The organism is Brevundimonas sp. Root1423 (assembly GCF_001426805.1).
In genome coordinates this window covers 55,194-109,710 of the sequence record NZ_LMFL01000078.1, presented here as the reverse complement: position 1 = coordinate 109,710, position 54,517 = coordinate 55,194, and the positions used below count along the sequence as shown (strand labels likewise).

59 protein-coding genes and 8 pseudogenes (2 of these 67 only partly in view) are annotated in these 54,517 nt (G+C 68.7%); 26 read left to right on the top strand and 41 right to left on the bottom strand.

All coding sequences use genetic code 11. From position 1 onward, the window contains the following. Nucleotides 1-306 carry the beginning of an SPOR domain-containing protein gene (locus tag ASD25_RS28195; RefSeq protein WP_235561748.1) on the bottom strand. It extends 339 nt beyond the left edge of the window, so only the first 306 of its 645 coding nucleotides appear in the window; the start codon lies at nt 304-306; the stop codon falls past the left edge of the window. 102 nt (nt 307-408) lie between these two features. Between ASD25_RS28195 and panC the strand changes: the two genes are divergently transcribed. After that, nucleotides 409-1,281 (top strand): pantoate--beta-alanine ligase, encoded by an 873-nt coding sequence (gene panC, locus ASD25_RS28190; protein ID WP_055830273.1) that lies wholly within the window; start codon nt 409-411, stop codon nt 1,279-1,281. 17 nt (nt 1,282-1,298) lie between these two features. Here the strand turns inward: panC and ASD25_RS28185 are convergent, their stop codons facing one another. The 5 genes from ASD25_RS28185 to ASD25_RS28165 form a co-directional block, all read right to left on the bottom strand. Beyond that, a complete protein-coding gene (locus ASD25_RS28185) occupies nt 1,299-1,568 on the bottom strand; it encodes a hypothetical protein (RefSeq protein WP_156376963.1) in 270 nt (89 codons plus the stop codon). After that, nucleotides 1,565-1,852, bottom strand: coding sequence for an I78 family peptidase inhibitor (locus tag ASD25_RS28180; protein ID WP_055830269.1), 288 nt, complete (start codon nt 1,850-1,852; stop codon nt 1,565-1,567). The genes ASD25_RS28185 and ASD25_RS28180 overlap by 4 nt, the downstream gene beginning before the upstream one ends. A gap of 23 nt (nt 1,853-1,875) precedes the next feature. Further along, entirely contained in the window at nt 1,876-2,064 is a 189-nt protein-coding gene (locus ASD25_RS33480; protein ID WP_055830267.1) for an I78 family peptidase inhibitor, read from the bottom strand. 122 nt (nt 2,065-2,186) lie between these two features. Continuing rightward, a complete protein-coding gene (locus tag ASD25_RS28170) occupies nt 2,187-2,648 on the bottom strand; it encodes a DNA polymerase III subunit chi (protein ID WP_055830265.1) in 462 nt (153 codons plus the stop codon). A gap of 23 nt (nt 2,649-2,671) precedes the next feature. Then, entirely contained in the window at nt 2,672-4,147 is a 1,476-nt protein-coding gene (locus ASD25_RS28165) for a leucyl aminopeptidase (RefSeq protein WP_055830262.1), read from the bottom strand. Nucleotides 4,148-4,281: 134 nt separating this feature from the next. Here ASD25_RS28165 and ASD25_RS28160 point away from each other — a divergent pair, with 134 nt between their 5' ends. The 10 genes from ASD25_RS28160 to ASD25_RS28115 all read left to right on the top strand — a co-directional run bounded on the left by ASD25_RS28160 (nt 4,282) and on the right by ASD25_RS28115 (nt 17,215). Next, entirely contained in the window at nt 4,282-5,415 is a 1,134-nt protein-coding gene (locus ASD25_RS28160; protein WP_055830260.1) for an LptF/LptG family permease, read from the top strand. Beyond that, the gene (gene lptG / locus ASD25_RS28155) at nt 5,412-6,539 is read left to right on the top strand and encodes an LPS export ABC transporter permease LptG (RefSeq protein WP_055830258.1); all 1,128 of its coding nucleotides are present in this window, start codon (nt 5,412-5,414) and stop codon (nt 6,537-6,539) included. Before ASD25_RS28160 ends, lptG begins: the two co-directional genes overlap by 4 nt. A gap of 39 nt (nt 6,540-6,578) precedes the next feature. Then, nucleotides 6,579-9,017, top strand: coding sequence for an LPS-assembly protein LptD (locus ASD25_RS28150; protein ID WP_055830256.1), 2,439 nt, complete (start codon nt 6,579-6,581; stop codon nt 9,015-9,017). 97 nt (nt 9,018-9,114) lie between these two features. Next, nucleotides 9,115-10,452, top strand: coding sequence for a peptidylprolyl isomerase (locus tag ASD25_RS28145; RefSeq protein ID WP_200943749.1), 1,338 nt, complete (start codon nt 9,115-9,117; stop codon nt 10,450-10,452). Continuing rightward, entirely contained in the window at nt 10,452-11,462 is a 1,011-nt protein-coding gene (gene pdxA, locus ASD25_RS28140) for a 4-hydroxythreonine-4-phosphate dehydrogenase PdxA (protein ID WP_055830254.1), read from the top strand. The genes ASD25_RS28145 and pdxA overlap by 1 nt, the downstream gene beginning before the upstream one ends. Before the next feature lie 232 nt (nt 11,463-11,694). After that, nucleotides 11,695-12,048: an endonuclease domain-containing protein gene (locus tag ASD25_RS28135; RefSeq protein ID WP_055830252.1), complete on the top strand. Its 354-nt coding sequence runs from the start codon at nt 11,695-11,697 to the stop codon at nt 12,046-12,048. Nucleotides 12,049-12,171: 123 nt separating this feature from the next. Next, nucleotides 12,172-12,981: a 16S rRNA (adenine(1518)-N(6)/adenine(1519)-N(6))-dimethyltransferase RsmA gene (gene rsmA, locus ASD25_RS28130; protein WP_055830250.1), complete on the top strand. Its 810-nt coding sequence runs from the start codon at nt 12,172-12,174 to the stop codon at nt 12,979-12,981. 142 nt (nt 12,982-13,123) lie between these two features. Next, a complete protein-coding gene (locus tag ASD25_RS28125; protein ID WP_156389498.1) occupies nt 13,124-14,860 on the top strand; it encodes a hypothetical protein in 1,737 nt (578 codons plus the stop codon). Nucleotides 14,861-15,299: 439 nt separating this feature from the next. After that, nucleotides 15,300-15,833: a hypothetical protein gene (locus ASD25_RS28120; protein WP_055830246.1), complete on the top strand. Its 534-nt coding sequence runs from the start codon at nt 15,300-15,302 to the stop codon at nt 15,831-15,833. Between the two features lie 14 nt (nt 15,834-15,847). Continuing rightward, entirely contained in the window at nt 15,848-17,215 is a 1,368-nt protein-coding gene (locus tag ASD25_RS28115) for a DNA-packaging protein (protein WP_156376961.1), read from the top strand. On the opposite strand, the pseudogene gmk reads toward ASD25_RS28115, so the two are convergent. The 8 genes and pseudogenes from gmk to ASD25_RS28075 all read right to left on the bottom strand — a co-directional run. After that, nucleotides 17,212-17,796 (bottom strand): annotated as a pseudogene (gmk, locus tag ASD25_RS28110) (guanylate kinase); the annotation flags it as partial. The gene ASD25_RS28115 and the pseudogene gmk sit on opposite strands and share 4 nt — an antisense overlap. Nucleotide 17,797: 1 nt before the next feature. Beyond that, a partial coding sequence (locus tag ASD25_RS28105; protein ID WP_156389503.1) for a YicC family protein occupies nt 17,798-18,638 on the bottom strand: 841 nt, incomplete at its 3' end. Continuing rightward, nucleotides 18,635-19,804: an endolytic transglycosylase MltG gene (mltG, locus tag ASD25_RS28100; protein ID WP_055830238.1), complete on the bottom strand. Its 1,170-nt coding sequence runs from the start codon at nt 19,802-19,804 to the stop codon at nt 18,635-18,637. The genes ASD25_RS28105 and mltG, both read right to left, overlap by 4 nt. Next, on the bottom strand, nt 19,805-21,085 hold the full coding sequence (gene fabF, locus ASD25_RS28095; protein ID WP_055830236.1) for a beta-ketoacyl-ACP synthase II: 1,281 nt from the start codon (nt 21,083-21,085) through the stop codon (nt 19,805-19,807). Between the two features lie 107 nt (nt 21,086-21,192). After that, nucleotides 21,193-21,432: an acyl carrier protein gene (locus tag ASD25_RS28090; protein WP_055830235.1), complete on the bottom strand. Its 240-nt coding sequence runs from the start codon at nt 21,430-21,432 to the stop codon at nt 21,193-21,195. Nucleotides 21,433-21,771: 339 nt separating this feature from the next. Beyond that, nucleotides 21,772-22,512, bottom strand: coding sequence for a 3-oxoacyl-[acyl-carrier-protein] reductase (gene fabG, locus ASD25_RS28085; RefSeq protein ID WP_055830231.1), 741 nt, complete (start codon nt 22,510-22,512; stop codon nt 21,772-21,774). 164 nt (nt 22,513-22,676) lie between these two features. Next, nucleotides 22,677-23,624, bottom strand: coding sequence for an ACP S-malonyltransferase (fabD, locus tag ASD25_RS28080; protein WP_055830230.1), 948 nt, complete (start codon nt 23,622-23,624; stop codon nt 22,677-22,679). Between the two features lie 321 nt (nt 23,625-23,945). Then, on the bottom strand, nt 23,946-25,352 hold the full coding sequence (locus tag ASD25_RS28075; RefSeq protein ID WP_055830229.1) for an FAD-binding oxidoreductase: 1,407 nt from the start codon (nt 25,350-25,352) through the stop codon (nt 23,946-23,948). 200 nt (nt 25,353-25,552) lie between these two features. Between ASD25_RS28075 and ASD25_RS28070 the strand changes: the two genes are divergently transcribed. The 4 genes from ASD25_RS28070 to ASD25_RS28055 all read left to right on the top strand — a co-directional run bounded on the left by ASD25_RS28070 (nt 25,553) and on the right by ASD25_RS28055 (nt 27,992). Continuing rightward, nucleotides 25,553-25,993: an NUDIX hydrolase gene (locus ASD25_RS28070; RefSeq protein ID WP_055830226.1), complete on the top strand. Its 441-nt coding sequence runs from the start codon at nt 25,553-25,555 to the stop codon at nt 25,991-25,993. Nucleotides 25,994-26,037: 44 nt separating this feature from the next. Next, nucleotides 26,038-26,382: a hypothetical protein gene (locus tag ASD25_RS28065; RefSeq protein WP_156376960.1), complete on the top strand. Its 345-nt coding sequence runs from the start codon at nt 26,038-26,040 to the stop codon at nt 26,380-26,382. A 140-nt stretch (nt 26,383-26,522) separates the two neighbouring features. Then, complete coding sequence (locus ASD25_RS28060; RefSeq protein ID WP_055830224.1) at nt 26,523-27,530, top strand: SPFH domain-containing protein; 1,008 nt, start codon at nt 26,523-26,525, stop codon at nt 27,528-27,530. 3 nt (nt 27,531-27,533) lie between these two features. Next, a complete protein-coding gene (locus ASD25_RS28055) occupies nt 27,534-27,992 on the top strand; it encodes an NfeD family protein (protein ID WP_055830223.1) in 459 nt (152 codons plus the stop codon). Here ASD25_RS28055 and rnhA read toward each other — a convergent pair. Beyond that, entirely contained in the window at nt 27,989-28,429 is a 441-nt protein-coding gene (gene rnhA / locus ASD25_RS28050) for a ribonuclease HI (protein WP_055830222.1), read from the bottom strand. The two genes, ASD25_RS28055 and rnhA, sit on opposite strands and share 4 nt — an antisense overlap. Nucleotides 28,430-28,532: 103 nt before the next feature. Between rnhA and ASD25_RS28045 the strand changes: the two genes are divergently transcribed. The 5 genes from ASD25_RS28045 to ASD25_RS28025 all read left to right on the top strand — a co-directional run bounded on the left by ASD25_RS28045 (nt 28,533) and on the right by ASD25_RS28025 (nt 31,600). Beyond that, on the top strand, nt 28,533-28,751 hold the full coding sequence (locus ASD25_RS28045; protein ID WP_055830221.1) for a twin-arginine translocase TatA/TatE family subunit: 219 nt from the start codon (nt 28,533-28,535) through the stop codon (nt 28,749-28,751). A gap of 38 nt (nt 28,752-28,789) precedes the next feature. Further along, nucleotides 28,790-29,332, top strand: a complete 543-nt coding sequence (gene tatB / locus ASD25_RS28040) for a Sec-independent protein translocase protein TatB (protein ID WP_082560120.1) — start codon at nt 28,790-28,792, stop codon at nt 29,330-29,332. Continuing rightward, a complete protein-coding gene (gene tatC, locus ASD25_RS28035) occupies nt 29,329-30,198 on the top strand; it encodes a twin-arginine translocase subunit TatC (protein WP_055830220.1) in 870 nt (289 codons plus the stop codon). Before tatB ends, tatC begins: the two co-directional genes overlap by 4 nt. A 22-nt stretch (nt 30,199-30,220) precedes the next feature. Further along, on the top strand, nt 30,221-31,252 hold the full coding sequence (locus ASD25_RS28030; RefSeq protein WP_055830219.1) for a DUF4118 domain-containing protein: 1,032 nt from the start codon (nt 30,221-30,223) through the stop codon (nt 31,250-31,252). Nucleotides 31,253-31,321: 69 nt separating this feature from the next. Beyond that, nucleotides 31,322-31,600 carry a hypothetical protein gene (locus ASD25_RS28025; RefSeq protein ID WP_055830217.1) on the top strand — a complete coding sequence of 93 codons (279 nt, stop codon included), beginning with the start codon at nt 31,322-31,324 and terminating at the stop codon, nt 31,598-31,600. Nucleotides 31,601-31,676: 76 nt separating this feature from the next. On the opposite strand, the pseudogene glnA reads toward ASD25_RS28025, so the two are convergent. From glnA to ASD25_RS28015, 3 genes and pseudogenes are all read right to left on the bottom strand, one after another. After that, nucleotides 31,677-32,318: pseudogene (gene glnA, locus ASD25_RS32685) on the bottom strand (glutamine synthetase); the annotation flags it as partial. A gap of 1 nt (nt 32,319) precedes the next feature. Next, nucleotides 32,320-33,184, bottom strand: an 865-nt coding sequence (locus ASD25_RS32680; RefSeq protein ID WP_235562911.1) for a glutamine synthetase beta-grasp domain-containing protein, incomplete at its 3' end; no start/stop codon positions are given. 68 nt (nt 33,185-33,252) lie between these two features. Then, entirely contained in the window at nt 33,253-33,591 is a 339-nt protein-coding gene (locus ASD25_RS28015; protein WP_055830213.1) for a P-II family nitrogen regulator, read from the bottom strand. Between the two features lie 111 nt (nt 33,592-33,702). On the opposite strand from ASD25_RS28015, the gene ASD25_RS28010 reads away from it, so the two are divergent. The 4 genes from ASD25_RS28010 (at nt 33,703) to ASD25_RS27995 (ending at nt 37,354) form a co-directional block, all read left to right on the top strand. Beyond that, nucleotides 33,703-34,530, top strand: a complete 828-nt coding sequence (locus ASD25_RS28010; protein ID WP_055830211.1) for an NAD(P)H-hydrate dehydratase — start codon at nt 33,703-33,705, stop codon at nt 34,528-34,530. Between the two features lie 74 nt (nt 34,531-34,604). Beyond that, the gene (yaaA, locus tag ASD25_RS28005) at nt 34,605-35,372 is read left to right on the top strand and encodes a peroxide stress protein YaaA (protein ID WP_055830209.1); all 768 of its coding nucleotides are present in this window, start codon (nt 34,605-34,607) and stop codon (nt 35,370-35,372) included. A gap of 67 nt (nt 35,373-35,439) precedes the next feature. Further along, the gene (locus ASD25_RS28000) at nt 35,440-36,288 is read left to right on the top strand and encodes a 3-hydroxybutyrate dehydrogenase (RefSeq protein ID WP_055830207.1); all 849 of its coding nucleotides are present in this window, start codon (nt 35,440-35,442) and stop codon (nt 36,286-36,288) included. Between the two features lie 16 nt (nt 36,289-36,304). Continuing rightward, complete coding sequence (locus ASD25_RS27995) at nt 36,305-37,354, top strand: patatin-like phospholipase family protein (RefSeq protein WP_055830205.1); 1,050 nt, start codon at nt 36,305-36,307, stop codon at nt 37,352-37,354. Here ASD25_RS27995 and ASD25_RS32675 read toward each other — a convergent pair. The 4 genes and pseudogenes from ASD25_RS32675 to ASD25_RS27980 form a co-directional block, all read right to left on the bottom strand. Then, nucleotides 37,351-37,951 (bottom strand): annotated as a pseudogene (locus ASD25_RS32675) (L-threonylcarbamoyladenylate synthase); the annotation flags it as partial. The gene ASD25_RS27995 and the pseudogene ASD25_RS32675 sit on opposite strands and share 4 nt — an antisense overlap. A 1-nt stretch (nt 37,952) precedes the next feature. Further along, nucleotides 37,953-38,271, bottom strand: a 319-nt coding sequence (locus tag ASD25_RS32670) for an L-threonylcarbamoyladenylate synthase (RefSeq protein WP_235562913.1), incomplete at its 3' end; no start/stop codon positions are given. After that, complete coding sequence (locus ASD25_RS27985) at nt 38,268-38,822, bottom strand: YceI family protein (protein WP_055830203.1); 555 nt, start codon at nt 38,820-38,822, stop codon at nt 38,268-38,270. The genes ASD25_RS27985 and ASD25_RS32670, both read right to left, overlap by 4 nt. Then, on the bottom strand, nt 38,819-39,370 hold the full coding sequence (locus ASD25_RS27980) for a cytochrome b (RefSeq protein ID WP_055830201.1): 552 nt from the start codon (nt 39,368-39,370) through the stop codon (nt 38,819-38,821). Before ASD25_RS27980 ends, ASD25_RS27985 begins: the two co-directional genes overlap by 4 nt. 117 nt (nt 39,371-39,487) lie before the next feature. Between ASD25_RS27980 and ASD25_RS27975 the strand changes: the two genes are divergently transcribed. Continuing rightward, entirely contained in the window at nt 39,488-41,272 is a 1,785-nt protein-coding gene (locus tag ASD25_RS27975) for an acyl-CoA dehydrogenase (protein WP_055830199.1), read from the top strand. Nucleotides 41,273-41,318: 46 nt separating this feature from the next. Here ASD25_RS27975 and ASD25_RS32665 read toward each other — a convergent pair. The 19 genes and pseudogenes from ASD25_RS32665 to ASD25_RS32630 all read right to left on the bottom strand — a co-directional run. After that, nucleotides 41,319-41,789 (bottom strand): annotated as a pseudogene (locus ASD25_RS32665) (dihydrolipoyl dehydrogenase); the annotation flags it as partial. A gap of 1 nt (nt 41,790) precedes the next feature. Next, a pseudogene (locus ASD25_RS32660) lies at nt 41,791-42,648 on the bottom strand (FAD-dependent oxidoreductase); the annotation flags it as partial. Between the two features lies 1 nt (nt 42,649). Then, on the bottom strand, nt 42,650-42,822 hold a 173-nt coding region (locus tag ASD25_RS32655), incomplete at its 3' end, for an FAD-dependent oxidoreductase (protein WP_156389502.1). Nucleotide 42,823: 1 nt separating this feature from the next. Next, nucleotides 42,824-43,303 carry a glutathione peroxidase gene (locus ASD25_RS27965; RefSeq protein WP_055830195.1) on the bottom strand — a complete coding sequence of 160 codons (480 nt, stop codon included), beginning with the start codon at nt 43,301-43,303 and terminating at the stop codon, nt 42,824-42,826. A 13-nt stretch (nt 43,304-43,316) separates the two neighbouring features. Further along, nucleotides 43,317-43,874 (bottom strand): annotated as a pseudogene (locus ASD25_RS32650) (dihydrolipoamide acetyltransferase family protein); the annotation flags it as partial. Between the two features lies 1 nt (nt 43,875). Beyond that, a partial coding sequence (locus ASD25_RS32645) for a biotin/lipoyl-containing protein (RefSeq protein WP_235562910.1) occupies nt 43,876-44,663 on the bottom strand: 788 nt, incomplete at its 3' end. After that, on the bottom strand, nt 44,660-44,977 hold the full coding sequence (locus ASD25_RS27955) for a DUF5076 domain-containing protein (protein ID WP_055830191.1): 318 nt from the start codon (nt 44,975-44,977) through the stop codon (nt 44,660-44,662). The genes ASD25_RS32645 and ASD25_RS27955, both read right to left, overlap by 4 nt. Beyond that, entirely contained in the window at nt 44,974-46,359 is a 1,386-nt protein-coding gene (locus tag ASD25_RS27950) for a pyruvate dehydrogenase complex E1 component subunit beta (RefSeq protein WP_055830189.1), read from the bottom strand. Before ASD25_RS27950 ends, ASD25_RS27955 begins: the two co-directional genes overlap by 4 nt. Further along, nucleotides 46,356-47,390, bottom strand: a complete 1,035-nt coding sequence (gene pdhA, locus ASD25_RS27945; RefSeq protein WP_055830186.1) for a pyruvate dehydrogenase (acetyl-transferring) E1 component subunit alpha — start codon at nt 47,388-47,390, stop codon at nt 46,356-46,358. The genes ASD25_RS27950 and pdhA overlap by 4 nt, the downstream gene beginning before the upstream one ends. A gap of 125 nt (nt 47,391-47,515) precedes the next feature. Then, the gene (locus ASD25_RS27940) at nt 47,516-47,833 is read right to left on the bottom strand and encodes a septum formation initiator family protein (protein WP_055830184.1); all 318 of its coding nucleotides are present in this window, start codon (nt 47,831-47,833) and stop codon (nt 47,516-47,518) included. 111 nt (nt 47,834-47,944) lie between these two features. Continuing rightward, nucleotides 47,945-49,225: a phosphopyruvate hydratase gene (gene eno / locus ASD25_RS27935; protein ID WP_055830182.1), complete on the bottom strand. Its 1,281-nt coding sequence runs from the start codon at nt 49,223-49,225 to the stop codon at nt 47,945-47,947. 78 nt (nt 49,226-49,303) lie between these two features. Beyond that, complete coding sequence (locus ASD25_RS27930) at nt 49,304-49,912, bottom strand: hypothetical protein (protein WP_055830181.1); 609 nt, start codon at nt 49,910-49,912, stop codon at nt 49,304-49,306. 142 nt (nt 49,913-50,054) lie between these two features. Beyond that, complete coding sequence (gene rpmF / locus ASD25_RS32640; protein ID WP_082572644.1) at nt 50,055-50,132, bottom strand: 50S ribosomal protein L32; 78 nt, start codon at nt 50,130-50,132, stop codon at nt 50,055-50,057. A 29-nt stretch (nt 50,133-50,161) separates the two neighbouring features. Next, the coding region (gene rpmF, locus ASD25_RS32635; RefSeq protein WP_255356208.1) for a 50S ribosomal protein L32 at nt 50,162-50,335 on the bottom strand (174 nt) is incomplete at its 3' end. A 130-nt stretch (nt 50,336-50,465) separates the two neighbouring features. Beyond that, entirely contained in the window at nt 50,466-50,996 is a 531-nt protein-coding gene (locus tag ASD25_RS27920) for a GNAT family N-acetyltransferase (RefSeq protein ID WP_055830176.1), read from the bottom strand. Then, complete coding sequence (locus ASD25_RS27915; RefSeq protein ID WP_055830174.1) at nt 50,989-52,101, bottom strand: NAD(P)/FAD-dependent oxidoreductase; 1,113 nt, start codon at nt 52,099-52,101, stop codon at nt 50,989-50,991. The genes ASD25_RS27920 and ASD25_RS27915 overlap by 8 nt, the downstream gene beginning before the upstream one ends. Beyond that, entirely contained in the window at nt 52,098-52,553 is a 456-nt protein-coding gene (locus ASD25_RS27910) for a type II toxin-antitoxin system RatA family toxin (protein WP_055830172.1), read from the bottom strand. Before ASD25_RS27910 ends, ASD25_RS27915 begins: the two co-directional genes overlap by 4 nt. A 7-nt stretch (nt 52,554-52,560) precedes the next feature. Next, nucleotides 52,561-53,310: pseudogene (lipA, locus tag ASD25_RS27905) on the bottom strand (lipoyl synthase); the annotation flags it as partial. Between the two features lies 1 nt (nt 53,311). Next, nucleotides 53,312-53,632: pseudogene (locus tag ASD25_RS32630) on the bottom strand (lipoyl synthase); the annotation flags it as partial. 168 nt (nt 53,633-53,800) lie between these two features. Between ASD25_RS32630 and ASD25_RS27895 the strand changes: the two are divergent. Next, nucleotides 53,801-54,517, top strand: the 5' portion of a protein-coding gene (locus ASD25_RS27895; protein WP_082560101.1) for an AMP-binding protein. 843 nt of this gene lie beyond the right edge of the window; only the first 717 of its 1,560 coding nucleotides appear in the window; it begins with the start codon at nt 53,801-53,803; the stop codon falls past the right edge of the window.

The window sequence follows — 54,517 nt, the reverse complement described above, 5'->3', positions numbered from 1 at the left end:
CGCCACGGCGTCGGCCATCGCCGGCGCGGCGGCCGCCACAAGGCGCGGGGCGGCGCGTTCGACCATGCCGTTCATGTCGGCGTCGCGAGCGTCCCAGAGGGCATGGGGATCCAGCACCTCGACCCGGATCGCGGGACGCAGGGCGGGTTCGGCGGAGGCGCGGTGAATTGCGGGCGCGGGCCCAGGCTGGCGCTGACCATCCAGCGGGATCGCCGCCACGGATTCCGCAAGGGTCTCGAAACGATTCGGATCACTCTCGACCATGCCGCAGGCGCTCAGGCCCATGGTGGCGAGAAGGACAAGCACTGGACGGATCAGGAGGCTCGGCGTCATAAGCCAACCCTCGCACGGCGGCCTTTGCCGCACGGTTCACAAGCACGCTTAAGGCGAAGGGTTAATCCGTTCATCATGACCGAGCCCGATTCCCTTCCCGTCGTCCGCACGGTCGCCGCGCTGCGTGAACAGGTCAGCGCGTGGAAACGCCATGGGTTCACCGTCGGCTTCGTTCCGACCATGGGCGCGTTGCACGAAGGTCACTTGACCCTGGTCCGAGAGGCCGGCCGTCGGACGGACCGCGTGGTCGCCAGCGTCTTCGTCAATCCCACCCAGTTCGCCGCGCACGAGGACCTGGGGTCATACCCCCGGCGGGAGGCGCAGGATGCGGAGATGCTGGCCGGCGCGGGTTGTCATCTGTTGTTCGCGCCCACGGTCGAGGAAATGTACCCCGAGGGGTTCGTCACCGCCGTCAGCGTCGGCGGGCCGTCGGCGGGGCTTGAGACCGACTTCCGTCCGCACTTCTTCGGCGGCGTGGCCGTGGTGGTGGCCAAGCTTCTGAACCAGGTCCAGGCGAACGTCGCCGTGTTCGGCGAGAAGGACTATCAACAGTTGATGGTGGTTCGCCGGATGGCCCGCGACCTCGACATCCCGACCGAGATCGTCGGTTCTCCCACCGAGCGCGACGGCTACGGCCTGGCCCTGTCGTCGCGCAACGCCTACCTCGGCGAAGCCGAACTGGAGACCGCGCGGCGGCTGAACGGCGTGCTGGCCGAGGCCGGGGCGCAGGCGACGGCGCGACGTCCGCTGGCGGCGATCGAACGCGACGCCCACGCGGCCCTGCTGAAGGCGGGGTTCGAGCGGATCGACTACGTCGCCGTCCGGCGCGCCGACGATCTGGCGCCCTTCCGCGACGGCGTGGTGGATGCGCCGGCCCGCATTCTGGCGGCCGCCTGGCTGGGCCGGACGCGGCTGATCGACAACATGGCGGTTTCGCCGCCGACCTGACGCCCGGTCGGGCCGGATCAGCCGCAGTCGACGCGTTCGATGATCCCCGTCGCCTGATTGAAGCGGATATTGAGCCGATCGGGACGCAGGTCCTTCGTCGTCGGGCAGGTCGTGCAGACGATGCGGACGTTGGCCCCGGCCGGGAAATCCACCGCTCCGACATGGGAGCCAACCAGCGACCGCGACGCCACGGCGTCGCATCGTTCAGGACCAGGCGTCGCGCCCGGCGTTTCGACCGGGGCGCATGAGGCCAGCGTCATGGCGGCGGCGACAATCGCGCCCCTCATCCGCATTTGACCTCGCGGATGATCCCGGTCCGCTCTTCATAGAGGATGTTCAGTCGGCCCGGGTTGTAGTCCATCGTCACCGGACAGGTGGTGCAGGTGACGCGCCAGGTCTCGTTGGCCGGTCTGGGCGGCAGTTCGGTGCGGCTGCGGCCGAGGTAGCGCTGGTACTGGTCGGCCCGGCACGTGCTCGGGCCGTCGGAGGGCGCGGTCGCGCCGCCCTCTTCCATCGGCGCACAGGCGGCGGCCAGCAGGCCGGCGGCGAGGCTGATAAACAGGGTCTTCATCGGCGTCGTCTCCCTTGATGGCCTCAGCCGCAACGAACCTGTTCGACGATCTGCGTCTGCTCGTTGAAGAAGATGTTCAGGCGTTGAGGCGAATAGTCCTCGGTCACCGGGCAGGTCGTGCAGGCGACCCGGCGGTTCACGACGTCGACGGGAACGGGGATTTCGGTCTTCCGTTTCCCGACCAGCCATTGCAGCTCGCCGGCGCGGCACATGTCGACGGTCGGATAGGTGGGCCGGGAACCGACAGGCTGGCTCAGCTGCGCCTCTTCGACGGTGCGCGGCGCCGCGGCGTCAGAGGCGGGCGTCGAACAGGCGGCCAGGGCCGCGAGGGCGATCAGGCCGCCTTTTCCCAGCGGCCTTCGGGCGACTGTTTCCAGTAGGCCAGGTTGCCCCCCTGATCCTTCAGCGCCTTCCAGCGGACCCGTGCGCCGGTCAGCGCCGCCTCGTCCCGTCCGTCGAAGATGATGAAGCATCGGTCGAAGCCTTTCGTGTCGCCCAATTCAGAGCCGTCCACAATGAACAGCGCCTGAGCGGCGTTCGGGTTCTCGGTCGTTTCGGTCAGCAGGATGGGCTGGCGCGGCGCCTCCGCCTCCGTGGCCCGGCCGTGGGCCAGGAAGCTCTCGTCGCGATACGTCCACAGCCGCTCGTCGATATCGTCGAGCAGGCGCGGGTCAGACGCGCGGACCAGAGCCTTCCAGCCCCGTTCGCGCGTCTTCTCCAGCAGGCCGGGCAGGACCTGGTCCAGCGTCGAGCGCTCGAGATGGTAGAACCAGATTTCCGGTGCTGCCTCAGACATCCGGCTCTACCTCCCGCCCCCGCTCAGGACTCGTAGGCGTCGGCCACCATGCGGTCGAGCGTGCGGACGCCCCAGCCGACGGCGCCGTCGGGCACGGTCGGGTTCTTCGAGTCCTTGATCCAGGCGGTCGGGGCGATGTCGATATGCGCCCAGGGCGTGCCGTTGGTGAAGCGCTGCAGGAACAGGGCGGCGGTGATCGAACCGCCCGCGCGGCCGTTTCCGGTGTTCTTCACATCGGCGATCGGGGTGTCGATGTGGCGCTCGTAGGCGGCCGGGATCGGCATCCGCCAGGCGTTCTCGCCGACCTTGGGACCGGCGGCGAGGAAGTTGTTCGCCAGTTCGTCCGAGTTGGAGAAGACGCCGGCGTATTCCAGCCCCAGGGCCACGATCATGGCGCCCGTGAGGGTGGCCAGGTCGAGCATGAATTTCGGCTTGAAACGTTCCTGGGTGTACCAGAGGCAGTCGGCCAGGACGAGGCGGCCCTCGGCGTCGGTGTTCAGGACCTCGACCGACTGGCCCGACAGCGACATGACCACGTCGCCCGGCCGCTGCGCCGCGCCGTCGGGCATGTTTTCGACCAGCCCGAGAACGCCGACGACGTTGACCTTCGCCTTGCGGCCGGCCAGCGCGTGCATCAGGCCGGCCACCGCGGCCGCGCCGCCCATGTCCCACTTCATCTCTTCCATGCCGTCGGCCGGCTTGATCGAAATGCCGCCGGTGTCGAAGCAGACGCCCTTGCCGACGAAGGCGATGGGCTGGTCGCCCTTCGCGCCGCCGTTCCATTTCATGATGGCGACCTTGCTTTCGCGCACGCTGCCCTGGCCGACGGCCAGCAGGGTGCGGAAGCCGAGCTTCTCAAGCTCCTTCTCGCCCAGGATCTCGACTTCGAGGCCCAGTTTTTCGAGGCCCTTCACCCGCTTGGCGAACTCTTCCGGGTACAGGACATTGGCCGGCTCGCTGACCAGGTCGCGCGAGAATTCCACGGCCTCGGCCACGGCGGCGAAATCCGCCCAGGCGGCCTGGGCGGCCTTGGGGTCGGCGGCCACGATGCGGATGGTCTCGATCGACGGCGTCTTTTCGGGCTTCAGCGTCGTGCGGTATTTGAGGAAGCGATAGGCGGCCAGACGGGCTGCGAAGGCGGCGCGCGCGGCCTGGGCCGCCGACAGGTGTGACACATCGATGGTCAGCGCCGTCGCGCCCGACAGCTTGACCGCGTGATAGGCGGCGCCGGCGGCGGCCTCCAGGGCGAGGTCGTCGAATTTGGTCGGATCGCCCGCCCCCGTCAGGACGATGGCGCCCGCATCCACGCCCGCGGGAGCGGCCACGATCAGGGTGCTGTTGGACCCGCCGGTGAAGCGGCTGGCGGTCATGGCGCGGTTCAGGGCGCCCGATGTCGCGACGTCGAGGCGGCTGCCCGTCCCGACAAAGGTGCGTCCTTCATTGACGAGGACGGCGAGAACCTCGGGGGCGCTCGCGGACGCGACGAATTCGATCTTCATTTACTACTCCCGCCGGGCGGTACGCCCCGGTCTGGTGTCGATTGGGATGAGCGCGCGCGGTTTCACGGGCGCGGTCGGGTGTGTATTAGATGCTCTCCCTCGCCGCCGCCTGCAACGGGCGATTTCTCCTGAACATGACCCTGATCCAAGGCTATCTTTTCCGGCAGATCGCCCGTCCCGTCGTCGGCGCGTGCGCCGCCCTGACCGGAATCGGCATTCTCAGCCAAAGCCTGGATCAGCTCGAGGTCATCGTCGAACGGGGCCAGAGCGTCTGGGTCATGATGAAGCTGACCCTGCTGGCCGTGCCGCAGTTGCTCGCGGTGATCGTGCCCATCGGCCTGTTCGTCGGCGCCTTGATCGCCCTGACCCGGCTGCAGCGCGAGCAGGAGCTGACGGCCGTCTTCGCCTCGGGCGTGACCCGCTGGCAAGCGATCCGGCCGGCGATCCGGCTGGCGACCATCGCGGCCTTGGCGACCCTGCTGATCACCACGGTCCTCATGCCCTGGGGCCAGCGTCAGGCCCGCGCCGAGGCCTTCGCCATCCGCACCGACCTGGCCGCCGTGCTGATCGAGGAGGGGCGCTTCGTCCAAGGGCCCAACGGCCTGACCGTGTATGTCCAGCAGATCGAGCAGAACGGCCTGCTCAAGAACCTGTTCGTCTATGTCGACGAAGGCGACAAGGTCACCACCTGGGATGCGGCCGAGGCGCGGTTCGGCCGGATCGACGGAACCCCTTTCCTGACCCTGGTGAACGGATCGCGCCAGAGTTATTCGTCCCGCGGAGTCCTTGAATACATCTCGTTCGGCCGCACCGTGGTGGACCTTTCACCCTATGCCGACGTCACGGACCGAATTCGCTACAAGCCGTCGGACCTGTACCTGCCGCAGCTGTTCAACCCGTCGCCGCAGGACCTCGAGAGCGTGGGGTCGGCCGGCGAACTGAACGCGGAGGGCCATTCGCGGCTTTCGGCCCCGCTCTACGCACTCATGGCCATGGCGATGGCCCTGACCGCGATCATGGGCGGCCAGTTCAGCCGGACCGGCTACAGCCTGAGAATCGCCAAGGCCGCCGCGGCGTTCCTGATCGTCCGCGTCGCCGGCTACGGCATCGTTTCGGCCAGCGCCTGGAACGGCTGGCTGAACGTGTTCCAGTATGTGCTGCCGATCGTGGCCACGGCCATCTCGCTGAGACTTCTGTTCCGGGCGCTGAAGCCGCGACGCAGCCGGGCCTGGCCCGCCCTGGACCGGCTGAAGGCGAGGTTCGCATGAGCCGGATCGCCCTGCCCGTCCCGCGGCTGCGTCTGGGCCGCATTGAACGCTACGTCCTGGTCCAGCAGGCGCGATCGCTGGCCATCGCGCTGGGCGTGATCGGCGCCCTGATCATGCTGATCGATTTCGTGGAGATTTCCCGCGGCGTGGGATCCGACGTCGATCTGTCGGGCGTCCGCATTCTCGGGCTGATGCTGCTGAAGTCCCCGCAGGTGATCCTGCAGTTGCTGCCCTTCGTCTTCCTGTTCGGGACGCTGGCGGCCTTCGTCGGCCTGAACCGGCGCAGCGAACTGATCGCGATGCGGGCGGCCGGCGTGTCCGCCTGGCGATTCGTGCTGCCGGCGGCGGGCGCGGCCTTCATGTTCGGCGTGGCAACCGTCGCCGCCCTGGGACCGCTGGCGGCGTCCGCCGACGGCCTGTTCCAGCGCGAGCGGTCCCGGCTGTCGGGTTCGGCGGCGGCGGGCGCGACCGAACAGGCCGTGTGGATTCGCGAGGGGGACGATACGCGGCAGATGGTCATCCGCGCGGCCCGGCAGGATCGCGCCAACGCCCGCCTGCTTGGCGTCAGCTTCTTCATCTACACCAACGACGGCGCGGGCATGCGCACCTTCTCGGAACGGATCGACGCCGCCTCGGCGACGTTGGCGGCCGGACGGTGGCGCCTGGTCGACGCGGTCGGGGCCCAGATCGGCCAGCGGGCGGTGCAGTACGCCACCCTGGACCTGCCTTCCAGCCTCGCGGACGACGAGGCGTTCGAGCGATTCGCCCGACCCCAGTCCACCTCCTTCTGGTCCCTGCCGGCCCAGATCGCGCGCGTCGAGGACGCGGGCTTCTCGTCCACCGCCTACCGGCTGCGCCTGCAGCAACTGCTGGCCACGCCCCTGATGTTCGCCGCCATGTCGATCCTCGCCGCGGCGTTCTCGCTGAGGCTGATGCGGCTGGGCGATCTGGCGAAGATGAGCGTCGCCGCCGTGGTGCTGGGGTTCGGCTTCTTCTTCGTCAACCAGGCCGCGTCGGCCTTCGGCTCGGCCGAGGTCATCCCGCCGTGGCTGGCGGCCTGGCTGCCGCCGTTGCTGACGGCGCTCGCCGCCTTCACCTTGCTGTTCTATACCGAAGACGGCTAAGCGAACCCCCGCCCCGTCCGCCATCCAGAGTGAATTTGCATGCAGCGTGACCGCCGCGCGCCCGACACGGCAGCCCTGCGCCGCCGGCTCCTGGCCGGGGCGGCCGCCGTCGCCCTCGCCGCGTCAGGCTCTGCCGCCTTCGCGCAGACAACGGCCGCCCCCGCCCCGCCCCCCTCGCCCGTTCCGGCGCCGACGGGCCCGGACGGGCTGACGCCCGACGCCGTCTACATCGAGGCCGACGTCGCGGCCCGGGCCGGCGACGTGATCTCCGCCAGCGGCGCGGGCGAAAGCCGGGTGCTGGCGCGCTTCCGGGGCGCGACCCTGAGGGCCGGCGACGTCAGCTATGATCTCTCGTCCGGCGTCGCGACGGCCAATCGGCGGGTGGAGTTCACCGATCCGGGCGGGACGGTGATCTTCGCCAGCCGCCTCGAGCTCGATTCAGACCTCAAGGCCGGGGTCGCCGTCGATTTCGCCACCCGCTTCACCAACGGCGCCAGCCTGATGGCGGCCACGGCCGTGCGCCGCAGCGAGAACGTCAACGAGCTGAACTACGCCATCTTCACGCCGTGCCCGATCTGCGACGCCGAAGGCAATCCGAAGGAACCCAGCATCTCCATCCAGGCGGAGAAGGTGGTTCAGAACGAGGACCTGCGAGCGATCCTGTACCGCAACGCCCTGTTCCGCGTCGGCGGCGTGCCGGTCTTCTACCTGCCGTTCTTCGCCCATCCGGATCCGACGGTTGAGCGCGCGTCGGGCTTCCTGGTCCCGATACCCAGCTACGACGAGGGCCGGGGTCTTAGCCTGGAGGTTCCCTACCTGCACGTCGTCTCGCCTTCGGAAGACTGGCTGATCAGTCCCCAGTTCAACACCGATGTGGCTCCCCTGCTGAACCTGCAGTGGCGGCGCCGGTTCGCGAACGGGACGGTCGTGGCCCGCGCCGGCTATACCTATGAGGAGAATTTCGGGGATTTCGACGGTCCCGACCCGGACAACCTGCCCGACATTCCCATCGCAGCCGAGCACCGCAGCTATCTGCTGGCTCACGGCCGGTTCGACCCGGACGGCCCCTGGCGCGGCGGGTTCACCGCTGAACGCACCTCGGACAAGACCCTGTTCGACCGGTACGACATCCGCGATCCCTATCAGGACAACGGCCTCTACTATGGCGATCGCCGCCGTCTGATCAGCCAGGTCTACCTCGAGCGCCAGACCCTCCGGTCCTACCTTTCCATCGCCGCCTTCGACATGCAGAGCCTTCGCGTCGCGGTCCCGAACGTCGACGCGCCGGGCCTGAACATATTCGAGAGCGACGACAGCCTGCCGTTCGTCGCCCCGTTGATCGAGGCCCGGTGGGAACCCGACGGGCCGGTGCTGGGCGGGCGCCTGAGGCTGCGCGGCGCCGCCGTTTCGCTGTACCGCGACGCCTATGTCGGCAGTCCGGTTCTCCGGCCCGAGATCGTCCCGACCGGCTCAATCGTGGGCCTGCCGGGTGTGGACAGCCGCCGCGTCTCCGGCCAGGCCGAATGGCGTCGGGCCCTCACTTCGCGGGCGGGCGTGCGGTGGGAGCCGTTCGTCGACGTGCGCGCCGACGCCTATTCCGTCGGCGACCTGCCGCCGATCCTGGGCCTTGACGACGAAACCATCACCCGCACCCGCGCCACCGCCGGCCTGGACGTCAGCTATCCCCTGATCCGGCGCATGGGCGACAGCGCCGACCTGATCCTCGAGCCGATGGCGCAGATATCCGTATCGACCGATCCGGACCTCGACGCGCGAATTCCCAATGAGGACAGCCAGACGCTGGAACTGGACGAGAGCTCGCTGTTCCGGATCGACCGTTTCCCCGGCTACGATCTGCTGGAGGGCGGACTGCGCTTCACGGCGGGTATGCGCGCCACGCTGCGCTGGGACCAGGGCCGGCAGGCGAGCCTGTTCATCGGCCGCAGCCTGCGAGACGCTGAACAGCCGGCCTTCCGGGTTCCCGTTCCGGATGCGCCGACGCAGGTCTACGACCCCTCCGGACTGGCGTCGGACACCTCGGACTGGGTCGTCCAGGGCAGTTTCTCCCCCTCCGACCGGATTCGCGGCTGGGGCCACGCGACGATCGATTCCTCGGGCGAGATCCGCCGGGCCGAGACGGCCGTGGACGGCCGCTGGGGCCGCCGTAACCTGGCCACGGTCAGCTACATCATCGACCGGTCCAACCCGGTCGCCGGACCGCTGAATCGCAACTATGAATTCGTCCAGCTTTCGGGCCAGCAATTCCTCTACGGCAACTGGGGCGTGGCCGCCGCCGGCATCGCCGACCTCGAGCGCGACGTGATAACCCGCTCGGAAATCGGACTGCTGTTCGACGACGATTGTTTCCGGTTCGAGCTGGGTTGGCGGCGCGACAATACCCGCGTCCGCCCGACGGGGCCTTCGGAGGGCGTCTATGTGCGCCTAAACCTCGCCACTTTCGGCGGTACAGGGTATTGACGCAGCGACAGGCGCTGGACGCCGCGCGGCCCGGGGGCGCGCGGGAAGATTATCCGGATCAAATCCGGCCAACGCCGCTTGAGGAATACGGACTGACATGGGTTTGACGCGTTACATGACGGGCGTGGCGATGGCCGCCCTCCTGGCCGGTACGGCCGTGGCCCAAACCGCCCCCGTGCAGGCTCCGGCCGCGGCGGGATCGCTGAATCCGGCCGCCGAGGCGGCTCCGGCGCCGGCTCCGGTCGCGCCCGCGTTCCAGATGTCCGACGGCATCCTGGCCACGGTCAACGACAGCGTCATCACCGGGTTCGACCTGCGCCAGCGCATGCTGCTGTTGATTGCCATGACCCAGGTCCAGCCGACGGCCGAGAATATCCCCGCCATCCAGCAGCAGGCGCTGAACCTGCTGATCGACGAGCGACTGCAGGCCCAGGAGCTGACCAAATACGAAGACCTGGTGGTCAGCGACGAAGACGTCGACCGGGAGCTGGCCGCCATGGCCCAGGAAGTGGGCGCCGCGCCCGCGACCTATCTCGACTTCCTCGCCCAGGGCGGGATTCGCCCCTCGACCCTGCGCGAACAGCTCCGGACCCAGATCGGCTGGTCCCAACTGGTCGGCGGCCGCTTCCAGAGCCGTGCCCGGGTCAGCAGGTCGGCGGTGGACGCAGCCCTCCGCCAGGCCGGCGAGGCGGCGTCGAAGAAGCAGTATCTGATCGGCGAAATCTATATCGAGGCCAGCCGCGTCGGCGGCCAGCAGGCCGCGTTGAACGGCGCCACGCAGCTGGTGCAGCAGATGGTTCAGGGCGCGCCCTTCCAAGCCGTCGCCCAGCAGTTCTCGGCCGCCCCCTCGGCCACCCGCGGCGGCGACGCCGGTTGGGTCGTGGAAGGCACCGTCCAGCCCGCCCTGCAGCAGGCCCTCGATCAGCTCGACGTCGGCCAGCTGTCGCGCCCCATTCCGGTCGATGGCGGCGTCTATATTGTCTATATGCGCGACAAGCGGGACGGGGCGTCGGCGAGTCTGGTGCAGATCAAGCAGGTGATGATCGAGCTGCCGGAAACCGCGACCGAGGCGGATGTGGCCGCCGCCACGGCGCGGCTCGAGGCCCTGCGGCCCCAGCTGACCTGCGATACGATGCTGCAGCGCGCCACCTCCGAACAGGGTCTGCTGGGCTCGGACCTCGGCGAGGCCGATGTCCAGAACCTCGCGCCGCAGTTCCAGCAGGTCGCCCGCTCGGCCGAGGTCGGCTCGATCAGCACCCCGGTCCGCACCCCGCTGGGCGTCCATCTGCTGGCCGTCTGCGGACGCCGGGCCGGCGGCATCGAGGCGCCCGACGCGCGCGCCGTCGAGAACCAGCTGTTCCGTCAGAACCTCGCCACCCTGGCCCGGCGCTACATGCGCGACCTGCGTGAGGACGCCCTCATCGAGATGAAGTGATGACCGGCCCCGCGCCGCTGGCCCTGTCGATGGGCGAACCGGCGGGCGTGGGACCCGAGATCATCGCCGCGGCCTGGACGGCGCTGAAGACCAGCGGCCCCGTCTTCGCCGTCGTCGGCGACGCCGCCCTGCTGCGCGCCCAGGGCCAGCCGGTCCAGACCGTGCTGTCGCTCGCGGACGCCCCGGCCGTGTTCGGCCGCGCCATCCCGGTGCTGGACATTCCCCTGCCCGCCGCCGTCGCGCCCGGACGGCCCGAGGCCGCCAACGCCGGCGCCGTGGCCGACTGGATCGAGCAGGCGGTCAACCTGGCCCTGTCGGGCGAGGCCTCGGGCGTGGTCACGGCCCCGATCGCCAAGGCCCCGCTCTACGCCGCCGGCTTCCGCTTTCCGGGCCACACGGAGTTCATCGCCGAACTGACGGCCGACATCCCCTTCGCCGGCACGCGCGGGCCCGTCATGATGCTGACGGCGAAGGACCTGCGCGCCTGCCTGGTCACAATTCATTCGCCGCTGGCCGAGGTCCCCGCGCTGATCACCGTCGAGCGGGTGTGCCGCACGGCGCGGGTGGTCCACGAGGCGATGAAGCGCGACTTCGGGATCGCGGCCCCCCGGCTGGCGCTGGCGGCGCTGAATCCGCACGCGGGCGAAGGCGGCGCGATCGGTCTGGAGGAGATCGAGGTGCTGGGCCCGGCGGCGCGGGCCCTGCGCGCCGAGGGGATCGCCATCACCGACCCCCGGCCCGCCGACACCCTGTTCCACGACGACGCCCGCGCGACCTATGACGCCGTCCTGTGCCTGTATCACGACCAGGCCCTGATCCCGGTCAAGACGCTGGACTTCTGGGGCGGGGTCAACACCACCCTGGGCCTGCCCGTGATCCGCACCTCGCCGGACCACGGCACCGGTTTCGACATCGCCGGCGAGGGCCTGGCCCGGGCCGACAGCCTGATCGCGGCGGTGCGGCTGGCGGGGGAGATGGCGGCGGCGCGGGCCGGGGTGGTCAGTGGTTAGTGGCTGACGCCCCCACGTCCCTTCTCCCCTTGGGGGAGAAGGTGGCCCGGAGGGCCGGATGAGGGGAAGGCCCGACCCGGACCGGCTGCGGCGCCCGAGCTTGCGAGCCCCTGCAGGGCCCGGTTTCCTTCCCGGAGGAAAAGGGGAGGAACGACAATCTCAGGTTTGTAAGGGGTAGCCATCGCCACGCCCGCTCGCCATCATCCGGCGATCCGAGAATGGAGCGAAGGCGATGTTCCAGACCCAGCCGCGGACGCGTCAGGCGAGGCGTATGCGCGCGGACCTCACCGGCGCGGAGGCGAGGTTGTGGGCCATGTTGCGAGGACGGCGCTTCGAAGGTCTGAAGTTCCGGAGACAAACTCCGGTGGCGGGCGCGATTCCTGACTTCGTGTGTCCGGAGATCAGACTTGTGATTGAGCTGGACGGCGGAATTCACGACCTGAAGGCCGCTGAAGACGCCGCCCGCGACCTTCGCCTCGCTGAGGCGGGTTTCACGGTGCTGCGGTTCAGGAACGAGGCGTTCCTGCGCAATCCCGGGATCATTCTGGCCGCAATCCGCGAGCATGCCGTCGTGTGGAAGGTTTGATCCGTTTTCCGCAGGCCGGCGGGAAAAGGGTTGGCGCCGAGCCTGCGGCGGGCTTACCCCTCATCCGGCCCTTCGGGCCACCTTCTCCCCCAGGGGGAGAAGGATTGTTGATGCGGACCTGATGTGACCGACCTCCCCACGCTCCGCGAATCCCTCGACGCCCACGGGCTGTCGGCGAAGAAGAGCTTCGGCCAGCATTTCCTGCTGGACCTGAATGTGACGCGCAAGATCGTGCGTCTGGCCGGCCCGTTCGAGGGCCGCGCGGTGATCGAGATCGGCCCCGGCCCCGGCGGCCTGACCCGGGCCCTGCTGGAAGGCGACGCCGGCAAGGTGGTTCTGGTCGAGAAGGATCCGCGCTTCCTGCCCCTGCTGGCCGAGCTGGACGATGGTTCGGGGCGTCTGGTCGTGGTCGAGGCCGACGCCCTGAAGGTGCGCGAGGCCGATCTGGTCGAGGGGCCGGCGCATGTGGTGTCGAACCTGCCCTACAACGTCGGCACGCCGCTGCTGATCAAATGGCTGACGGGGCCGTGGCTGCCGCACGCCCTGACCCTGATGTTCCAGAAGGAGGTGGCCGAGCGCATCGTGGCCGCGCCCGGAGACGACGCCTACGGCCGTCTGGCGGTGATCAGCCAGGCGGTGTGCGAGGCCCGTCTGGTCATGCACCTGCCCGCCGCCGCCTTCACGCCGCCGCCGAAGGTGGCCAGCGCGGTGGTGCATCTGGTTCCGCGCGTGGACCGGCCGGACGCGGAGACGCTGAAGCGGCTGGAACGGGTGACGGCGGCGGCGTTCGGGCAACGGCGCAAGATGCTGCGGTCCAGTCTGAAGACCCTGGGCGGGGCGGCGTTGTGCGAGGCGGCGGGGATCGAGCCGGATGCGCGGGCGGAAGTGGTGGACGGACCCGGCTTCCTCAGGCTGGCGAACGCGCTGGCCTGAAAAGGCCCGCAAGTCTCGTATCACCGATACGTGGATTGTGCTCAACCACAGCGCGTGCTCATATTCTTCAGGGAGCGCCGGTTTGACGCCGGCAGAGGGACAGGAGCGCGTCTTGCACAAATCCGTTTGCTGCGTTCCGGCCATGCTGGCCGGCTTGGCAATGGCCGGGTCAGCCGCGGCGCAATCGCCGGCCCCGTTCAGCGCGCGGCTGAACAGCGCCAGCCAGCCGCTACTGAGTTATCCGATCGAGCAAAGCTTCACTGAGTATGTGCGCGATTGCAGCGGTCAGATCCCGCTGACCATACGCAGACCCGGCCTATTAGGCTCGACACGGCAGGTGTCGGCGATCGACCCGCGTATCATCGGGCGGCTGAACCTGACGGCGAATCCGACGATCCTGAAGGATCTCGAAATGAGCCTCGGCCGGGTGTTCGGCCATGTTTACAGCTCACGGGATGTGAGCGCCGCCACCTTCGAGAACAAGAACTTCCTTCGGCTGACCTATGAGGACAGGGACAAGATTCTCCAACCCGGCTTCCCCTCGACCCGGCTGGAAGCCAGCTGCATCAGCATCCTGGCCGGAGCCTTGAGCGCCAACGCCGACTTCGCCTTCCCGACGGCCACCCTGCAAGCGGCGCTGGAGGCGGAGTCCAGGAGCGACAGCCGATCAACGATGGAGGTCGTCCGCGGCCGCTTCAACTCGCCCGTCTGGGAAATGTGGGACGGATCGACGATCGAAAACATCGATCGCGCGCGGCACAAATTCTACGCGGGCATCCTGTTCTGGGACTGGTACATCCCGGGGCCCGGCAACCGGTCTCTGCTGGAGTATTTCGATGGAACCGTCATCTACCGGCAGACACGGACCGAGACTGACCAGCAGACCGATGCGGAAGCCTCTGGCCGCCTCAACATCCCCATGTTCACCGCGGCGGCCTCAGTCGACGGCGAGTTACGGCAACAGTCATCCTATGCGCTCGAGGATTTCCATGTCCTGATCGACACGCCACGCACCGGAGCGCCGGCCACCACGGGTTGGCGAGCCTTCCCGGACCTCGCAGCGATCGTAGCCGCCGTCGAGAACGCTTCGCCTGCAGAGCTTTCAGCTCCCGACGGCCCGATGATCGACCCGACGCAGCCCAAGATGTTGCATGCCGACATCCAGTCCCTGCCCGCCGCCTATTGCAACCGTTCATCCTGGCAAGTGCGCGATAGCCGATCCGCGACCGGGCCCAGCTCGCAGCTGGCCTTCGCGAGCGATCCCCTGCAGGTGCGCAAGGACAACCTGACCGTTTGCCGGTTCCAGATCAGCTATACGCCGACGGCCTCCACGACCACGGGCGATGTGGCCTTGACCCCCTTCCTGGCAAGCGCGAACGAAAAGAGCCAGCAGCGCCTCTGGCTCAAGCTCGGAGACGTCACGCTGACGCGAAATGCGGGGCCCGAGCTTCACCGTCTCAGCCAGCAGGGACCATCCGTCTATCCGGTGAACGGCTCCATTCCGGAAGCGTCGGATATCCAATGGAGCATCCGGTTCCAGCTGCGAAACATCGGGTCCTACAACGACACCGACCGGATCATTCTGGATAATCTGCGGCTGGATTGCGCGGACGTGATGACCAACGGCGCCGAGTTCGCAGCCACGTTCGACGGCCCCCTCACAGGGTCGTCGAGAACGCTGGTCCTGACGATCCGCAACCGGTTCCAGGGAGCGTTAGCCACGCCGTTCGACACGGTCCAATGCCCGGTGACGGGCGAGGTTGGCTACAGGTCGCCCTCGGGAGCGATGCTCTGGCGGCGGGTCGAAAACCTTACGGTGAACTTCCCGCAGCCCCGCCCCCAGCAGCCCATGGCCGCCCCAGCAGCGAACCGACCCTGAGAGCCGCCAGCAAAAAAGGGCCGCCCCCTCGCGGGAGCGGCCCTTCCATTGTCAGCCGGCGAACGGCTTCGTCAGGCGACAGACCCCGCCAGAGGGGAGGCCGGGCTCATCCGACGGGCCGCGCGCGGCGTGAGACAATGAGACATTCGACCACCTCCTTTCGTTGTTGAAACAGTGCGTTGGAGATAGGCGCCGTCCGGTCGCGGTCAAGAGGCGGCGCCGCGCGCACCTTGCGGTCGCCGACCCGGGACAATCGCGGCTCGATATCCGCGACATCCGGCCCGTGACAGGGGCGACATCAGCCATATCCGCGACAATTGCCGGCAATCCGCCGCCAGCCAGACAATTCTCTCAGATCACGCCTTTGATCCGAAGGGGTTTTCCCGCCGAAACAGCGTCATGAACCCGCCGCAGGAAGCGGCGGCCCGATAATGGCGGGATGGAAGAGACAGGCAGGAAACGCCGCCGAAATCCCTACCGCATCCGCCGCGAGGAGGTCTGGACGCTGGTCCGGGCGCGGTATCTGGCGGGCGAGAGCGCGCCGCGGCTGGCCGAGGTGTTCGACGTGACCGAATACGCGATCCGGCGGCGGATCACGCGCGAGGGATGGAGCAAACGGTCGCTGGCCGAGGCGACGCCGGTCTGTCCCGCCGACGCGGGTCTGGCGGAGGCAGTCGTCGGGCAGATCGACGGGGATCTGACCCCGCGCGAGGCGGCGCGGCTGGCGCTGGGCGAGGCGGTGAAGCTGTTGCGCGAGGGGCGGATGACGCTGGCCGGCGAGGCTGCGCGGGTGGCCGACGTGCTGGGACGGGCGGCGGCGCGGCTGGACGGGACGGCCCCGGAGGATCCCGGCGAGCCTGACGAGGCGGCGTTCGAGGCGGTGCGGCGGAAGCTGCTGGGCGAGGATTGGGGCGGTGGCCCCTCCACCGCTTCGCGGTCCCCCTCCCCGCACAGCGTGGAGGAGACGGTTTGAACCTGGAGGTGCGATTGGCCGCCCTGTCGCCGGCGGAGCGGCAGATACTCGGCGCCGACTGGACGAAGGCGGCGCATCAAGGCCAGAAGCCGCCGGAGAGCGACTGGCGCACCTGGCTGGTGCTGGGCGGGCGCGGCGGGGGCAAGACGCGGGCGGGCGCGGAATGGGTGGCGAACCGGGCGCGCGACGGCTCGCCGGGCGGCGGGCGGATCGCCCTGGTCGGACAGAGCCTGCATGACGTGCGCGAGGTGATGATCGAGGGGCCGTCGGGCCTGTGCGCCCTGCCCCGCTACGCCATCGGCGGACGGCCGCAATGGGAGGCGAGCCGGCGGCGGCTGGTGTGGCCGAACGGGGCGGTGGCGATGGTGTTCTCGGCCGAGGATCCGGAGTCGCTGCGCGGGCCGCAGTTCGGGGCGGCGTGGGCGGACGAATGGTGCGCCTGGCGCAAGCCCGAGGCGACGCTGGCCCTGCTGCGGATGGGATTGCGGCTGGGGCGGCGGCCGCAGCTGGTGGTGACCACGACGCCGAAACCGATGGCGGCGCTGAGACGGTTGCTTAAGGAGGCGGGGCTGGAGCGGACGGACCTGCCGACGCGCGTCAATGCGGGCAACCTCGCCCCCGCGTTTCTGGACGGACTGGAAGGTCTGTACGGCGGCACCCGGCTGGCGGCGCAGGAGCTGGACGGACGGGTGGTCGAGGGCGACGGGGCGCTATTCACGCTGGAGATGATGCAGGCGGCGCGATTTCCCTCCCCTTCATGGGGAGGGACGGCGAGGCCGCAGGCTGAGCCCGGGTGGGGTCAGAAAGGGCCTGGGTGCGGACATGCGGGCCCCACCCTGTCGTCGCTGCGCGCCGACATCCCTCCCCACAAGGGGGAGGGAGAAGGCGCGTTCGAGCGCGTCGTGGTGGCCGTCGATCCGCCGTGCTCGACCGGGGGCGACGCGTGCGGGATCATCGTCGCGGGCCGGAAGGGCGGCATGGCCTGGGTGCTGGCCGATCGGACGGTGCGCGGGCGGTCGCCGCAGGGCTGGGCCCGGGTCGTGGCGCGGGCGGTCGAGGCGTTCGGGGCCGTTCGCGTCGTGGCCGAGACCAACCAGGGCGGGGAGATGGTCGAGGCCGTGCTGAAGACGGCGGGCGTCGGCTGCCCGGTGAAGCGGGTGCATGCGCGCTTCGGCAAGCGGGCCCGGGCCGAACCGGTGGCGGCCCTCTACGAACAGGGGCGGGTGCGGCACTGCGCCGACCTGGCCGAACTGGAGGAGGAGCTGATGGGGCTGGGCGACGCCGGCGGCGGCAGTCCCGACCGGGCTGATGCGCTGGTCTGGGCGGTGACGGACCTGCTGATCGACGGAGCGGGCGCCGGGCCCTCGGTCCGCGTGCTCTAGACCGCCTCGTTCAGCAGGGCGTCACGCCAGGCGTCGACCCAGACGTTGCGGAACCGCCGCGAGCGTTCGGCGTGGTAGATGTGGGCCAGTTCGGCGTAGCTGCGGTCGAAGTCGTCGTTGACGAAGATATAGTCGAAGTCGCCGCAGTGCTCGATCTCGCCCTTGGCGTTGGCGATGCGGCGCTCGATGACCTCGTCGGCGTCCTGGGAGCGGGTGACGAGGCGGCGACGGAGCTCCTCGAGGCTGGGCGGCAGGATGAAGACGCGGACGGCGTCCTCGGGGCATTTGCGGGCGATGTCGCGGGCGCCCTGCCAGTCGATGTCGAACAGGACGTCGCGCCCTTCGGCCAGGGCGCGGTCGATGGGGGCGCGCGGGCTGCCGTAGCGGCTGCCGTGGACGTCGGCCCATTCGAGGAAGGCGTCGGCGTCGATCATGCGCTGGAATTCGGCGTCGTCGACGAAGTGATAGTCGCGGTCCGCCACCTCGCCCGGCCGGATGCCGCGCGTGGTCATGGAGACGGACAGCTCCAGCCCGCCGTGGTCGGCCATCAGGCGGCGGCACAGGCTGGTCTTGCCGGCGCCNCGGCCTTCAGCTCGAGGCCGATTCCGGTGAGCGCGGTCGTAGCCGATTTCGAGCAGAGGGTGTTCGCCTCTCTCATGAATTCCTGCATCAGGAAGTCGAGTTTTCGCCCGGCGGGGGGTTGCTGCAACAGGGTCCGGGCCGAGGCGACGTGGGCCGTCAGCCGGTCCAGCTCCTCGCGCACGTCGGCCCGGGTCGCGAGGGCCGCCGCCTCGAGGAAGATCCGGTCCTCAAGGCCGGGGGCGTCGGGAGCCAGTTCGGTCATGCGGCGGCTGAAACGCTCGCGGATGGCGTCGGTCTGGGCCGAGGCCCCGGTTTCGGCCTGGGCCACCAGTTGCTCGATCCGGTCGATGAAGTCCGTGATCACGGGCAGAAGCTGGCCGCCCTCGCGGTCGCGCGACAGCTTGAGGGCGTCGAGGGCCTGGTCGATGGTGACGGCCATGGCGGCCTCGACGGCGGCGCGGGCCCCGGCGTCGTCGGCCTCCTCGGGCGCCTCCAGCACGCCGCGCAGCGACAGCAGGCCGTCGGCCGAGGGCGGGGTCGCCCCCTCCTCCGCCAGTTGATTGGCGAGGGACAGGTAGCGGGCGAGGATGTCCTGGTTGACCTTGAGCGAGGCGGCGCCGAGCTCGCGCCGGGTCTGGATTCCGACGGTGACCTGACCTCGGCTCAGCCGGGCCTGGGCGGAGGTCCTGGCATGACGCTCGAGGGTGTCGAAGCCGGGCGGCCCCCGGAACCGGACCTCCAGATTGCGGCCGTTGACCGAGCGGGCCTCGACCGACCAGGTCCAGTCGCCGTCGGACCCGTCGGCGCGGCCGAAGCCGGTCATGCCCGAGATCCGGCTCATCGCGCCGGCGCCGGCGCGGCCGGCGGTATGCTGATGACCCGCGCGCCCGGCGGCACCGTCACGCCCGGAGGGACGGCGGCGCCGGAGGCGGCGTCCGGCGGCGCGTTGGGGACGCCGGGAACCGTGCCGGGCACGGCGGGCGGGGCCGCCTCGGGCGGCAGGCCGGCCTTGCGGCGCTCGATCTCGCGCCAGCGGGCGACATTGGCGAGATGCTCGTCGAAGGTGCGGGCGAAGACGTGGCCGCCGGTGCCGTCGGCGACGAAGAACAGCTCGTCGCTGCGGGGCGGATTGAGGACGGCGGCGACCGCGTCGCGGCCCGGATTGGCGATGGGCGTCGGGGGCAGGCCGTCGATCTGATAGGTGTTCCAGGCGGTGGCCCGGTCCAGTTCGGAGCGGCGGATGCCCCGGCCCAGCGGGCGGCCGCGGGTGATGCCGTAGACGATGGTCGGATCGCTCTCCAGCCGCATGCCCGCGCGCAGGCGGTTGGTGAAGACGGCGGCGACGCGCGGGCGCTCCGCCGCGAGGCCCGTCTCCTTCTCGACGATCGAGGCGAGGATCATGGCCTCCTCGGGCGTGCGGACGACCGTGGTGGGGCTGCGGGCGGCCCACAGCCGGGCCAGGTTCTCGTCGCGGGCGCGGCGCATGCGGGCGATCACCGAGTCGCGGGTCTCGCCGCGGCTGACCTCATAGGTGTCGGGCCAGAGCGAACCCTCGTCCGGCGTGCCGTCGACCGTGCCGATGAGGATCGGCTGGTTGTTGAGGATGTCGACGGCCTGGGCGGAGGACCAGCCCTCGGGCAGGGTGACGTAGTGGCGGACCACCCGGCCCTCGACCAGGAGGACGATGACCGAGCGCAGGGAGGCCTTGCTCGGCACCTCATATTCGCCGGCCCGCAGCTTGCGGTCCGCGCCGGTCAGGGTGGCGGCCGCCTTGAACATGTCGGTCGAGCGGATCACCCCGGCGGATTTCAGGGTCGCGGCGATGGCCGAGACGCCCGCGCCGCTGGGGAGGGTGACGATGGTCGCCGGCTGACCGCCGCGCGCCGACGGGCCGGGCGCGTAGAAGACGCTCCAGGCCGCGACCAGGGCGGCGATGATGAACAGGCTGACGGTTCCCGTCGCCGCCACGACGGCCGTCTTGCGGCCTGAACCCCGTTCGATCCCCACCTAGCCCACCTTCCGGAAGATGACGGTGGCGTTGGTCCCGCCGAAGCCGAAGCTGTTCGACATGGCGACGTCGATCTCCATCGGCTGGCCCCTGTCCCGCACCATGTTCATCGGGGTCTCGCGCTCGGGATTGTCCAGATTGATGGTCGGCGGCGCGATCTGGTCGCGGATGGCCAGGATGCAGAAGATGGCCTCGATGGCGCCCGCCGCTCCCAGCAGGTGGCCGGTCATGGACTTGGTCGAGGACAGGGCCACGTTGGGGGCGTGGTCCCCCATCAGCTTCTCGATCGCGCCGGCCTCGATCCAGTCGGCCATGGTCGACGTGCCGTGGGCGTTGACGTAGTCGATGTCGGAGACGTCGATCCCGGCCCGTTTCACCGCCATCTGCATGGCGCGATAGCCGCCCTCGCCGTCCTCGGCCGGGGCGGTGATGTGGTAGGCGTCGCCGCTCATGCCGTAGCCGATGACCTCGGCGTAGATGGTCGCGCCGCGCGCCTTCGCGTGTTCGTATTCCTCCAGCACCACGATGCCCGCGCCCTCGCCCATGACGAAGCCGGAGTGGTCCCTGTCCCACGGCCGCGAGGCCTTTTCGGGCGTGTCATTGTACGCCGTGCACAGAGCCTTGCAGGCGAGGAAGCCGGCGATGCCGATGGGGACGATGGAGCTTTCCGCCCCGCCCGCCACCATGACGTCGGCGTCGTCCATCATGATCATCCGGGCCGCGTCGCCGATGGCGTGGGCGCCGGTGGCGCAGGCCGTCACCACCGAGTGATTCGGGCCCTTGAGGCCGTGCCGGATCGAGATCTGGCCCGAGGTCAGGTTGATCAGGGCGGACGGGATGAAGAAGGGGCTGACCCGGCGCGGGCCCTGTTCCTTGAGGATGATGGCGGTGTCGGCGATGGGGCCGAGGCCGCCGATGCCGGAGCCGACCATGACGCCGGTGCGTTCGCGCTGTTCCTCGGTCTCGGGCTTCCAGCCGGCGTCGGCCAGGGCCTCGTCGGCGGCGGCGATGGCGTAGACGATGAAGTCGTCGACCCGCTTGCGGTCCTTGGGCGACATGACCTTTTCATGGTCGAACACGCCGGGCTGGCCGGGCGCGCCGCCGCCGCGGCCGTCCACGGACGGGATTTCCCCGGCGATGGTGCAGCCGTAGCCCTCGGTGTCGAAGCTGGTGATCGGACCGATGCCCGACCGCCCCTCGAGGATGCCCTTCCAGTTATGGTCAACGCCCCAGCCGAGGGGGGTGAGAAGACCGAGGCCGGTGACGACGACACGGCGCATGAGCGCTCCTCGCTACAGAATCCTGACCGCAAACAGTAATGGCCGCCGGGCGACCCCGCTAGGGGCGCGCCACGGCGGCCATCAAAGCCGTTCTGAAGTGGAGGCGATCAGCCCGCCAGCTTCTCGTCGATGAACTTCACGGCGTCGCCGACCGTCTGGATATGCTCGGCGGCGTCGTCGGGGATTTCGATGTCGAATTCTTCCTCGAAGGCCATGACCAGCTCGACGTTGTCGAGCGAGTCGGCGCCCAGATCGTCGATGAAGCTGGCCTTTTCAACGACCTTTTCCGGATCGGCGTCCAGGTGGTCGATGACGATCTTGCGGACGCGTTCCAGGGTGTCGGACATGGGTGTCTCTGCTTTCAGGGCCGCCACGGCGGCTGTTGTCTCAGTCACTGCCGTATGACGGCAGCGGCGACGGTGCAAGCCTTCAACGAAGACTCAGACCCGTCGGTTGCTTGGCCTTTAGCACAGCCGCGAGGGCTAGAAATAGCCCTGTGACGCCTTGTCGGAGGCGCCGTCCCAAACTTCCTTCTCTGCTCCGGGGGAGAAGGTGGGCGGCGAAGTCGCTCGGATGAGGGGGATGTCCGAGACAAGCCGGCTGCCGGACAGTCGGGCGCGGACTTACCCCTCATCCGCCCCTCCGGGGCGCCTTCTCCCCCAGGGGGAGAAGGAATTCACTGCGTCCTAGATCATCGCCATCCCGCCGTTCACGTGCAGGGTCTGGCCCGTGACGTAGGCGGCTTCGTCGGACGACAGATAGACGGCGGCGGCGGCGATCTCGTCGCCCGTGCCGAGGCGGCCGGCCGGGATGTTCTTCAGGATCGTCTCGCGCTGGGCATCGTTCAGCACATCCGTCATTGGCGAGGCGATGAAGCCGGGGGCGATGCAGTTCACCGTGATCCCGCGCGAACCCACTTCCTGGGCCAGCGACTTGGAAAATCCGATCATGCCGGCCTTGGAGGCCGCATAGTTGGTCTGGCCCGGGTTGCCGGTGACGCCGACCACCGAGGTCACGCCGATAATCCGGCCCGAACGGCGCTTCATCATCCCCTTCATCGCGGCGCGCGACAGGCGGAAATAGCTCTCCAGGTTGATCCGGATGACGTCCTGGAAGTCCTCATCCTTCATCCGCATCAGCAGGCCGTCTTTGGTGATGCCGGCGTTGGCGATCAGGATGTCCAGCGGCGCGCCGGCGACGTCCTCGGCGCGGGCGATCAGCCCGTCGACCGATTCAGGGTCCGACAGGTTGGCGGCGGCGGCGAAGGCGCGCTCGCCCAGTTCTTTCGCCAGATCCTGCAGCACCGCCTCGCGGGTGCCGGAGAGGACGACGGTCGCGCCCTGGGCGTGCAGGGCGCGGGCGATGGCCCCGCCGATGCCGCCGGTGGCGCCGGTGACGAGGGCGGTCTTGCCGGTGAGATTGAACATGGGTGCCTCTTCTTCTTCTTCCGTCATCCTCGGGCTTGACCCGAGGATCGGACTGTCAGGGTGCTCCCAGCCAGGCGGCTGGAGCGAGTTTTCAGGGCCATCCGAGGCGCCGAGCTTGCTCAGACCTCTGATCCTCGGGTCAAGCCCGAGGATGACGGCGGAGACTATCCAAACGACGAGGCGAACGCTTCCAGCTCTTCCGGGGTGTTCAGCGACACGCTCTCCGCGTCGGGCGCGATGCGTTTGGCCATGCCGGTCAGGACCTTGCCCGAGCCGATCTCGGCGAAACGGGTGACGCCGCCCTCCCCGGCCATCCATTCCATGCTCTCGCGCCAGCGCACGCGGCCGGTGACCTGTTCGACCAGCAGGCGGCGGATGACCTCGGGATCGGTTTCCGGCCGGGCGGTGACATTGGCGACGACGGCGACCGAGGGGGCGACGAGGGTCGCCGTGGCGAGGGCCGCGGCCATCTCGTCGGCGGCGGGCTGCATCAGCGGGCAGTGGAACGGCGCCGAGACGTTCAGGAGAATGGCGCGGGCGCCGAGTTCCTTGGCCTTCTCGATGGCGCGGTCGACGGCGGCCTTGTCGCCCGAGATGACGATGTTGCCGGCGTTGTTGTCATTGGCGACCACGCAGACGCCGACCTCTGACCCGGCCTTCGCCGCCTCTTCCGCCAGCGCCAGATCGGTCTTCGGGCCGATCAGGGACGCCATGGCGCCCCGGCCCACCGGCACGGCGCGCTGCATGGCCTGACCGCGCAGCTTCAGCAGCCGCGCCGTGTCTGCGAGGGAGATCGCGTCCACGGCGCACAGGGTCGAATATTCGCCCAGCGAATGGCCGGCGGCCCAGGTCGCCCTGGCCAGATCGAAACCGAACTCGGTCTTCAGCACGCGCATCGCCGCGACGGACACGGCCATCAGGGCGGGCTGGGCGTTTTCGGTCAGGGTCAGCTGGTCTTCGGGCCCCTCGCGCATCAGCTGGCTGAGGTTCTGGCCCAGAGCCTCGTCGACCTCGGCGAAGACGGCGCGGGCCGAGGCGAACGCGTCGGCCAGGGCGGCGCCCATGCCGACCGACTGGCTGCCTTGTCCCGGAAACAGCAGGGCGAGGGTCATGAGGGGCTCCGGCGGTGTTGAATCGAGGCGGAGGGGTAGGACGATCAGGCGGGCGGGGCAAGCGGGGCCTGCCGGAGCCCTCCCCGACCCGCGAAGGTTCATCACAAGGGACACGAAGGATTCACAAAGGACACGACGGGGCCGGCGGACCCGCATCTCCCGTCAGGGAGACGCAAAAGAGTCCGATGGCGGGCAAGCGCCCGCGGAAGGCGGAGAGGGGCTCGCTCTCGTCGTGTCCTTCGTGTCTCTTCTTCGTGTTCGTTGTGATGAACCAGCCCCGTCGGCCGAAAGCGCAGACCGCGGAGCCCGGCCCTCCGGACCCTAGAACAGCACCGCCGGGTTCATGATCCGGTGCGGGTCGATCGCGGCGCGGACGGCCTGCATGGTCTGGATTTCCAGCGGCGACTTGTAGCGGCGCGCCTCGTCCGTCTTGAGCCGCCCGAGGCCGTGCTCGGCCGAGATGGAGCCGTCGTAGCGGGCGACGATGTCGTGGACCACCTCGGAGCCCTCGGCCCAGCGGGCGAGGAAGGCGGGATGGTCGCCGCCGGGCGGGCACAGGACGTCGTAGTGGATATTGCCGTCGCCGACGTGGCCGAAGGCGCTGACCCGCGCTCCGGGGTGGAAGCGTTCGACGGCGGCCGTGGCTTCCTCGAGGAAGTCGGCGATACGGGACACGGGCACCGAGACGTCGTGCTTCCAGCCGCCGCCCTCGGGCTTCTGGGCGGCCGACTGTTCCTCGCGCACCTTCCAGAAGGCGGCGCGCTGGGCGTCGTTCTGGGCGATGGCCGCATCGGTGACCAGGCCGGTCTCGAAGGCGTGGGTCAGCAGCCGCTCCATGGCGGACTCCGCCCCGCCCGGTTCGCCGGAGACCAGTTCGATCAGGACGTACCAGGGCGGCGTGGTGTCCAGCGGCTCGCGCGTGTCGGGGATGTTGGCGAGCACGAAGCCCATGCCGATCCGCTTCATCAGCTCGAACGCCTCGACGCCGCCTCCGGTCTCTGACTTGGCGCGGGCCAGCAGGTCGATGGCGGCGACGGGCGTGTCCAGCCCGACCATGGCCGTCGCCCGGCTGCGCATGACCGGGAACAGCTTCAGGGTCGCGGCGGTGACGACGCCGAGAGTGCCCTCGGCGCCGATGAGCAGCTGTTTGAGGTCATAGCCGGTGTTGTCCTTCCGCAGCCGCTTCAGGCCGTGGAAGATCCGGCCGTCGGGCAGGACGGCTTCAAGACCCAGCACCAGGTCGCGCATCACGCCGTAGCGGATGACAGCCGTGCCGCCGGCGTTGGTCGAGACCACCCCGCCGATGGTCGCCGTGCCCTCGGCCGCGAGGCTGAGCGGGAACAGCCGGTCCGCCGCGGCGGCGGCCTGCTGGGCTTCGAGCAGGGTGACGCCGGCCTCGACCGTCATGGCGTCGTCCAGCGGGGTGACGTCGCGGACCGCCCGCAGCTTGCGGGTCGACAGCAGCACCTCGCCGTACGGAATCTGGCCGCCGACCAGGCCGGTGTCGCCGCCCTGGGGGGTGATGGCGACGCGGTGTTCGGCGCAGACGGCGACCAGCCGGGCCGTCTCCTCGGTCGAACGGGGCGTCAGCATCAGCGGCGTATGCCCCTGCCAACGGTTGCGCCATTCGGTCAGCCACGGCGCGATTTCGTCGGGATCGTCGGTCCAGCCGCCGGGGCCGGCGGCGGATTTCAGGGCTTCGAGCGCGGCGGCGGAGGGCGGGATCATGCGCCCCTTGTCTCAAAGCAACGGGTCTCGCGCCACCCCCAACACCGCCATCCCCGGGCTTGTCCCGAGGACCAATTCGCCGTCGCGCGGGCAAGTCAGAGACCCGCAGGACGTCCAGGGCGCCCCTTGGCCGAAGGTCCGAGGCCGCGGAACCACGGGGCCCCGGGACAAGCCCGGGGATGACGGGATAAGGAGGATCGATGACGACCGCCCTTCCCTCGCCCGTTCCCGCCGTCGGCGTCGTCTGCCTGCGCGGCGACGCGGTGCTGCTCATCCGGCGCGGGACGCCGCCGCGGCAAGGGGAATGGAGTCTGCCGGGCGGGCGGATCGAACCCGGCGAGCGGGCCATGGACGCTGCGTTGCGCGAACTGCGCGAGGAAACCGGAATCGAGGCCGAGATCACCGGCCTGATCGACGTGGTCGACGGCGTCTTTCCCGAGGCCGGACGGCATTATGTCCTGATCGACTACGCCGCGCGCTGGATATCGGGCGAACCGGTCGCCGGCGACGACGCGATCGCGGCGCGGTTCGTGGCGCTGGACGAGATGAAGGCGCTGGTGGCCTGGCCCGAGACGCACCGGATTATCGCGCTCGCCGTGGCGTCCCGCGATTTGGGACGCGACCCGCGTTCTGCGACGTGACAAGGTCAAGCTTTCCGGCGATGGGCCGGATGGGGAACATCATCATGCATATCCGTAGTCTGGTGGCGGCGCTCGCCGCCTCGGCCGCCCTGCTTGCGCCCGCCGCCTCGGCCCAGACCGAGTCCATCGACTTCACCCTGACCAACAACACGGAACACGTGCTGACGGCCCTGTTCATCTCCCTGCCTTCGACCAACGAGTGGGAAGAGGACATCTTCGGCGCCGACGTGCTGGGATCGGGCGACAGCATCGACATCTCGATCGACGATGGCCTGCCCGAATGCGTCTACGACATCCGCGCCGACTTCTCGGACGGCGATTCCGTGCAGGTCGCGGAAGTCAATTTCTGCGAGCTGGACGGCGAGGAACTGGTCATCAACGAGGAGTAGTCCGGCGCCCAGGCGCAGGCTGGAGGGGCGGTTCCTGCGGGAGCCGCCCTTTTTCATTACGCGGATGTCATGTTCGCCGTGTCCGGTTTCTGTGACGCAGCGGGCACGGGCTGCTAACCTGAGCGGGATTGGGAGGCCCTATGGACACGTCCGTTCTCTTCACCGCTGCCCTGGTCGCGCTGGCCTTCGTGCTGCTGTTCAGCGTGGTCAAGATCGTCCCGCAGGGGCGCGAGTTCACCGTCGAACGGTTCGGCAAATACACCCGCACCCTCGCGCCAGGCATCAGCATCCTGACGCCCTTCGTCGAGCGGGTCGGACGGCGCATGAACATGATGGAGCAGGTCCTCGACGTGCCCCAGCAGGAGGTCATCACCAAGGACAACGCCATGGTGAAGGTCGACGCCATCGTCTTCATCCAGGTGATGGAGGCCTCGGCCGCCGCCTACCGGATCGAGAACCTGCCCTATGCCATCACCCAGCTGTGCTCGACCAACCTGCGCACCGTGGTCGGTTCGATGGAGCTGGACGAGGTGCTGTTCCAGCGGGACAGCATCAACTCGCGCCTGCTGACCGTGATCGACGCCGCGACCGAGCCCTGGGGCGTCAAGGTCAACCGGATCGAGATCAAGGACCTGACCCCGCCGGCCGACATCACCAACGCCATGGCCCGCCAGATGAAGGCCGAGCGCGAGCGCCGCGCCGTCATCACCGAGGCCGACGGCGAGAAACAGGCCGCCATCGCCCGCGCCGAGGGGGCCAAACAGGCCGCCATCCTCGAGGCCGAGGGTCGCCGCGAAGCCGCCTTCCGCGACGCCGAGGCCCGCGAGCGCGAGGCCGAGGCCGAGGCCAAGGCCACCGCCATGGTGTCCGAGGCCATCGCCCGCGGCGACGTCAACGCCATCAACTATTTCGTGGCCCAGAAATACGTCGAGGCCTTCGCCGAACTGGCCCGCAACCCGACGGCCAAGACCGTCATCGTCCCCGCCGAGATGTCCGGCCTGGTCGGCACCATCGCCGGCCTCGGCGAACTGGTCGGCCTGGCCCGGGAACAGCAGCAGGGCCGCAGCGACGTCCGCCGCGACGCCCCGCCCCCCTCGCCCCCCCGCCCGCCGCGGCCCCCGCGCGGATCGGTTCCCGGAACGGAGTAGGCCATGGACGCCCTGATCGATCTCCACGCCGCCCAGCCCTTCTGGATCTGGCTGGCCCTGGGCGTGATCCTGCTGGCGGTCGAGGCCGCCTTCTCGACCGAATGGCTGCTGTGGCCGGCGGTGTCGGCGGGCATGGTGGCCGTGGTCACCGCGCTGGGCCTGCCCTTGAGCTTTGTCGGCGAGGTCGCCCTGTTCGCGGTCCTGACCGTGGCCATGACCCTGCTGTCGCGGCGGCTGATCCAGAGGGTCAATCCGTCAGACGCCCCGGACATCAACGCCCGCGACAACCGGCTTGTTGGCCAGCGGGCCCAGGTGGTTCAGCCGTTTGTCGACGGACGCGGCCGTGTGTTCGTCTCGGGCGCCGAATGGGTCGCCGAAATCGACGGCGCCGGCCCGCTGATCGGCGAAAGCGTGATCGTGGACCGCGTCGACGGGTCGAAACTGAAGGTGCGTACGGCCTAACGCGGCAGATCCGCGATCCCCCGATTCGCCAGGCCGTCGGCGCGTTCGTTGAGTTCGTGGCCGGCGTGGCCCTTGACCCAGTGCCATTTGACCTCGTGCCGGGCGCGGGCCTCATCGAGGCGGCGCCACAGGTCCTCGTTCTTGACCGGCTTCCTGTCCGCCGTCTTCCAGCCGCGCGCCTTCCAGCCCCGGATCCATTCGGTGATGCCGGTCATGACGTATTTGCTGTCGGTGTGCAGGTCGACGCGGCAGGGCCGGGACAGAGCCTCGAGGGCGCGAATCGCCGCCATCAGCTCCATGCGATTGTTGGTGGTCAGCGGCTCGCCGCCCCACAACTCCTTCTCATGGCCGCCGCCGGTCTGAAGCACGGCGCCCCAGCCGCCGGGGCCCGGGTTGCCCTTGCAGGCGCCGTCGGTGTGGATGATGACGTGACTCATGGGCGCGTCCTAACAGGTTCACTTGGCGTCGCGCCACTGAACGGCCTATATGCGTGAAGACATTTCGACCGGGCCGGCCCGGCCTGACTGAGGAGAGTATTCCGTGGGTTCATTCAGCATCTGGCACTGGGCCATCGTCGCCATCATCGTGCTTCTGCTGTTCGGCGGCCGCGGCAAGCTTTCGGCCATGATGGGCGACGCCGCCAAGGGTGTGAAAGCCTTCAAGGACGGCCTCAAGGACACCGACGAGGACAAGCCGCGCGACGAACGCGCGGGCGCCCTGCCCCGGACCGACGCCGAAAAAGAAGACCTGAAGTCCTAGGGCCGCTGTAGACGGCGGAGACCTGACGCATGGGTGGCCTGGGTCCCGGAATCGGGGGCGGCGAATATCTGGTTATCGCGGTCGTGGCCCTGCTGGTCGTGGGGCCCGAGCGCCTGCCGCTGCTCCTGCGCAAGCTGGGCAAGATCGTCGCCCGGGCGCGCGGCATGGCCAATGAGTTCCGCTCCAGCTTCGACGAGATGGCGCGCCAGTCCGAACTGGACGAGTTGCGCAAGGAGGTCGAGGCGTTGCGCACCGGTCAGGGCATGCACGCCCTCGGCGCCGACGCCGATTCGGCGTTCCGCGAAATCCGCGACGACCTGAACAAGCCGCTGTACCAGCCCATGCTGTCCGCCCCTGACGAATGGCCCGACAGCCCGCCGGTCATGGCGCCGCTGGAGACGCCGGCCCCGGCCGCCAAGCCCGCGAGCAAGCCGGCCAAGACCCGCGGCGTGAAGGCGAAGGCGTCCAAACCCGGCACGGGCCGAACGACCGCCAAGCCCGCCCCGGCGAAGGCCGGAGCGTCCACCGGCGCCAAGCCTGCGAAACCCCGGGCCGCCCGCAAGACGGCGCCCGCGTCATGAGCGCCGTCGATCGCGACGAGGACGAGATCGAGGCGTCGCGCGCTCCGCTGATGGATCATCTGATCGAGCTGCGCGGCCGGCTGCTGATCTGCGTCGTCGCCTTCGTGATCGCCTTCCTCGTCTGCTTCTATTTCGCCAGCCCGCTCTACGTCTTCCTGGTCAAACCCTATGTGGTGGCCAGCGCCTTGCAGGCCGCCGACGGCCACAATGTTTCCATGCTGGACCTGATCTCGACCATGGTCGGGCTCAAGCCGCTGGCCGACGGCCAGCATCAGGCCGCGCAGCTGATCTATACGGCGCCGCTGGAAATCCTGTTCGTGAAGATGAAACTGGCCGGGCTGGGCGCTGTCGTCGCCTCCTTCCCCATACTGGCCTTTCAGCTGTACCGGTTCGTGGCTCCGGGCCTGTATCGCAATGAGCGAGGCGCCTTCCTGCCGTTCCTGGTCGCGGCCCCGGTGCTGTTCATCGTCGGCGCGGCGCTGGTCTATTACGTCATGCTGCCGATCGTGATGCTGTTCTCGCTCAATCAGGGCATCGTGGCCGAGGGCGTGACCGCCGCCCTGCTGCCCAAGGTGTCCGAATACATGAGCCTGGCCACGGCCCTGATCCTGGCCTTCGGCCTGTGCTTCCAGCTGCCCGTGATCATGACGCTTCTGGGACTGGCGGGCATCGTCAGTTCGAAACTCATGGCCGAAGGGCGCCGTTACGCCATCGTGGCCGTCGTCGTGGTCGCCGCCATCGTGACGCCGCCCGACCCGATCAGCCAGCTGATGCTCGCCGTGCCGCTGGTGCTGTTGTACGAGATTTCCATCTGGTGCGTGCGTCTGATCGAGATGCGCCGCAAGACCGCGGACGCCGCGGCCTGACCGCCGACGCGGGAATGTAGTCATGGATTCACCGACCTTCTCGCTGGCGCCCCGTCCCGCCGCCGTACTGGCGCGGCTGCAGAACGTTCCCGGCGCCCGCTACGGGGCCGCCGCCGTGCTGGTGATGCTGGCTCTCGGCGTCCGGCTTATGCTCTCGTCGGCCATGGGCAATGGCTACGGCTACACCTGCTTCTATCCCGCGGTCATCCTGGCGGCCTACTGGCTGGGAGCCCGGCCCGCCCTGATGGCCGCCGGCCTGTCGACGGCGATCGTCTACGCCTTCCTGGGTCCCGTGCCGCTGCACTGGAACATGGACGGTCGCGGTCTGGTGGCGCTGAGCTTCTTCCTGCTGTCGTCGGCGCTGCTGATCCACATCCTGAGCACGATCCGGGCCCGGTTCAACCTGCTGGCCGCGAACCACGCGCGGGTAGAGGCCCTGGCGACCGGCCAGGCCGAACTGTTTCACGAGCACGCCCAACGGACGACCGATCACCTGCAGCTGATCTCGGCCATCCTGCAGCTTCGCGCGCGTGAGGAGGCCGATCCGATGGTCTCGCGCGTGCTGACCAACGCCGCCTCGCGCACCCTGCTGATCTCCCGCGCCCACCGCGAGTTCACCGGCAATCCGGACAGCCGCATCCCGTTCGACGCCTTCGCCCGAAAACTGGTCGAGGCCTCGGCTTCGCGTGGCGGAATGGAGGCCGACAAGGTGCGCATCGCCAGCGGCGATCTGGATGTGCCGCTTGAGCATGCGACGGCCCTGGGGCTGGTGCTGCTGGAATATCTGACCACGCTCAAATCCTGCCCCTCGGCGACCAACCTCGCCGTCATCCTCGCCGACGACGGCGACCGGCGAACGCTGGACCTGGTGGCCGCGGGCGACAGCAACGTCACCCCGCCGCGGGACATCCCCCTGTTCGAAGCGGTCTCGGAACAGCTGGGCGGCGAGCTGGTGATCACGCGCGGCTCCACGGGATGCGGGGTCCGCATCAGCTTCCCCGCCACGATCCAGCCCGCCCAGGCCTGGGCGCCCGTGGCGGTCAGCCTGCACTGACGGCCCCCGCGGTCGGAACCTTGGCTTTGCGCCGGGGTTTGGACGGGATCACCTGTTGGGAGACCCGCCATGATCGCCATCCATCGTTTCGCCGCCCTCGCCGCCCTCGCCCTGACGGCCGCGGCTTGCACCCAACAGGAGGCGGCTCCCGCGGCCGAGCAGGCCGCCGCGCCCGCGGCGGCTCCCGAGACCCGCACGGTCGTGGAAACGCGCGAAGTCGCCGTTCCCGTGCCCGTGCCCGCCAGCCCGCCGACCGTGGTCATCGAGCGTCCCGAAGCGCGCGTGGGCGACAGCACGACCGTGCGCGCAGGTCGTGACGGCATCGAGGTCGAGACGACCAACCGCTAGATCGCGAATCCCGAATGAAGAACGGCGCCGGAGGGCTTCCCCTCCGGCGCCGCTTTCGTTTCGCCTCAGCCGTGGATCAGCAGCTGTAGTACATGTCGAATTCGACGGGGTGCGGGTGCAGTTGCAGGCGCATCACCTCCTCCATCTTCAGCTCGATGTAGCTGTCGATGAAGTCGTCATCCATGACGCCGCCCTTCTTGAGGAAGGCGCGGTCCTTGTCGAGGTTGTCGAGGGCTTCCTTGAGGCTGCCGCAGACCTCGGGGATGTTGCCCCGCTCTTCCGGCGGCAGATCGTACAGGTTCTTGTCGGCCGGAGCGCCCGGATCGATCCGGTTCTCGATCCCGTCCAGGCCGGCCATCAGCAGGGCCACGAAGGTCAGATAGGGATTGCCCATCGGGTCCGGGAAGCGGGCCTCGATACGCTTGGCCTTGGGCGAATTGACGAACGGGATGCGGATCGAGGCCGAACGGTTGCGCGACGAATAGGCCAGCTTCACCGGGGCTTCGTAGCCGGGGACCAGGCGCTTGTAGGAGTTGGTCGTCGAGTTGGCGAAGGCGTTGATGGCCTTGGCGTGCTTGATGATGCCGCCGATGTACCACAGGCACATGTCCGACAGGCCGGCGTATTTGTCACCCGCGAACAGCGGCTTGCCGTCGCGCCAGATCGACTGGTGCACGTGCATGCCCGAGCCGTTGTCGCCGAAGGTCGGCTTGGCCATNCGGCGTATTTGTCACCCGCGAACAGCGGCTTGCCGTCGCGCCAGATCGACTGGTGCACGTGCATGCCCGAGCCGTTGTCGCCGAAGGTCGGCTTGGCCATGAAGGTCGCCGACTTGCCGTAGGCGGCGGCGACGTTGTGGATGACGTATTTGTAGAGCTGCAGCCGGTCGGCCATGGTCAGCAGGTCGCTGAACTTCAGACCGAGCTCGTGCTGGGCCGGGGCGACTTCGTGGTGGTGCTTCTCGGGCTGCATGCCCAGGTCGCGCATGACGCCCAGCATTTCGCCGCGCAGGTCCTGGGCGCTGTCGGTCGGATTGACCGGGAAGTAGCCGCCCTTGTGCGTCGGCCGGTGGCCCATGTTGCCTTCGGAATATTCCGCGCCCGTATTGGCCGGCAGCTCGATCGAATCGTAGGTGTAGCCCGTGTCGTGCGGCGCCGTGCTCCAGCGCACGTCGTCGAAGATGAAGAACTCGGCCTCGGGGCCGAAGAAGACGGTGTCGCCGACGCCCGAGGACTGGACATAGGCCAGGGCCTTCTTGGCCATCGAGCGGCTGTCGCGATTGTAGGGTTCGCCCGTGTCAGGGTTCAGCACGTCGCAGAACAGGAACAGGGTGGTCTGCTGATAGAACGGATCGATCCAGAAATTGGTCAGGTCCGGCTTCAGCAGCATGTCGCTTTCATTGATCGCCTTCCAGCCGGCGATCGAGGAGCCGTCGAACATCGTCCCCTCTTCCAGGAACTCATCGTCCACCAGGTCGATGTCGAAGGTGACGTGCTGCATCCGCCCCTTGGTGTCGGTGAACCGGAGGTCGACGTATTTTACGTCCTTCTCCTTGATCTCCTTGAGGATCTTGCTGGCGCTCATGGTGTTCGACGTCCTGTGGCTCGGGGAGGTGAAGAAACGGCCGCCCCGGAAGGACGGCCGACGGAAATTCAGACGGCCTGGGCGCCCGTCTCGCCGGTGCGGATGCGGATGACGTCAAGGACGTCGGACACGAAGATCTTGCCGTCGCCGATCTTGCCGGTGCGCGCCGCGGCCTGGATGGCGTCCACGACCGAGTTGACCATGTCGTCGGACACCACCACCTCGATCTTGATCTTGGGCAGGAAGTCGATGACGTACTCGGCGCCGCGGTAAAGCTCGGAATGGCCCTTCTGGCGGCCATATCCCTTGGCCTCCAGCACGGTCATGCCTTGCACGCCCGCGTCCTGCAGCGCTTCCTTCACTTCATCCAGCTTGAAGGGCTTGATGACGGCTTCGATCTTTTTCATTGGCGGTCCCAGGCGGCAAAGGACTCCATGCCNGTAAAGGGACATTGCATTGCACAATAAGGCAAGCGTTTTTCGCCCCCTGTCGCCATCCGTGAACGGAGGACACGTCCGATGACCCAGGCCCCCGACCCGGACTGGCGCCCCTCCGTGCCCTGGCCCGGCGCGGACGCCCACAAACATGCGCGCGGGCGGCTGGGCGTCGTCTCGGGCAAGGCCACGCAGACCGGCGCGGCGCGGCTGGCGGCGCGGGCCGGGCTGCGCATCGGCGCGGGGGTGGTGCGCATCCTGTGCCCCCCTGACGCGGCGGCCGTCATAGCCCCGGCCATCGAGGCCGTCATGCTGGCCCCCTTCGGCTCGGCCGAGGCGCTGGTGGCGGCCGTCGAGGGCATGGACGCCGTCGTCATCGGCCCCGCCGCCGGGGTGAACGACGCGACCCAGGCCAATGTCCGCGCCCTGGCCGGGACGGGCGCGGCGCTGGTCGTCGACGCCGACGCCCTGACCGTCTTCGAACGCTGGCCCGCCGAATTGTTCGGCGTCCTCGACCGCGACGACGTCCTGACCCCGCACGAGGGTGAATTCGAACGTCTGTTTCCCGGTCTGCTCGCCAGGGGCCGCCAGGCCGCCGCGCGCGAGGCGTCGAAACGCGCCGGGGCGGTGGTCGTGCTCAAGGGCCCGGCCACGGTGATCGCCGCGCCGGACGGACGGCTGGCGGTCAACGCCAACGGCGTCCCCTGGCTGGCGACGGCGGGAACGGGCGACGTGCTGGCGGGCATGATCGGGGGCCTGATGGCCCAGAGGATGGGCAGTTTCGACGCGGCGCGGGCGGCGGTGTGGATGCATGCCGAGGCGGCGCGCGGCTTCGGCCCCGGCCTGATCGCCGAGGATTTACCCGAGCGGCTGCCGCGGGTTCTGGCGGCGCTCTACCCACAGGCGGACTGACCGCGACGCCGGGCCCGGTTCAATTCGTCATCGAACCGGCCTATCTGCACGCCAACGCCGCCGGAGCCCGCCCCTTGCTGATCGTCCTGTCACCGGCCAAGCGGCTGGATTTCACCGAGCCCCATCCCGACCTGCCGGCCTCGGAGCGGCGTTTTCTGGACGACACCGCCAACCTGTCCCGGACGGCGCGGGCCCGCACGGTCGCTGAATTGCGCCGGCTGATGAACATCTCCGACGACCTGGCACGCCTGAACCGCGAACGCTTCCAGGCCTTCGACGCCGGCTCGACCGGCGGCGTCCAGGCCGCCTTCGCCTTCGCCGGCGACGTGTACGAGGGTCTCAAGGCGCGCGAGCTGGACCAGCCCTCGCTGGTCTGGGCCCAGGATCACCTGCGCATCCTGTCGGGTTTCTACGGCCTGCTGCGGCCGCTGGACCGGATCCAGCCCTATCGGCTGGAGATGGGCGCGCGGCTGAAGACCCGGCGCGGGTCCAGCCTCTATGACTTCTGGGGCGACCGGCTGTCGAAGCAGCTGAACGCCGACGCCGAGGGACAGGCCGATCCCACCCTGATCAACCTCGCCAGCCAGGAGTATTTCGGCGCCGTCGACGCCCGGGCGCTGAAACTGCCGGTGGTCACGCCGCACTTCCGCGAATCGAAGGATGGCGAAAGCCGGATCATCTCCTTCTTCGCCAAGAAGGCCCGGGGCGGCATGGCGCGGTTCGCCATCGATGAACGGATCGAGCGGCCGCAGGACCTGAAGGCGTTCGACCGCGACGGTTATCGCTTTGACAAGGCGGCCTCCAGCGACACAGACTGGATATTCACCAGATCGGGAAATTAAACCCGACTGTCGCCTTCGCAACCGCGAACGGCTAGGCTGACGAGACTGACGGACGGACGAGATACCCATGTTCCAATGGCCCAAACGCGGCGACGGCTCCCAGACCTCAAGCGAACCCTTCCGCGACATCGGTGATCTGAAGGGTCAGGTGGCGGTGATATCGGGCTCGACCTCGGGCATCGGTCTGGCCTTCGCCCGCGCCATCGCCTCGCGCGGCGGCGACGTGGTGCTGAACGGGCTGGGCGACCCGTCCGAGATTGAACGCACCCGGGCCGAGCTGGAAGCCAGCTGCGGCGTCCGCGTGCGCTATCACGCCGCCAACATGCTGCGCGGCGACGAGGTCGCCGACATGGTGGCTTACGGCAAGCACCAGCTGGGCCGCCTCGACATCCTGATCAACAACGCCGGCGTCCAGCACGTCGAGGCGGTGGAGAAATTCCCGTCCGACAAGTGGGAACAGATCATCGCCATCAACCTGTCCTCGACCTTCTACGCCACCCGTGCGGCCATCCCGATCATGAAGGCGCAGGGCCGCGGCCGGATCATCAACATCGCCTCGGCCCACGGCCTCGTCGCGAGCCCGTTCAAGTCCGCCTATGTCGCGGCCAAGCACGGCGTCATCGGCTTCACCAAGACCGTCGCGCTCGAGGTCGCCGAGGACAACATCACCTGCAACGCCATCTGCCCCGGCTTCGTCGAGACGCCGATCGTCGAGAAGCAGATCGCCGATCAGGCCCGCACGCGCGGCATGTCGAAGGAGGCGGTGCTGAAGGACGTGATCCTGGGCTCGCAGCCCACCAAGCGGTTTGTCACCACCGACGAACTGACCGGCATGATGCTGTATCTGGCGTCCGACCTCGGGGCCTCGGCCAACGGGGCCAGCTTCTCCATCGACGGCGGCTGGACCGCCCAGTAGGCACGGAGGCGAGCGGGTGTCGAAGCGAAAGCCGCCCACGCCGAAACGCCGGCCCATCAGCCTGGCCCTGCAGGGCGGGGGCTCTCATGGCGCCTTCCAGTGGGGCGTGCTGGACCGCCTGCTGGAGGATGACCGGCTCGACATCCGCGCGGTGACCGCCTCGTCCGCCGGAGCCATGAACGCCGCGGCCCTGATCAGCGGCCTGCATACGGGCGGGACAGAGGGCGCCCGAAGTCAGCTGGACCTGTTGTGGCGCGAGGTGAACCTGTCGGGCGGCCGCAACGTATTCGGAGACTCCTCGATCTGGAGCGCCGCCATGACCCCGGGCTGGCTTAAGGACAGCAGCCTGTGGCGGTCGGCCGAGAACGCGGCCATGTCGATGAGTCCCTACCAATTCAATCCGTTCAACCTCAATCCTCTCAAACGGGTTCTGGATACGACGATCGATTTCGAGGCCGTGCGCGCGTCCTCGATCCGGCTGTTCGTCGCCGCCACGGCGGTCAAGCACGGCCGCGCCCGCCTGTTTGAAAACCCCGAGGTCACCGACCAGGTCCTGCTGGCCTCCGCCTGCCTGCCGCACCTGTTCCAGGCGGTCGAGATCGAGGGCGAACCCTATTGGGACGGCGGCTATCTGGCGAATCCCGCCTTGTGGCCGCTGGTCTACGCCGATACGCCCGACGACATCCTGTTGCTGCCCTTGAACCCGTTCGTGCGCGAGGAGGTCCCGCGCGCGGCCGGGGACATCATGGACCGGCTGAACGAGATCGTGTTCAACGCGCCCCTGGTCGCCGAACTGAGGGCCATAGCCTTCGTCCAGGACATGATCGCCGACGGGCGGCTGAAGCGGACCGGCGACAACCGCTATCGCCGCCTGATGCTGCACGCCATCGAGCCGGGCCCGTGGCTGGGAGCCCAGTCGCTGAGCTCGAAATTCAATACCGAATGGACCTTCCTCAATGAGCTGAAAGCGCACGGGCGCGAGGCGGCGGGCGAGTGGCTGGAGCACTGCATCGACCATGTCGGCGAGCGATCCAGCATCGACATCAAGGCCCGCTTTCTGGCCTAGCCTACGAACCCCGCCGCACGCCTCAGGCGGTCGTTGATGGCCTCGCCGAGGCCATGCGCCGGGATCGGGGACACGGCGATCCCCGAAGGCCGTCCGCGGTCCGCTTCCCGCAGCCGCCGGAACAGGTTGGCCGCCGCCTCGCGCAGGTCGCCGGTCGGGCTCAGGCTCCAGCGCGGGTCGCCGACCCCCGGCCCGAAGCCCAGCAGGATCTCGCCGGCCCGCGCCGTCTCCGCCTCGATCCGGACGGGGGCGTCCGGCGCATAGTGCCGGGTCAGACGGCCGGGCGACCGATGCCCCTCCCCGCCCCGGTCGAGCGAGCCGACGACGGCCTCGATCTCCTCGCGGGTCACCGACCCCGGGCGCAACAGGGCGACACGGCCGTCCAGCACGGAGACGACGGTGCTCTCCACCCCCACGGCGCAGGGGCCGCCGTCGACGGCGGCGCCGGCGGCGAAACCGGTCTCCTCCACGGCGTCGGCGAAGGTGGTCGGGCTGGGCCGTCCCGACCGGTTGGCGGAGGGCGCCACCACCGGCCGCCCGAACGCCGCGATCAGGGCGCGGGCGCGGGCGTGGCCCGGCGCCCGGACGGCGACGCTGNTGTCCAGCCCGGCCCGGGCCAGGTCGCAGACGGCCGTCCGGTCGCGAACCGGGGCGACGATGGTCAGGGGTCCGGGCCAGAAGGCTTCGGCCAAGGCCCGGGCGCGGCCATCGAACACCGCCACCCCCTCGGCCTGGACGGCGTCGGCGACGTGGGCGATCAGCGGATTGAAGCGCGGACGGCCCTTGGCCTCGAAGATCGCGGCGACCGCGCGGGCGTCGCCCGCGTCCGCCGCCAGGCCGTAGACGGTTTCGGTCGGCAGGATGACCAGGCCGCCGGCATTCAGGACCCGAACGGCCTCCGCGTCGGACGCGCTCAGGACGGTCGCGCCTGAAGCGCGACCCGCACCGTCACCTGCCGTCCGACCAGCCTGTTCCACGGTCCCGCCGTTCCTATCCCGAAGTCCGCGCGATCCAGCTGGAACGCGCCCGCCAGATGCGCCCGGTCGCCATTGACGCGCAAGGCCAGCGGAAAGGCGATCGCCCGCGTGCGCCCCTTCATGGTGACGTCGGCGCGCGCCGTATAGCGGTCTCCCCCCAGCGGTTCGAGCGACTTCAGCTCGAAGCGGATGACCGGATAGCGCGCCGCGTCGAGAAAGGCCGGCCCGATGGCGCGTCCGGTCGCGACATCGGGCGACATCTTCAGGGACGCCGCCTGGACCGTCACCGAGGCCCGGGCGCCCTCCGGACGCAGGGGATCCATGACGGCGGAGCCCCGCCAGTCCTCGAACCGCCCGGTGCGCCAGCCGCCGAAAGCCCGGACGGACATCTCGATGCTCGACCCGTCCCGCTCAAGGGCCCAGGGCCCCGGCGCCGCCCCGGTCAGCAGGGGCGTCAGCAGCGCGAAGAGCAGCGCGACCCACAGTCTCATGGGCGACGCGGTATCCACGGAATCATCCGGTGCAACACATTGTCCCGGTCGACGAAATGTTGCTTGAGCGCGCCGAGAACGTGCAGAACGATCAGGGCGATGAGGAATTTGGCCGCCAGTTCATGCAGGTCCATGAGGGCGCCCGCGGTCTCGCGCCCGCCGCCCACCGGCAGCAGGGGCCATTCAAACAGGCCGAACCACAGAATCTCCCGGCCGGCCGCCGATGACGCCGCCCAGCCGACCAGCGGCATGGCGATGAGGAAGACGTAGAACAGGACGTGGGTCGCGCGCGCCAGCAGCTTCTGCCAGCGCGGCATGGCGTCGGGCAGCGGAATCGCGGGGTTGGCGATCCTCCAGCCCAGGCGTCCGAGCGTCAGAACCAGAATGCCGAGACCCACGGACTTGTGGACGTTGACGAACTCGCGCGAGGTCGGTCCCTCGGTCCATTCATGCCCGGCGATCAGGCCCACCTGCGTCACGACCAGGGCGGCGATCAGCCAGTGCAAGGTCAACGAGACGGTTGAATAACGGTTACGAGGTTCGGCCATGTCGCGCTCCAGTCTGCGCCCCAGACTGGACCACGGCGAAGCCGCCGCCAAGCCGCCGCTTGCATGCCCCGGCGGCAAGACGGCATGAACGCGGAACAGACCGAGTTGAGGCCCACCATGACCTACCGCGCGCCCGTCCGCGACATCGCTTTCGCCCTGCAGGCCGTGGCCGGGATAAACCAGGTCGCCGCCACCGGCGCCTTCCCCGACTATGACGCCGACGTGCTGGGCGCGGTGCTGGAGGCCGCGGCGCAGTTATCCGAAGGCGTCCTGGCCCCGCTGAACCGCATCGGCGACCAGAAGGGCTCCACCTATGCCAATGGCGCGGTCACGGCCGCGCCGGGGTTCGCGGACGCCTATCGCCAGTTCGCCGCGGGCGGCTGGACAGGCCTGTCCGCCCCCGTCCACGCCGGCGGCCAGCAACTGCCCAAGGCCCTCGAGCTGGCGGCCTATGAGACGGTCCACGCGGCCAACATGGCCTTCGGCCTGTGCCCCATGCTGTCGCTGGCCGCCATCGAGGCGCTGGAGGCGCACGGCACGCCGTCGCAGAAGGACATCTATCTATCGAAACTGGTCTCCGGCGAATGGACCGGGGCCATGGTCCTGACCGAGCCGCAGGCGGGCTCGGACCTCGGCGCCCTGACCGCCACGGCGACGCCGAACGGCGACGGGACCTACGCCCTGAACGGCCAGAAGATCTTCATCACCTGGGGCGACCACGACGCCACCGACAACATCGTCCACATGGTGCTGGCCCGCCTGCCCGACGCCCCGGCCGGCCCCAAGGGCATCAGCCTGTTCCTCGCCTCGAAATATCTGGTCAGGGACGACGGGACGCTGGGCGACCGCAACGGCTTCCGGCCCGTGGGCGTCGAGCACAAGCTGGGCATCCACGCCTCGCCCACCTGCGTCATGTCCTATGAGGGCGCGACCGCCGAACTGGTCGGTGAGCCCAACCAGGGCCTGGCCCATATGTTCGTCATGATGAACGCCGCCCGCCTCGCCGTCGGCGTCGAGGGCGTCGGCATCGCCGAACGCGCCTATCAGCACGCCCTCGCCTATGCCCTCGAGCGGCGGCAGGGCCGGTCGGTCTGGACCGGCGAGGCCAACGCCCCGATCGTCGATCATCCCGACGTCCGTCGCACCCTGTCGGTGATGAAGGCCAAGGTCGCCGCCGCCCGGGCCGTCTGCCTGTCCACAGGGGTCGCCGCCGATCTGGCCAGGCATTCGGCGACCGGGGAAGAGCGCCGGCGCTGGAAGGGCCGCGAGGACCTGTTCACCCCCATCGCCAAGGCCTGGTCCACCGATGTCGGCTGCGAGGTCGCGTCCCTGGGCGTCCAGATCCACGGCGGCATGGGCTTCATCGAGGAGACCGGCGCGGCCCAGCACTATCGCGACGCCCGCATCGCCCCGATCTATGAGGGCACCAACGGCATCCAGGCCATGGATCTGGTCGGGCGCAAGCTGTCGATGGACGGCGGCCAGTCCGCCCACGACCTGATCGCCGACATGAAGGCGACATTGGCGAGACTCCCGCGGCTCTACTCCGGCAAGCCGGTCGAGCGCTTCGCCGCCGCCGTCACGGCGGTCGAGGACGCGACCCTGTGGCTGCTGGACCGGAAGGCCGCTCCGGAAGGGGCCGCGGACGTCCTCGCCGCCGCCGACGCCTATCTGAAGCTGCTGGGCGACGTCGCGGGCGGCTGGATGCTGGCCCAGGGCGCGCTCTACGCCCGCGACCAGCTGGACGGCGGCCAGGGCGATCCCGCGTGGCTGGAAGGCAAGATCACCCTGTACGAGGTCTACGCCGCCAATGTTCTGGGGCATGCGTCCAGCCGGCTCGCCGCCGTGGGCCAGGGCGGGGCCCTGCTGGAGCGGATGAGCGTGGACGTGCTGGCGGGGTAGAGCCCAACGCTCTCCCTCCCCTTCATGGGGAGGGAGATGCATTCCGTCAGATGTGGATCACCCGCCCATAGGCGTCCAGCGCCGCCTCGTGCATGGCCTCGGACATGGTCGGGTGCGGATAGACGATGCCGTGGATGTCTTCCTCGGTCGCTTCCATGGCGATCGCGGTGACATAGCCCTGGATCATCTCTGTGACCTCGTGGCCGATCATGTGGGCGCCGATCAGGGCGCCGGTCTTCGCATCGAAGATCACCTTGACGAAGCCCTCGACCTCGCCGGCGGCCACGGCCTTGCCGTTCACGCGGAAGGGGAAGCGGCCGACCTTGACCTCGCGCTTGGCCTCGCGCGCGCCCTGCTCGGTGATCCCGACCGAGGCGACCTGCGGCTGGGCGTAGGTGCAGCCGGCGATGGGCGAGTTCACATTGGGCGTCTTGTAACCGGCGATGTGTTCTGCGGCGTGGATCCCCTCGTGCGAGGCCTTGTGCGCCAGCCAGGGCGCGCCGGCGCAGTCGCCGATNGTCGATGGTGATGTGGCCGCGGTCCATGTTGACGCCCAGCGCCTCAAGACCGATGCCGTCGGTGTTGGCGGTGATGCCGACCGCCGAGATGCAGACCTCGGCCTCCAGCGTCTCGGCCTTGCCGCCGGCCTCGATGGCCACCTGCACGCCCTTGCCGCCCTTCGACACCTTGGTGACCTTGCAGCCGGTGCGGAATTTCATGCCGCGCTTCTCGAAGGCCTTCTGGGCCGCCTTGGACACCTCCTCGTCCTCGACCGGCATGATCCGGTCGACGGCCTCGACGATCGTCACCTCGGCGCCCAGGGCGCGGTAGAAGCTGCCGAACTCCACGCCGATGGCGCCCGAGCCGATCACGACGATGGAGGCCGGCATCTTCTTCGGCGCCATGGCCTCCCGATAGGCCCAGATGCGGTCGCCGTCGGCCTCCAGGCCGATCTGCGGAATCGCCTTGGCGCGGGCGCCCACGGCCAGCATCACGGCCTTCGCCTCCACCGTGCGCGACCCGCCGGCCTTCAGCGCCACGATCACCTTGGGCGCTGCCGCGCCCTTCTCCAGCTTCGCCGTGCCCTCGATCACCTCGATCTTGTTCTTCTTCATCAGATAGGTGACGCCTTTGTTCATCGTGGCGGCCACCCCGCGCGAGCGCTGGATGATGGTGTCGAAATCGAACCCGACCTTGTCGGCGGACAGGCCATAATCCTTCAGGTGCGACAGGCTTTCGTACTTCTCGGCCGACTTCAGCAGGGCCTTGGTCGGGATGCAGCCCCAGTTCAGGCAGATGCCGCCCAGGCTCTCGCGCTCGACGATGGCGACCTTCTGGCCCAGCTGGCTGGCGCGGATGGCGGCGACATAGCCGCCNTGAGGTCGCCCGACAGGTCGGAGGATCCGACCCGGCCGCTGAAGCAGGCAGATGCCGCCCAGGCTCTCGCGCTCGACGATGGCGACCTTCTGGCCCAGCTGGCTGGCGCGGATGGCGGCGACATAGCCGCCCGGGCCCGAACCGATGACGATGAGGTCGAATTCAGCAGCCATGTCAGATCAGCTTCTCGATATCGGCCTTGATGGCCTCGGGTTCGACCTGCGGGGCGTAGCGCGCGACCACGCGGCCCTCCCGGTCGGTCAGGAATTTGGTGAAATTCCACTTGATGTCGCGGCTGCCGAGGAAACCCTTCTTCTGGCTGGTCAGCCAGGCGTAGAGGGGATGCCGGTTTGGGCCGTTGACCTCGACCTTGTCGAACATCGGAAAGTCGACGCCATAGGTGGAGGAGCAGAAGCTGGCGATCTCGGCGGCCCGCCCCGGCTCCTGCTGGCCGAACTGGTTGCAGGGGAAACCCAGCACCTCGAACGGTTTGTCCGCATACTGACGATGCAGGTCCTCCAGCCCGGCGTACTGGCCGGTGAAGCCGCATTTCGAGGCCGTGTTGACGATCAGCAGGGCCTGACCGCGGTACTGCTCCAGCGCCTGCTCGACGCCATCGATGGCCGTGGCGCTGAAATCATAGACCGTGGTCACGCCCTCTCTCCGCCTAGGCCAGCATCGTCACGGGATCTTCGATCATCGCCTTGAAGGCCTGCAGGAACCGCGCGCCGACCGCGCCGTCCACCACGCGGTGATCGCAGGTCAGGGTGACGGTCATCACCGTGGCGATGGCCAGCTGGCCGTTCTTGACCACGGGCCTTTGTTCGCCCGCGCCGACGCTCATGATCGCGCCCTGGGGCTCGTTGATGATCGAGGCGAACGACTGGATGCCGAACATGCCGAGGTTGGAGACCGAGAAGGTGCCGCCCTGGAATTCCTCGGGCTTCAGCTTGCGGTCGCGGGCGCGCTTGGCCAGGTCCTTGGACTCGGTTGCGATCTGCGACAGGGACTTGGTCTCGGCCGCGCGGATGATCGGGGTGATCAGGCCGCCGTCGATCGCCACCGCCATGGCCACGTCGGCGTGGTGGTGCATGGCGATGCCTTCAGGCGAATAGCTGGCGTTGGCTTCCGGCACGGCCTTCAGCGCCATGGCCGAGGCCTTGATGACGAAGTCGTTGACCGAGACCTTCACGCCCGACTTCTCGAGCATGGCGTTGACCCGGGCNGAGGCCTTGATGACGAAGTCGTTGACCGAGACCTTCACGCCCGACTTCTCGAGCATGGCGTTGACCCGGGCGCGCGACGCCAGCAGGCCGTCGATCTCGCAGTCGATGGTCAGCGGGAAATGCGGCACGTCGCGGAAGCTGTCGGTCAGGCGGCGGGCGATGGCCTTGCGCATGCCGTCCAGCGGGATCAGGTCGTAGCTGCCGTCCGGAATGCCCATCTGGGCCAGGGACTGGACCTTGCGGACCTCGCCGGCCGGAGCCGGGGCGGTCGATGCGGCAGGAGCCTGGGCGCCGCCCTTGGCGCCTTCGACGTCGCGTTTGACGATCCGGCCGTGCGGGCCGGTGCCCTTGACGGCTTTCAGATCGACGCCGTTCTGCGCGGCGATGCGGCGCGCCAGCGGCGAGGCGAAGACGCGCTCGCCGTCGGCCCTGGCCGGAGCGGCTTTGGGTGCAGCGGCGGGCGCCGGAGCGGCCTCGGCCTTAGACTGCTCAGCTTTCGGAGCTTCAGCCGGAGCAGCCGCCGCCTTCGGCGCGGGAGCGGCCGCACCGCCCTCGTCCTTCAGACGGGCGATGGGCGTATTGACCTTCACGCCTTCCGTGCCTTCCGCCACGAGGATGTTGGTGACCTCGCCCTCGTCGACGGCCTCGACCTCCATGGTCGCCTTGTCGGTCTCGATCTCGGCGATGACGTCGCCGGCCTTGACCACATCACCGACCTTGACGTGCCATTTGGTCAGCACGCCCTCTTCCATGGTGGGCGACAGGGCGGGCATCAGGATGTCGGTCATTGCACGCTCCCGGACTGGACGACCGGTTCTGCCACGGTCTGCACATTGTCCGCCTTGATGACGTCGGACAGGCCCTGGAGAATGCGGTTGTAGGCCTGACGCTCGTCATGGCCATGTCGCACCGCATAGCCGTGGGCCATGTGTTTGGCGGCATAGGCCAGCATGTGGCCGAACTGGACCGGATCGTTGAAGGCCGGCTTGACCGACATCACCGGCTCGTTCTTCGACCACCACATGCGCAGAATCTCGACGGCTTCGGCGTCGGCCGCGACGCTGTCCGGCGTCGTCAGCTGGAACTCGGGCTTCTCGCTCATGCCATCACCCGCTTCACGGCGGCCACGATCTTGTCCACGCCCGGCAGCGACAGGGCTTCCAGATTGGCGGCGTAGGGCAGAGGCACGTCCTCCTGGTGGACCCGCAGCGGCGGCGCGTCGAGGTAGTCGAAGGCGTGCTCGATCACCCGGGCCACGACCTCGGCGCCCACGCCCATGGGGCCCCAGCCTTCCTCGGCCGAGACCAGACGGCTGGTCTTCCTGACGCTCTCGACGATGGTTTCGTGATCCAGCGGGCGCAGCGTGCGCAGGTCGACGACCTCGCAGGAGATGCCCTCCTCCGCCAGCTTCTCGGCCGCCTGAAGGGCGAAGCCGACCATGCGGCTGTGGGCCGTGATGGTGACGTCGGTCCCCTCGCGCCGGACCTTGGCCTTGCCGATGGGGACCAGCCAGTCCTCGACCTCGGGCACGTCGAACTCCAGCCCGTACATCATCTCGTGCTCGAGGAAGACGACGGGGTTGGGATCGCGGATGGCGGCCTTCATCAGCCCCTTGGCGTCGGCGGCGTCATAGGGGGCGATCACCTTCAGGCCCGGCACCTGGGCGTACCAGGCCGAATAGTCCTGGCTGTGCTGGGCCCCGACGCGGCTGGCGGCGCCGTTGGGTCCCCGGAAGACGATGCTGGCGCGGATCTGGCCGCCCGACATGTAGAGGGTCTTGGCCGCCGAATTGATGATGTGGTCGATGGCCTGCATGGCGAAGTTGAAGGTCATGAACTCGACGATCGGCTTCAGCCCGGCCATGGCCGCGCCGACGCCGAGACCGGCGAAGCCGTGCTCGGTGATCGGAGTGTCGACCACGCGTTTGTCGCCGAACTCCTGGAGCAGCTCGCGGCTGACCTTGTAGGCGCCCTGGTACTGGGCGACCTCCTCGCCGATCAGGAAGACGCCCTCGTCGCGGCGCATCTCCTCGGCCATCGCGTCGCGCAGGGCGTCGCGGATGGTGGTCTTCACCAGCTTGGCGCCGGCCGGGATCTCGGGATCGCGCAGCTCGACCTTCGGCGTCGCGGCGACGGGCGCCGGCGCCTTCTCGGGCTCGCCGGAAGCGCCAGTCTCCGAATTCTTCGGAGCCGTATCCGGAGTCGTCGGAGTCGCAGCGGAATTCGTCGTCGAATTCCCTGCCGAATCCTCGCCCGCCAGACGGGCGATCGGCGTGTTAACCTTCACGTTCTCGGCCCCCTCGGCCACGAGAATTTCCAGCACCTCGCCCTCGTCGACGGCCTCGACCTCCATCGTGGCCTTGTCGGTTTCGATCTCGGCGATGACGTCGCCGGCTTTCACCGTGTCACCCGCCTTGATGTGCCATTTGGTCAGCGTGCCCTCTTCCATCGTGGGCGACAGCGCCGGCATGAGAATGTCGGTCACGCTGAGGCCTCCACATAGACGTCGGTGTAGAGCTCGGACGGATCCGGCTCCGGGCTTTCCTGGGCGAATTGAACGGCTTCGGCGACGATGGTCTTGACCTCGGCGTCGATGGCCTTGATCTCGTCCTCGGTCGCCCTGGCGGCGGCCAGCAGGGTCTTGATGTGATCGATCGGGTCGCGGGTCTTCTTGACCTCGTCGACCTCTTCCTTGGCCCGGTATTTGGCCGGATCGCTCATCGAATGACCGCGATAGCGATAGGTCTTCATCTCGAGGATGAAGGGCCCGCCGCCCTCGCGGGCGCGCTTGACGGCCCGGGCCACGGCGTCGCGCACCGCCAGCACGTCCATGCCGTCGACCTGTTCGCCGGGGATGCCGAAGCTCGAGCCGCGCTCGCTGAGCTGGGTCGTCGACGACGAGCGTTCGATGCTCGTGCCCATGGCGTACTGGTTGTTCTCGATGATGTAGATGGCCGGCAGCTTCCACAGCTGGGCCATGTTGAAGCTCTCATAGACCTGGCCCTGGTTGGCCGCGCCATCGCCGAAATAGATGAACGCGACCGAGTCGTCGCCGCGATATCGGCCCGCGAAGGCCAGGCCGGTGCCCAGCGCGACCTGCGCCCCCACGATGCCGTGGCCGCCGTAGAAGCCGGTGGCGGTGTCGAACATGTGCATCGACCCGCCCTTGCCCTTGGACGAGCCGCCGATGCGGCCGGTCAGCTCGGCCATGACCTCCTTGGGGTCCATGCCCGCGCACAGCATGTGGCCGTGGTCGCGATAGCCGGTGATGATCTTGTCGTGGCCCTGGCGCACACTCTCCTGAACGCCGACCGCCACGGCTTCCTGACCGATGTACAGGTGGCAGAAGCCGCCGATCAGCCCCATGCCGTACAGCTGGCCCGCCCGCTCCTCGAACCGGCGGATGAGGACCATCTCGCGGTAGAAGCGGAGCAGATCCTCTTTCGACGCCGTCGGCGTGTTGGGCAGTTTTGTCGCCTTGCTGGAATCAGCTTTGGCGGCGGGGGCTTTCGCCATCCGTCATCTCCCGGCTGGGCCCTCGCCAAATGGCAGGATGCAGGGCCTCTTGTCGTTACGGAAAGGGGCTTTAGCAGCCTTCGTTCCCGAAACGCAAAGCGCTCCGGTCAAGCTGTAACGAAAGTTCACGCCCGCGGCGCGGAAGCCTTCGGCGTCGCCGGGGCCGAGACCCGGATGACATAGTCGCGCGGGTCGCTGAAGCCCAGCACGGCCCGCGCGCGCTCTTCCAGCAGATCACGGGACAGGCTGTCGGTGCGCAGATAGCGGACGCGGACCTCGAGGTCGCGCCGCTGCTCCATGATCCCGGCCAGCTGGGTCTCGCGGCGCACCAGCATGGCGTCGCGCGCCTGCCCGCTCAGCAGGCCGCGCTCCCCGGTCAGGGCCTGAACGCCCAGGTAGGCGATCAGCAACAGCAGGATCACTGACGGAAAATAGGGCTTCATCCGGTCGGGCACTTATGGACGCTCCTTCTGAGCGCGGACTCAAGATTGAAGGAGTCTGACCGAAAATGCCTAATGAACCGTAGCTTGGCCGTAGAAACTGCGAGCCGGCGCCTACCGGTTCAGCAGCATGCCGTCGCCGAAATAGGCCCCCTGATCGCCCAGCATCTCCTCGATGCGGAGCAGCTGGTTGTATTTGGCCGTGCGGTCGGAGCGGGCCAGCGAGCCGGTCTTGATCTGCCCGCAGTTGGTGGCGACGGCCAGGTCGGCGATGGTGGCGTCCTCGGTTTCGCCCGACCGGTGGCTCATCACGGCGGTGTAGCCCGCCCGATGCGCCATATCCACGGCGTCAAGAGTCTCCGACAAGGTGCCGATCTGGTTGACCTTCACGAGGATGGAGTTGGCCAGGCCCTCGCCGATGCCGGCGGCCAGTCGGGCCGGATTGGTGACGAACAGGTCGTCGCCGACGATCTGGCAGCGGTCGCCCAGCCGCTCGGTCAGCATCCGCCATCCGTCGAAATCATCTTCCGCGCAGCCGTCCTCGATCGACACGATCGGGAAGCGTTCGCACAGGTCGGCGAGATAGTTGACCATGGCCTCGGCCTCGAGGGTCTTGCCCTCCCCGGCCATGACGTATTTGCCGTCCTTGAAGAATTCCGTGGCCGCCACGTCGAGGCCGAGGTGGAAGTCCTCGCCGGCCAGATAGCCGGCCGCCTGTCCCGCCCGGGTGATGAAGCTCAGCGCCTCCTCGGCCGAGGCCAGGTTGGGGGCGAAGCCGCCCTCGTCGCCGACGTTGGTGTTGTGACCGGCGTCCTTCAGCTGCTGGCGCAGGGCGTGGAAGATTTCCGAGCCCATGCGCAGGGCTTCCGAGAAGCTCTCGGCGCCCGTCGGCAGGATCATGAACTCCTGGATGTCGATCGGATTGTCGGCGTGGGCGCCGCCGTTGATGATGTTCATCATCGGCGTCGGCAGGATGCGGGCCGAGACGCCGCCGAGGTAGCGGTGCAGCGGCAGGCCTGACGAGATGGCGCTGGCCTTGGCGCAGGCCAGCGATACGCCGAGGATGGCGTTGGCGCCGAGGCGGCCCTTGTTCTCGGTGCCGTCCAGCGCGATCAGGGCCTCGTCGATGCGGCGCTGGTCTTCGGCGTCCATGCCGGACAGGGCGTCGAAGATCTCGCCGTTGACGTTGTCGACGGCCTTGCCGACGCCCTTGCCGCCCCACAGGTCCTTGTCGCCGTCGCGCAGCTCGACGGCCTCGTGCGCGCCGGTGGAGGCGCCCGAGGGCACGGCCGCCCGGCCGAAGCTGCCGTCATCGAGGATCACATCGACCTCGACCGTCGGATTGCCGCGGCTGTCGAGAATCTGGCGGGCGACGATGTCGGCGATGTCGGTCATGGGAGCGCTCTGCTGTCAGGGAAGTCGGCGGGGTTTAGCCCAACCCCCGCCGAATCGCCAACCGTCAGGCCTCGGGGATCAGGAGCACCCTTCGACCATCTGGATCGCCGGCCCGCCCACATGGACGATGCCGACCTTGCCCGTGCTGTCGATCTCGTAGCGAACGCCGCGCGCCGCCGCGTCCTGGACATAGGCATGGGGCGTGGCGGGGCCGCCGGAGGCCCAGACGAAGATGTCTTCGGCGGGGGCAGGCGAATATTTGTGGGGCTCCGACACCGCCCGGGCGCCGTAGGCCGCCTTGATCGCCACAGACGGGTCGCCCACGCCGAAACCGCGATCCGTCTTCAATGTCGACGGCGCCGCGACCGAGATGCGGGTCAGGACGCCGTCCTGGATCATGACCAGCAGGCCGTCCGGCGCACGTTCGGGTCGCCACTGGTCACACGTCTCGGGCTCCGCGCCCCCGACCGACGCCGGGTCGCTGTCGGGGCCCAGCGCCGCCTCGACCTCGGCCCTGGTCATGCCGATGCGCAGGGGGCCGAACCCCTCGGCGGTCAGGGCGTTCGGGTCCGCCGCCGGAGTCGCCGGCGGGACCGGAGCCTCCGCGGCAGGACTTTCAGCCGTTTCGGGGGCGTTGCAGGCGGCGAGCAGCATCAGCGACGCGGCGGCGGTGACAAGGCGGATCATGCACAGGCTCCGTTTCATCGAGGAGCCGCATAGACGCACGAAAACGGCGCGCGGTGAACCGCGCGCCGTCATTCAGTCAACCCTCCCGGCTCGGCCTGCGCGCTTCGCGCTCCGTTGGCCGGGATGACAAGCTTCCAGGGTCCTAGTCTTCCTTGGGCGTCAGAACCTGACGGCCGCGATAGGTGCCGGTCTTCAGGTCGATGTGGTGCGAGCGGCGCAGCTCGCCCGTGTCCTTGTCCTCGGTGTAGNCTTGGGCGTCAGAACCTGACGGCCGCGATAGGTGCCGGTCTTCAGGTCGATGTGGTGCGAGCGGCGCAGCTCGCCCGTGTCCTTGTCCTCGGTGTAGGGGTTGGTCCCCAGCGAGTCGTGGGCGCGGCGCATGTTGCGACGCGAGGGCGATACTTTGCGCTTCGGAACGGCCATGTCCGTCTCAATCTTCTTAGTCGGCGCTGCAGGAGCGCGAAAACAACAGCGGCGGCCCGAAAAGAGCCGCCAGCGAGGGCGGGCTTATGCATGAAGCCGCGGGCGATTTCAAGGCATGTCGCGGCGGCGCTCAATCCAGGGCGCGTTCCATGACGACGAAGTGCAGATCGTCACGCCGCGGCAGGCCGAACCGGGGATTGCCATAGGGGAACGGCAGGGTCTCCCCGGTGAGGCGATAGCCCAGCCGCTCGTACCAGGCGATCAGGGTCTTGCGCTGCGGAAACACCGAGATTCGCACCCGTCTGGCCCCGAAGCGATCCGCCAGCGCGGCGTGGGCGGCCTCGACCAGCCGGCGGCCGAGACCGCCGCCCTGCAAGGTCGGGCTGACGGACAGCATGCCGAAATAGCCAATTGCCCGGTCGCGTTCGGCGATCAGGACGCAGCCGACCGGTTCATCCCCGCGCCAGGCCGACAGCAGGGCCTGTTTCGGATCGGCGAGGATGTCGGCCAGGTCCTCCGGATCGGTGCGCTGGCCGTCCAGCAGGTCGGCTTCCGTGGTCCAGCCGGCGCGCGAGGCCTCGCCGCGATAGGCGCTCTCGATCAGCCTGTGCAGCGGGGGGATATCGGTCGCGACGGCGTCGCGGATGTCGATCTCAGTCATGGCCCAGCATTGCGGCGACCGCCTCGCCGATCGCAAGGGAGCTGGTCAGGCCCGGGCTTTCGATGCCGAACAGGGCGACGAGGCCGTCGAGACCGTGGACCTCGCGGCCGTGCAGCTGGAAATCCGGCTGCGGCTCGCCCGGCCCGTGCAGCTTGGGCCGGATGCCGGCGTAGTCGGGGGTCAGGGCGCCGTCGGGCAGGCCGGGCCAGAAGCGGCGGACATAGCCCTCGAACTCGGCGGCCTTGGCGGCGTCGACCGCATAGTCCTCGGTCTCGACATAGACGAGGTCCGGCCCGAACACGGCCTGTCCGCCCAGATCCTTGCGGTAGTGGGTGCCCAGGGCGCCCGGGATCGGCGGGGGATAGATCAACCGTTCGAACGGCGCCTTGCCGGTCAGGCGGAAATAGACGCCCTTGCCGAAATGGCCGGCGGGAATGCGGTCGGCGGGATAGCCTTCGATCCGGGCCGCGACCGCCTGGGCGCCAAGGCCCGGCGCGGTGACCAGCAGGCGCGTCGTCAGCCTCGTCCCCTCCTCCCCGCCCGTGGTGAGGGTGAAGCCGCCGCCGGACGCCGGTCCGGCGCGTTCGAACGGCGTGGAAACGACGACCGAGCCGCCCGCATCCTCGATCTCGCCCTGCAGGGCCAGCATATAGCCGTGGCTGTCGAACACGCCGCTCTCGGGCGACAGGATGGCGGCGTGGGCGTTCAGCCCCGGCTCCAGCGCCCTCGCCTGGGCTCCGGTCAAATGATCCAGCGCCTCGACCTCGTTGGCGACCCCCTGTTCGAAGATGGCCTCGATCCGCGCGACCTCCGCCTCCTCGGTGGCCACGACCAGCTTGCCGCATTTGCGGTAGTCGATCTTGTGGCTCTCCAGGAAGGCGTAGAGCAGCCGCCGGCCTCCAACGCAGAACCGCGCCTTCAGCGAGCCCGTCGGATAGTAGAGGCCGCCGTGGATGACCTCGGAATTGCGCGAGGAAACGCCCTGGCCAATGTGAGGCTCTTTTTCAAGCACCAGCACCGACAGGCCCCGCTTCGCCAGCGCCCGTCCGCAGGCCAGGCCGACCGCGCCGGCGCCCACCACCGTCGCGTCGAAGTCGAAGCTCATGCCTTCGGGCCGTAGAGCGCCGCCGCCCGCGCCTCGAAACAGGCCATCAGCTTGTTCACGGCGCGATCGAAATTGGCGTGCAGAACCCCGTCCAGCAGCCGCGACTTGAAGGCGAAATCGATGAAGAACTCGACCCGCGTTCCCTTGGGATCGGGGAAGAACTCCCAGCGGTTGTTCAGGTGTCTGAACGGTCCGCGCAGCAGGCCGACCTCGACCCTGTCGCGGTTCCGGTCATGCCGCACCCAGGTCGAGAACCGCTCCTTGAGGAAGGAAAAGCCGACCGCCGCCTCCGCGTCCAGAACGGAGACGCCGGGTGCCTCCTCGCGCGGGCTCCAGGTCCGCATCCCGGTCACCCATGGCACGAACTCGGGATAGGCGCGCACATCCGCGACCAGCGCGGCCAACTGGTCCGGCGTGTACGGCAGGATCTTGGTGACGCGGTGAACGGCCAAACGCGGCTCAGCGTCCGGTCTGGGCCAGACGCGCGGCCCTGAGGCGCGCGAAATCATCTCCCGCGTGGTGAGAGCTGCGGGTCAGCGGCGACGACGAGACCATCAGGAATCCCTTGGCCCGGGCGATGGCCTCATAGGCCTTGAACTCGTCCGGGGTGACGAAACGGTCGATCGCGGCATGCTTGCGGGTCGGCTGCAGATACTGGCCGATGGTGATGAAATCGACGCCGGCCGAGCGCATGTCGTCCATCACCTGCATGACCTCTTCGCGAGTCTCGCCCAGGCCGACCATGATGCCGGACTTGGTGAACTGGTTGGGGTCGCGCTCCTTGACCATCTGCAGCAGGCGCAGGCTGTGGAAATAGCGGGCCCCGGGGCGGATCTTCAGATACAGCCGCGGCACGGTCTCGAGGTTGTGGTTGAAGACGTCCGGCGTGGCGTCGATCATGACCTCGGCCGCGCCATCCTTGCGCAGGAAGTCGGGCGTCAGGATCTCGATGGTGGTGTTCGGGGCCTGCAGCCGGATCTGGCGCACCACCTCGGCGAAATGGGCCGCGCCGCCGTCGGCGACGTCATCGCGGTCGACGCTGGTGATGACGACGTGGTTGAGGCCCATTTCGCGGACGGCGAGGCCGACCTTGGCAGGCTCTTCGGGGTCGAGCGGCTGGGGCAGGCCCGTCTTGACGTTGCAGAAGGCGCAGGCCCGCGTGCAGGTGTCGCCCATGATCATCAGGGTGGCGTGCTTCTGGCTCCAGCANTTCCGGGTCCAGCGGCTGGGGCAGGCCCGTCTTGACGTTGCAGAAGGCGCAGGCCCGCGTGCAGGTGTCGCCCATGATCATCAGGGTGGCGTGCTTCTGGCTCCAGCACTCGCCGATGTTCGGGCAGGCGGCTTCTTCACAGACCGTGTGGAGGCCCTTCTCCTTCACGATCGCCCGGGTCGCATTGTACTGGCCCGAACCCGGCGCCTTGACGCGCAGCCAGTCGGGTTTCTTCAACACGGCCGTTTCCGGGCGGTTCTGCTTTTCCGGGTGACGCAGTTCAGCCGGCGTCTTCGTCAGGGTGTCGATCAGCGTGACCAAGGCGTCGCGGGCTCCGGGCTGTGCGAAACCGCTATGTCGTCCTTCCACGCGGCGAAGGCAAGGCGGCCCCGGGGCTCACGCAACGTAACGCATCTTTTCAATGCGGCTTGAGGGCCCTAGTTTGCCTCGCTCATCATAAAGGGCCGGAACCAACCGGGCCCACGGAGGATGGTTTTGCGCGTACCCCTGGATATGAAGGCCGGCGAGCAGACCATTTTCGACGCCCTGATCGCGGCCCGAGAAAAGTACGGCGACAAGGAAATCCTGGAGGACCAGGACCGCAAGCCCCTCACCTACACCGGCCTGATCCGCGCCGCCTTCGTGCTGGGGCGCAAGATCGCCGCCATGACCGAACCGGCCGAGCGGGTCGGCATACTGCTGCCGTCCAGCATGGGGGTGGTGGTCACCTATTACGGCCTGCACGCCCATGGCCGGGTGCCGGTGATGCTGAATTTCACCTCGGGCGAGGCCAACATCAAGGCGGCGATCAAGGCCGCAGGCGTGAAGAAGGTCCTCACCGCCAAACGCTTCATCACCCAGGCCAAGCTGGACGACCTGGTCGCGGACCTGGCCACGGTCGCCGAGATCGTCTGGCTGGACGACGTGCGCGAAACGATCGGCCTGCAGGACAAGCTGTACGGCCTGATGGCCGGGCTGATGCCCAAACGCTTCCGCGTGAAGACCGAACCCTCCTCTCCGGGCGTGGTCCTGTTCACCTCCGGCAGCTTCGGCGCGCCCAAGGGTGTGGTCCTGAGCCAGTGGAATCTGGTCGCCAACTGCCGTCAGGTGGCCCAGCACATAGACCTGGACCCCGACTGGGTCATGTTCAACCCGCTGCCGACCTTCCACTGCTTCGGATTGACCGGAGGCGTGCTGCTGCCGATC

What these genes read in the sequence shown, in the direction of transcription:
- ASD25_RS28185 (WP_156376963.1), bottom strand. Translation starts at nt 1,568, where the DNA reads ATGAGGGGCGCGATTGTCGCCGCCGCCATGACGCTGGCCTCATGCGCC.
- ASD25_RS33480 (WP_055830267.1), bottom strand. Translation starts at nt 2,064, where the DNA reads ATGTGCCGCGCCGGCGAGCTGCAATGGCTGGTCGGGAAACGGAAGACC.
- ASD25_RS28135 (WP_055830252.1), top strand. Translation starts at nt 11,695, where the DNA reads ATGTTCCAGACCCAGCCGCGGACGCGTCAGGCGAGGCGTATGCGCGCG.
- ASD25_RS28015 (WP_055830213.1), bottom strand. Translation starts at nt 33,591, where the DNA reads ATGAAAAAGATCGAAGCCGTCATCAAGCCCTTCAAGCTGGATGAAGTG.
- ASD25_RS27930 (WP_055830181.1), bottom strand. Translation starts at nt 49,912, where the DNA reads ATGATCCGCCTTGTCACCGCCGCCGCGTCGCTGATGCTGCTCGCCGCC.
- pdxA (WP_055830254.1), top strand. Translation starts at nt 10,452, where the DNA reads ATGACCGGCCCCGCGCCGCTGGCCCTGTCGATGGGCGAACCGGCGGGC.
- ASD25_RS28060 (WP_055830224.1), top strand. Translation starts at nt 26,523, where the DNA reads ATGGACACGTCCGTTCTCTTCACCGCTGCCCTGGTCGCGCTGGCCTTC.
- fabG (WP_055830231.1), bottom strand. Translation starts at nt 22,512, where the DNA reads ATGTTCAATCTCACCGGCAAGACCGCCCTCGTCACCGGCGCCACCGGC.
- ASD25_RS28000 (WP_055830207.1), top strand. Translation starts at nt 35,440, where the DNA reads ATGTTCCAATGGCCCAAACGCGGCGACGGCTCCCAGACCTCAAGCGAA.
- ASD25_RS28065 (WP_156376960.1), top strand. Translation starts at nt 26,038, where the DNA reads ATGCATATCCGTAGTCTGGTGGCGGCGCTCGCCGCCTCGGCCGCCCTG.
- tatC (WP_055830220.1), top strand. Translation starts at nt 29,329, where the DNA reads ATGAGCGCCGTCGATCGCGACGAGGACGAGATCGAGGCGTCGCGCGCT.
- ASD25_RS28025 (WP_055830217.1), top strand. Translation starts at nt 31,322, where the DNA reads ATGATCGCCATCCATCGTTTCGCCGCCCTCGCCGCCCTCGCCCTGACG.
- ASD25_RS28145 (WP_200943749.1), top strand. Translation starts at nt 9,115, where the DNA reads ATGGGTTTGACGCGTTACATGACGGGCGTGGCGATGGCCGCCCTCCTG.
- ASD25_RS27920 (WP_055830176.1), bottom strand. Translation starts at nt 50,996, where the DNA reads ATGACTGAGATCGACATCCGCGACGCCGTCGCGACCGATATCCCCCCG.
- ASD25_RS28180 (WP_055830269.1), bottom strand. Translation starts at nt 1,852, where the DNA reads ATGAAGACCCTGTTTATCAGCCTCGCCGCCGGCCTGCTGGCCGCCGCC.
- ASD25_RS28090 (WP_055830235.1), bottom strand. Translation starts at nt 21,432, where the DNA reads ATGTCCGACACCCTGGAACGCGTCCGCAAGATCGTCATCGACCACCTG.
- ASD25_RS27940 (WP_055830184.1), bottom strand. Translation starts at nt 47,833, where the DNA reads ATGAAGCCCTATTTTCCGTCAGTGATCCTGCTGTTGCTGATCGCCTAC.
- ASD25_RS28160 (WP_055830260.1), top strand. Translation starts at nt 4,282, where the DNA reads ATGACCCTGATCCAAGGCTATCTTTTCCGGCAGATCGCCCGTCCCGTC.
- ASD25_RS28125 (WP_156389498.1), top strand. Translation starts at nt 13,124, where the DNA reads ATGCTGGCCGGCTTGGCAATGGCCGGGTCAGCCGCGGCGCAATCGCCG.
- ASD25_RS28010 (WP_055830211.1), top strand. Translation starts at nt 33,703, where the DNA reads ATGACCCAGGCCCCCGACCCGGACTGGCGCCCCTCCGTGCCCTGGCCC.
- ASD25_RS28075 (WP_055830229.1), bottom strand. Translation starts at nt 25,352, where the DNA reads ATGATCCCGCCCTCCGCCGCCGCGCTCGAAGCCCTGAAATCCGCCGCC.
- pdhA (WP_055830186.1), bottom strand. Translation starts at nt 47,390, where the DNA reads ATGGCGAAAGCCCCCGCCGCCAAAGCTGATTCCAGCAAGGCGACAAAA.
- rnhA (WP_055830222.1), bottom strand. Translation starts at nt 28,429, where the DNA reads ATGAGTCACGTCATCATCCACACCGACGGCGCCTGCAAGGGCAACCCG.
- ASD25_RS27985 (WP_055830203.1), bottom strand. Translation starts at nt 38,822, where the DNA reads ATGAGACTGTGGGTCGCGCTGCTCTTCGCGCTGCTGACGCCCCTGCTG.
- ASD25_RS28150 (WP_055830256.1), top strand. Translation starts at nt 6,579, where the DNA reads ATGCAGCGTGACCGCCGCGCGCCCGACACGGCAGCCCTGCGCCGCCGG.
- eno (WP_055830182.1), bottom strand. Translation starts at nt 49,225, where the DNA reads ATGACCGACATCGCCGACATCGTCGCCCGCCAGATTCTCGACAGCCGC.
- ASD25_RS28030 (WP_055830219.1), top strand. Translation starts at nt 30,221, where the DNA reads ATGGATTCACCGACCTTCTCGCTGGCGCCCCGTCCCGCCGCCGTACTG.
- ASD25_RS28165 (WP_055830262.1), bottom strand. Translation starts at nt 4,147, where the DNA reads ATGAAGATCGAATTCGTCGCGTCCGCGAGCGCCCCCGAGGTTCTCGCC.
- fabF (WP_055830236.1), bottom strand. Translation starts at nt 21,085, where the DNA reads ATGCGCCGTGTCGTCGTCACCGGCCTCGGTCTTCTCACCCCCCTCGGC.
- ASD25_RS28120 (WP_055830246.1), top strand. Translation starts at nt 15,300, where the DNA reads ATGGAAGAGACAGGCAGGAAACGCCGCCGAAATCCCTACCGCATCCGC.
- ASD25_RS28070 (WP_055830226.1), top strand. Translation starts at nt 25,553, where the DNA reads ATGACGACCGCCCTTCCCTCGCCCGTTCCCGCCGTCGGCGTCGTCTGC.
- ASD25_RS28170 (WP_055830265.1), bottom strand. Translation starts at nt 2,648, where the DNA reads ATGTCTGAGGCAGCACCGGAAATCTGGTTCTACCATCTCGAGCGCTCG.
- ASD25_RS27915 (WP_055830174.1), bottom strand. Translation starts at nt 52,101, where the DNA reads ATGAGCTTCGACTTCGACGCGACGGTGGTGGGCGCCGGCGCGGTCGGC.
- panC (WP_055830273.1), top strand. Translation starts at nt 409, where the DNA reads ATGACCGAGCCCGATTCCCTTCCCGTCGTCCGCACGGTCGCCGCGCTG.
- fabD (WP_055830230.1), bottom strand. Translation starts at nt 23,624, where the DNA reads ATGACCCTCGCCCTGCTGTTTCCGGGACAAGGCAGCCAGTCGGTCGGC.
- ASD25_RS27975 (WP_055830199.1), top strand. Translation starts at nt 39,488, where the DNA reads ATGACCTACCGCGCGCCCGTCCGCGACATCGCTTTCGCCCTGCAGGCC.
- ASD25_RS28055 (WP_055830223.1), top strand. Translation starts at nt 27,534, where the DNA reads ATGGACGCCCTGATCGATCTCCACGCCGCCCAGCCCTTCTGGATCTGG.
- ASD25_RS27955 (WP_055830191.1), bottom strand. Translation starts at nt 44,977, where the DNA reads ATGAGCGAGAAGCCCGAGTTCCAGCTGACGACGCCGGACAGCGTCGCG.
- lptG (WP_055830258.1), top strand. Translation starts at nt 5,412, where the DNA reads ATGAGCCGGATCGCCCTGCCCGTCCCGCGGCTGCGTCTGGGCCGCATT.
- ASD25_RS27980 (WP_055830201.1), bottom strand. Translation starts at nt 39,370, where the DNA reads ATGGCCGAACCTCGTAACCGTTATTCAACCGTCTCGTTGACCTTGCAC.